A 57,097-nucleotide genomic window follows, 5' to 3' on the forward strand; every position below is an offset into this window, starting at 1 on the left:
CCGGACGTGAAGTACAGCAGATACGGATCGTTCGCGTTCGTTTCGCCATCCTTCGCAAATTCCGCCGGTGCGTCGTACGCGGCTTCATACGCGAGCCAGCCGCCCTGCGCGCCGCCCACCGCGATGCGCAGACCCGGCACGTCGATGCCATCGAACTTGTGCATTTCGGCTGCATCGACGATCACGTGCTGCACGCCGCCGAGCGCGATGCGGTCGCGCAGATCGGCGTTCGCGAGCTGCGTCGTCGCGGGCAGCACGATGGCGCCGAGCTTCATCGCGGCGAGCATCGTTTCCCATAGTTCGACGCGGTTCGGCAGCATCAGCAGGATGCGCTCGCCGCGCTTGACGTTCAGGCCGCGGAAATGATTCGCGACGCGCGCGGAACGCTCGCTCATCTGCGCATACGACAGATGCGTCTCGTCGCCGCCCTCGCCGACGATATGCAGCGCGGGCGCGTCATTGCCGCGCGCCATCGGATCGAAATAATCGAGCGCCCAGTTGAAGCGATCGAGCGACGGCCATCTGAAATCGCGATACGCGGTGTCGTAATCCGTGCGATGAGCCAACAGAAAGTCTCGCGCTTCGATGAAGCCCGTCACGTCGTTCATTGCGTCTCCTGTGTATTTTTTTTGCGCGCGTCAGACGTTGCGCGCGATCACCATCCGCTGTACTTCGCTCGTGCCTTCATAGATTTGCGTGATGCGCGCATCGCGATAATGCCGCTCCACCGGATAATCCTGCAGATAGCCGTAGCCGCCGTGAATCTGGATCGCATCCGAACACACGCGCTCCGCCATTTCCGATGCATACAGCTTCGCCTGCGACGCCTCCGACAGACACGGCACGCCTTCCGTGCGCATGCGCGCCGCGTGATGGATCAAAAGGCGCGCGGCGTTGATCTGCGTCTGCATGTCGGCGAGCATGTTCGCGACCGACTGATGTTCGTGGATCGGCTTGCCGAACTGCACGCGCTCCTTCGCATAGGCGCGCGCCGCATCGAAGGCCGCGCGGGCGATGCCGAGCGCCTGCGCCGCAATGCCGATGCGCCCGCCCTCCAGATTCGACAACGCGATCTTCAGACCCTCGCCGCGCTTGCCGAGCAGATTGTCGGCGGGAATCGCGCAGTCGTCGAAGGTGATCGGACACGTATCCGACGCGCGGATGCCGAGCTTGTGCTCCGGCGCGCCGACGTTGAAGCCCGGCGTGTCCGTCGGCACGATGAACGCGGAGATGCCGCGCTTGCCCTGGTCGGGATCGGTCACGGCGAAGACGATCGCCATGCCCGCGCGCTTGCCGTTCGTCACGAACTGCTTGCTGCCCGAAATGACCCACTGGCCGTCCTTCTCGACCGCGCGCACGCGCAGGTTGTTCGCTTCCGAGCCCGCCTGCGGTTCCGTCAAACAAAATGCGCCGATGATCTCGCCGCTCGCGAGCTTCGGCAGCCATTCGGCTTTTTGCGCATCGGTGCCGTAGGCGAGGATCGGCCCGCAGCCGACGGAATTGTGCACGCTCATCATCGTCGCGCAGGACGCGCAGCCGGCGGCGATCTCTTCCATCGCGAGCGCGTAGGCGGTGTAGTCGCTGAAGGTGCCGCCGAGTTCGGCGGGCACGATCATGCCGAGCAGGCCGAGCTCGCCCAATTGACGCACGACGGCGTCGGGAATCGCGCCGTCCTTGTCCCACTGGCCGGCGTTCGGCGCGAGAACTTCGGTGGCGAACTGGCGAGCCGCGTCGCGGATCATGCGCTGCTCTTCGGTGAGAAATGCGTCGATCATGTTCTGAATTCTGTGAGTGGGGCGGGCGCGGCGAGCCTCGCGGCATCGATCGTGTAAGCTTTCTGGCCGCCGCTCGTCCTTCGATGAAGGCGGATGGGCCGTCTGTGCACGAGTCTAGGCAATCGCCGGACGTTAGCCGATGCCCAAAACGATCACGCTAACTGAGCGCTTTGGCCACCTAGTGACAACCCCAAGTCCCAAGAAGAAGATCGAGCGCGACTCGATTTCCGTGAGTCTCGTCGAAGCGGCGTTGCAGTGCGCACAGAGGCGCGGCGTCGCGCGCGGGCAGTTGCTGGCCGCGGCGGGCATCGCCCCGGCGACGCTCGATTCGCCGCGCGCGCGCGTGTCGCCGGTGCAGTACGGCAAGCTGTGGAACGCCACCGCCGATGCCCTCGACGACGAATTCTTCGGCCAGGACACGCATCCGATGCGGCGCGGCAGTTTCGTGCTGCTGTGCCACGCGGCGCTTTCCTCGCGCGACGGCGCGCAGGCGCTCGGGCGCATCGCGAATTTCATGCGGCTCGTGCTCGACGCGTTGCGCTTCGAGCCGGACATCGACGGCAAACGCGTGCGCATCTGGCTCGCGGACGCGGGCGAACCCAAGACGATGTTCGCCTACGCGACCGGCTTCATCCTCGTGTACGGGCTATTGTGCTGGCTGCTCGGGCGGCGCATTCCGGTGCTCGCCGCGCACATGCGCTGCGCGGAACCCGCCGACAGCGACGAATATCGCCTCATGTTCTGCGACGATCTCCATTTCGACGCGGCGCGCTCGTTCGTCGACCTGTCGGCGGAATGCGCTGCGTTGCCGGTCGTGCAGACGCCCGCCACGCTCAAACGCTTTCTGCGCGACGCGCCGGCGAATTTCATCGTGAAGTATCGCAATCCGGACTCGCTCGCGGCGCGCATCAGAACGCGCCTCAGGCAAACCGCGCCGACGAACTGGCCGGAAGCCGAAAGCATCGCGGCCGCGCTCCACATGGGCGAAGCCACGCTGCGGCGACGGCTGAAGCAGGAAGGATCGACGTATCAGACGATCAAGGACGCGCTGCGGCGCGATCTGGCCATCGCGCGGCTCGCGCATACGCAGGAGACGATTCCGCAAATCGCCGATGCGCTCGGTTTCGCCGAACCGAGCGCGTTCCGGCGCGCATTCAGGAAGTGGACGGGCGTGCGGCCCGCGGATTACCGCCGGGACGGATGAAGCGCGGGATCATCGACGCTGCTATATTGAATCGACCATGACTTCGCATCACGGAGCGCATCATGTCGAAAACCAGCCCGAAGCGGGATCAGCCGAAAACCGACAAGCCGGAGAACGAGGAAGACCTGCTCGACGAAGCACTGGAAGAGACCTTTCCCGCGAGCGATCCGATCGCCGTGCATCCTGAGCCGGAAAAGCCTGAAAACGGCAAGAAGAAGAAGTAGCTACTCCCCGGAGTCAGGCTCATCGGGGCTCGAAAGCAGGATCACGAGCTTTTCCACATGCTGATGTAACAGCTTCACGTGCTTGTCGATCTGTTCGAGGCGCCCGGCCAGATCGGCTTTCGCCGCTTCGCTCATGCGATCCGACGTCATCAGTTCATCGACCTTCGGCTGCATCGAATCGACCTGCAGCAGGCCGAGCTGGCGCTCCAGGCGGCGCAAATCCTGTGACAGCAGATCGCGATTCTTGCGAAACACCAGATCGCGGCGGTTCGCCTCGGCCTGTTGCTGGGCCTGATCGGCGACCCGGCGCGTCGCTTCGGTTTGGGAAAGCAGCGGCTCCGGGCCGCGCAGAACCGAGCGCTTCGGCGCGGGATGGGCCGTGCCGCGAAACACGGCCATCGGCGTTTCCTCGTCGATCGCGCGCATGACGTCGGGCGGAATCTCGTCGAGCGAGCGGCGCTCGTCCATCCAGTGCGGCGGCAGGCCGGTCACCAGCTCGATGCCGCGCACGAACTCCTCGTTGAAATCGCGTTGCCCGGCGACGATCAGCTTCATGAACGTCGGCGAGAAGTTCATCATGCGCGCGAGGCGCGCGGCGCCTCCCGGCGAGCCGACCAGAACATTCAGGTTGCTTCGCCAGACTATGAACAGCGTTTCGTCGAAATCTTCCATGAACAGGCTCCAGGCAGTCCGACGCGCCCGAACGTGCGCATCGGATTTGCGCGCGGCGGCGCTGCGCGCATGCGTATCCGGTTCCCGCGCTTCCCATTGTCCATCGTGCACCGTGGCCGGTGCGTCACCTACATACCGCATAAAACACCATGTTACCTTCATCGGCAAGCGTGCAACGAGACGTGATCTCCGCCCCGCGCACGCCGCTGCCCCATTTACGGCTCGTTACGCAAGTAGCCTTCCTTGCTCGGATCGAGCATGCGCCAGGAGACGATGAGCGAAATCGCGCACATCACCGTGACGTACCAGAAAAACGTCGATTCGCTGCCCACGGATTTCAGCCACAGCGCGACATACTCGGCCGAGCCGCCGAACACCGCGTTGGCGACCGCATACGACAGGCCGACGCCCAGCGCGCGCACTTCCGGCGGGAACATTTCCGCCTTGATGAGACCGCTGATCGACGTATAGAAGCTCACGATCGCGAGCGCGATCACGACCAGCACGAACGCCATGACCGGGCTCGTCACCGTGGACAGCGCGTGCAGCAGCGGCACCGTGCCGATGGTCGCGAGCGCGCCGAACCACAGCATCGACGCGCGGCGGCCGATCCGGTCCGACAGCGCGCCGAACACCGGCTGCAGCAGCATATAGACGAAGAGCGCGCCCGTCATCACGTTGCTGGCGGTCTTCGCGTGCATGCCAGCCGTGTTGACCAGGTACTTCTGCATGTAGGTCGTGAACGTGTAGAAAATCAGCGAGCCGCCGGCCGTGAAGCCGACGACCGTCATGAACGCCGCCTTGTGCTGCATCAGGCCGGCGAGCGTGCCCGCTTCCTTGCGATGACGCGTCTCGGCGGTCGAGGTTTCATCGAGCGAACGGCGCAGATAGAGCGAAACCAGCGCCGCGCACGCACCGATGAAGAACGGCACGCGCCAGCCCCATGCCTTCAGCTCTTCCGTCGACAGGAACATTTGCAGGATCACGAGCACGAGCAGCGCGGCGAGCTGGCCGCCGATCAGCGTCACGTACTGGAACGACGCGAAGAAGCCGCGCCGGCCGCGCAGCGCCACTTCACTCATGTAAGTGGCGCTGGTGCCGTATTCGCCGCCGACCGACAAGCCCTGGAACAGGCGCGCGATCAGCAGCAGAAACGGCGCCCACGCGCCGATCGACGCGTAAGTCGGGAGGAAGGTGATGACGAGCGAGCCGCCGCACATCATCAGCACGGAGATCATCATCGCGTTGCGGCGGCCGTGTTTATCGGCGATGCGGCCGAAGAGCCAGCCGCCGATCGGGCGCATCAGGAAGCCCGCCGCGAACACGCCGGCGGTATTCAGCAACTGGACCGTGGGATTGCCGCCCGGAAAGAAGGCCGCCGAAAAGTACAGCGCGAGGAACGAGTAGATATAAAAGTCGAACCACTCGACGAGGTTGCCCGATGAAGCGCCGACTATCGCGAAAACGCGGCGCCGGGTGTCCTCTGCGGTATAAGCGGGAAGGTCGGTCATATTGTTTCTGATCTGTTGGTCACTGTCTGGATGGCGTTTGCCGGGATCGCGGCCCGGTCTGAACGCTCTTGGCGGCGTTCGGGCGCAAGTTTATACGCGCTTCGGAGGTGCGCGCGCGATCGTGGCGCGTGAAACACGGCCGGATGGCGTAGGAAATTCGCGCAAAGACGCGGCCGCGTCGAGTTCGCCGGTTCCGCCATGCGCCCGCTCAGGCTTGCCGCAAAAGCATTCGCCGCGCTTGCGCCGGCTTTCTGCGACGCTTTCGTTCTCTTGGCCGACGCCTCTGCCGTTCGTGCTAGGTAATTACCCTGATTAAAGATTTTGCCGACTATTTATCGATAAAGTCTCGGAATCACGATACGCATCGACGAGGACCGAATGAATCAGCATCGACCGATCACCCTCGACGCCGCGCTCGCGTCGAAATTCACGCAAGTCGCGCTCGGCCACCTGACGCGCGAATATCCCAACAAGCTCGATCACGTAATGGCCGGCGCCGACGACGTGCAAAGCCCGCGCGCGCTGCATCCCATCTTCTACGGCAGCTTCGACTGGCATTCGTGCGTGCACGGCTACTGGCTGATCGCGCGGCTCTACGATCGTTTTCCCGATTTACCGGAGGCGCCGCAGATCTGCGCGGTGATCGACGCGCATTTCACCGATGCCAACGTCGCGGCCGAAGTCGCCTATCTGCAACGTCCCGCCGCGCGCGGTTTCGAGCGGCCGTACGGCTGGGCGTGGCTGCTCGCGCTCGCGGGCCAGCTCCGCTCGATGCGCTCCGATGACGGCGCGCGCTGGGCCCGCACGCTTCAGCCGCTCGCGGACGCGTTCGTCGCGCGCTTCGCAGAATTTCTGCCGAAGTCGACGTATCCGCTACGTGTCGGCACGCACTTCAATATGGCGTTCGCGCTGACGCTGGCGATGGATTACGCGCGCGTCGCGCACAACGCGGATTTCGAGCGGCTGCTGCGCGAGACCGCCCTGCGCTGGTTCGAAAGCGACGAAGCCTGTCAGGCCTGGGAGCCGGCGGGCGACGAGTTCCTGTCGCCGTCGCTGATGGAGGCCGTGCTGATGCGTCATGTGCTGACGGACGAGCGCTTCATCGGCTGGTTCGACCGGTTTCTGCCGCGCATCGCCGAGCGCGAGCCCGCGACGCTCTTCGCGCCCGCCACCGTCACCGATCGCAGCGATGGCAAGCTCGCGCACCTCGACGGCCTGAACCTCTCGCGCGCGTGGTGCCAGCGCACGATCGCGCGGGCGCTGCCGCCGGGCGATGCGCGCATCGCCGTGCTGGAAGCGGCCGCGCACGAGCATCTCGCGTCGGGCATCGCGCATGTCGCGGGCGATTACATGGGCGAGCACTGGCTCGCGACGTTCGCGCTGCTGGCGCTGGACGCGTAGGCGGTTCTAGACGCGCGGCTGAAACGCGATCACGCCCATGCCGACGAGCGCGATCGCCGCGCCCGCGACGTCCCACGCGGTCGGCCGGATGCGGTCGACGGCCCATAGCCACGCGATCGCCACGCCGATATCCACGCCGCCATACGCCGCATAGACGCGCCCCGCGGCCGCCGCGTGCAGCGTGAGCAGCCACGCGAACAGCGCGAGCGACAGCGCGCCCGGCACGACGAGCCACGGCGAGCCGCCTTCCTTGAGCCATCGATAAGGGAAGTAACAGCCGGCGATCTCCGCGAAGGCCGTGACGACGTAGAGCGCGAATGTTTTCATGACGCGCATTATCGACGTTCGCGCGATGTTGCGTCGCCCGCGTTCGCTCCGGACAATGACGCCCTTGCCACGAAACGCCCGCCCGAACATTTTGCAGACCACCCCACAAAACGAATCGGCCGAAGACGCCGTGCTGCCCGTGCACTGGCACAGACGCGTGCTGACGCTCGCGTTTCCCATCGTCCTCGCGAACCTCACGCAGCCGATACTCGGCGCGGTCGATACGGCGGTCGCCGGTCATCTGGACGGGCCGCAGTATCTCGGCGGCGTCGCGCTCGGCGGACTCGTATTCAGCTTCGTGTTCTGGGGCTTCGGCTTTCTGCGCATGGGCACGACGGGACTCGTCGCGCAGGCGTTCGGCGCGCGCGATCACGACGCCCTGCGCAAAAGCGTGCTGCGCGCGATGCTGCTCGCGCTGGCGATCGGCGCGTCGGTGCTGGCGCTGCAAGTGCCGATCATCCGATACGGCCTCGTGGCGCTGGGCGGCAGCGCCGCCGTGCGGGACACCGCGAGCGCGTATTGTCATGCGCGCATCTGGGCCGCGCCGTTCGCGCTCGGCAATTACGTCGTGCTCGGATATCTGCTCGGCTGTCAGCGCGTGCGGCTCGCGCTCGTCACGCAGATTGTCATCAACCTGGTGAATATCGTCGCGGTGCTGTTGTTCGTGTATCGCTTCGGCTGGGGCATCGCGGGCATCGGCGCGGCGACGGCGTTCGCGGATTTCTGCGGCTTCGCGCTCGGCCTCGCGATCCTCTGGCATCTGCGTCCGCGCGGTCTTGCGCCGCTCGCGCCGCGCGCACTCTTCGATGCGCACGCGTTGAGGCGCCTCATCGCGATCAACCGCGACATCTTCATCCGCACGATCTGCCTGCTCGGCTCGTATGCGTGGTTCGCGCATCTCGGCGCGCGTCAGGGCGATGCGATCCTCGCCGCCAACGCCGTCCTGCTGAATTTCCAGACCTTCATGGCTTTCGGGCTCGACGGCTTCGCGCACGCGGCCGAAGCGCTCGTCGGCGCGGCGGCGGGCGCGCGCGACCGGCACGCGTTCCGCCAGGCCGTGAAAATCACCCTGTTCTGGTCGGCGATCGGCGCGGCGGGCTTTTCCGTCGTCTTCTGGATCGGCGGGGAATGGATCATCGGCAGGCTCACGGATCAGGCTGTGGTGAAGGCGGCGGCGGTGCGCTATCTGCCGTGGGCGTCGATTTTGCCGCTCGCGTCGGTCGCGGGCTTTCAACTGGATGGCGTGTTTATCGGCGCGACGCGCACGCACGAACTCATGAAAGCGATGGCCGTCTCGCTCGCCGTGTTTCTGCTCGCTGCGTGGGCGCTCGCGGGATCGCTCGGCAATCACGGACTGTGGCTCGCGCTCACCGTTTTCATGGTCGCGCGCGGCATCACGCTGGCGGTTCAGGTGCCGGCGATCGAGCGCGCGTCGTGCGCGCCCCGGCGAAACTGAAACACGAGCTGATCACGGCGCGTTCGGCTTCAACGCGGCGAGGCCGTCGAGCAACGCCCGATGAAACGCCGCCGGGTCCTGCATCTGCGGCGCATGCCCCAGTTCCGGAAACTCGACGAGCTTCGCCCCCTCGATACGCTCCTTCGCCAGCTTCGCGAGATCGGGATAACGCCCGAGCGTCGGACGAATGTCCGGCGGCGCGAAGTCACGGCCGATCGCAGTCGTGTCCTTGTCGCCGATGAGCAAAAGCGTCGGCGTCTTCAATTGATCGAATTCGTAGACGACCGGCTGCGTGTAGATCATGTCGTACAGCAACGCCGAATTCCACGCGACGATATCCTTGCCCGGCCCGCGATACATGCCCGCGAGCATCTGCACCCACGGTTCGTACTCGTCGCGCCACTGGCCCGAGTAGTAGGTGCCCGTTTCGTAGCGGCGAATGCCGTCGGCGCTCGTCTTGAGCTCGCGCGCATACCAGTCGTCGATGGAAATCGACGGCACGCCCTTCGCCTTCCAGTCTTCGAGTCCGATCGGATTGACGAGCACGAGCTGCTCCGTCTCGCCCGGATACATGAGCGCGTAGCGCACCGCGAGCATGCCGCCCGTCGAATGCGCGATGAGCGTCGCCTTCGATACGCCGAGCGCGCCGAGCAGCGCATGCGTGTTGCGGGCCAGTTGCTGGAAGCTGTACTGATAGCGCGCCGGCTTGGTCGACTTGCAAAAGCCGATCTGATCCGGCGCGATCACGCGATAGCCCGCATCGGTCAAGGTCTGGATGGTCTGCTTCCACGTCGCCGAACAGAAGTTCTTGCCGTGCAGCAGCACCGCCGTGCGGCCGTTCGGATGCGACGGATGCACGTCCATGTACGCCATGCTCACGACCTGGCGCTGCGACGTGAGCGAAAAGCGCGCGACCGGATACGGATAGTCGAATCCCTGCAACTCGGGGCCGTAGGCGGGACCGTCGTTGCCTTCGTCGGCATGCGCGTTGAACGCGAAGGACATCGCGAGACACAACATCAGCGATCGAACGACGGATGGCTTCTTGCGCACTGGATTCATTTTTTCATGTTCAGGATGACGTTGGCCGAGGCATTCTAGCGTGCCTGAATTTCACACGCGTCCGCCCGCTCGCCCGCCCCGCGCGCGGTCATCAACGCTTATACTTTGCGGCCTTCGATCGTCGTCAGGACCATTCCGAGCATGCAACTCCGCATCAAGGCAATCGCCGCCGCGTTCCTCGCATTCGCGTGCATGGGCGCCTCCGCGAGCGACTGCCCGCAGTTCAGTCCGAACGGCCGCGAGCCGGTCGTCGTCAATTCGAAGATGCGCGCGGCAACGCAGGAAGTCTGCTACAGCGACTTCGCGCTGCTTCACTCCGGCATCACGAAAGGTCCGCTCTGGTCGGCGGAGCATCTGACGGCGAGCAGCGTCGACGAGGCAAAGAACAACACGCGCACCAATCGCTTTTTCGTCGACAAGCGCCTGCCGCCGAGCGAAAGCGCGCAGCTTTCCGACTACAAGAAAAGCGGTTACGACCGCGGCCACATGAGTCCCGCAGGCGACCGCGCGAGCCAGAAAGGCATGGCCGAATCGTTCTCGCTTGCGAACATCGTGCCGCAGGACCCGTCGAACAACCGGCGCATCTGGTCGCGCATCGAGGAAGCGGTCCGCAGGCTCACGGAGGAATCGGGCGAAGCGTATGTCGTCACCGGGCCGCTCTTCTCGGGACGCGAGTTGCAGACGATCGGCGAATCGCGCGTGTTCGTGCCGACGCAACTGTATAAAGTGGTCTATTTGCCGCAGCGCCAGATCGCTTTCGCCGTTGTGGTCGAAAATACGCCGACGAACACGTACACGATGAAAACCGTCCGCGAGCTGGAAGCGATGAGCGGTCTCGCGTTTCCCGGCATCCCGGACGAACTGAAAGACAAGCGACTTGGAGGATTGCGCGGTGTTTAAGCCATTTGCGAACGATACTGATGTGATGAACATCGCGGGCGACGCGATCAACATCGAGAACGGCGTGAAACGCCTCACGATCAGCGGCGATTTGACGATCGCCCGCGACAAGGCCGGGCTCGCGAATGCGCTGGCGCTTCAGAAGGCGATCGGCGCGATCGTCGAAGCGTTGCAAAGCGATGCGTCGCTGCCGGCGAAGCTGCCCGACGAACCGGCCGCGCCGTCCGGCACCGCCGACAATCCGTTCATCTGAAGCGGCGCTCGCCAAGACAGTTGCGCGGAGAATCGAAGTGATCGAATGTCATGTCGGCCCGAGTCCGCTCGGGCACATCCTGTATCGCGCCGAAGACGGCTGTCTGACGGGTCTCTTCTTCGTCGGACAGAAGCATTTTCCTGACGGTTTGCAGGAGCCAACGCTGTCCGATACGGCGCCCCGAGCGCGCGTGATCGCCGAGGCGCGCGAGCAGGTCGGCGAATACTTCGCGGGCGCGCGCCAGGATTTCTCGATCGCGCTGCAACTTCACGGCACGGCGTTTCAGCGACAGGTCTGGGACGCGCTGCGTCAGATTCCTTTCGGCGACGCATGGACCTACGGCGACCTCGCGCGCCGCCTCGGCTTGCCCGCAGGCGCATCGCGGGCCGTCGGCAGCGCGAACGGGCGCAATCCCGTTGCGATCATCGTGCCGTGTCATCGCGTGATCGGCGTGGATGGGGAATTGACCGGCTATGCCGGCGGCGTGGACCGCAAACGCCATCTGCTCACGCTGGAAGGCGGGCCGGGGCGCGAGCAACTCGCGCTCTTTTGAGCCAGCCGGATTCCGACAGCAACGGGACTGGCAATAAAAAAACCCGCGAGACTTTCGTTTCGCGGGTTTTTTGTCGATGCAGAGCCGAAAAGGCTTACGGCGTCACGACCACTTCGACGCGGCGATTCTCCGCGCGACCCGCAACCGTTGCGTTCGATGCGATCGGGTTCGCCTTGCCGTATCCCTTCGCGGAGTAGATATCGGCGTTCAGACCATGCGCCTTCAGATAGTCCATCACGGCCCGTGCGCGACGATCCGACAGCGCGAGGTTATGGGAGACCGATGCGGTGGAATCGGTATAACCCGAAACCGTAAGGGACGAGAACTTCACGCCCTGTGCATCCGCGATGAATTTATCCAGGATCTGCTTGGCGTTCGGCGTCAGGACGGCGCTGTCCACGGCGAAGTTCGTCGCCGCGCCCAGCGTGAGCTTGCGCGGCGCCACGACCGGTGCCGGAGCAGGCGCAGGCTGCGCGACAACCGGTGCCGGCGCCGGTGCAGGCTCTGCCGGCGTCACGCAGTTGAAGATCACATCGCGCGAATCGCTGGGCGTTTTCGTGCCGGCGATCGTCTCGAGCACGTTCACCTTCTGATTGCCGCACATCTTCTGTGCCGCGGTCATACAGGCGCTGCCATTCTCGAAAAGACCGTGGCATTCAGCGCGGAAGGCCTTCTGGCCATTCGACGTCTGGATTTCGCTGATATTGAATGCCGGTCCCGTGGTGGACGAGCAGCCCGCGAGCACTGCAGCGGCGATAACACTAACGGCAAGGGTTTTGGTGAGCATCTTGGTATTCATGCGAGTCAAATTCAAAGCGGGCGCCGCTCAGAGCACGCCCCGTTTCCGGAGCTGGAGCTCGTCGCCAAAGACGGCAGGCAAATTCATGGATAGATTTCGGATACGTTCAACGATCGACGGACGATCCAAAAACTGCGCGATTGTAGCGCCGCGATTCGCGCGGATTAAGCGGACAACTCCCAAATTGACCACAATTGCCGCATTCATCTCGAAAACGCAAAAAAGCGCTATTTGGCCGGGGCGGGAAGATCGATGTCGGACTGCTTTTGCAGTTCCTGCACTCGCATTTGCAGGGCACGCAATTGTGCTTGCGCGGCAGCCTGTTCGGTGCGCAGTTCGCGAATCGCATTCTGCTGCTCGATTTGATAGGTCGTGACCTGGCTTTGCTGCGTGCGAGCGATTTCGAGATCCGCCTGAAGCCGGTTCGCGCGTTCCTGCTGAACAGCAATTTGCCGGTCAGCATACACCTTTTCCGCTTCGAGTTTAATGCGCCTGATTTCCGCATCGGCAAGCGTAGCCGATGTTTTCGCAAAATCCGAATACACCGTTTCGGCACGCGCATCGTTTGGCGTTTTGAATACGCGCCAGATATTGCTCTGCTGAAACAATGCCGTGTAATAAACCATCTGCTCGGGATAATACGAGAGACTCGCGCCGTAGCTGCCATTCAACGTCTTGCGCAATTCCGTGATTTTCCCGGCGGCCGTCAGATCTTCGAGTTCCGCAACATCGCTATTCTTGACAGCGGCAGGATCGGGCTTATCGGGCAGCGGATCCGCCGCGCGAGCAAACGGACTCGTCAAACTGGCTGCAATCAGCACGATTTGCGCAATTAACCGGCGCTTCATTGCGATTTTTCCGTAACGCCAAACTATGGCGATCGGAAAGAATTATGGCGCGGTAAATCAGCCAGTTCCAGACGAATTGAATATCACGTTCGATCTAGCGAATACAGCGGGAACTCAGATCGCCGACTGTCGCTTGAATCGGTCTTGCGGCAAGCGCGGTTCGCTCGCGTCGCGGATCGGTTCGACAGGCTGGAAGATGCGCGAGTCCGACGGCTCGGCGGGCACGCGCAGGAAAATCTCACGGTCGCCGTGAAAGACGAAGGGCCTGGCCGACAGGATGCGCGCGTCGGGGACATGCTCGACGGCGTGAACCGGCGCGGCGGAAACGGCAAAAAAAGCAAAGAAACCAGCGACGAGCGCGAGCGCGCCCGGAATCGAGTGTGAACGGTGCATGGCAAAGATACGCGATGAGGGCGCATGAGCGCCGGAATGGAGCAGCCGGAGAAAACGCACGGCGTCCGTGTACGACATGGATCGCTATTTCACCAGCCGTCGCGCGCTCTGCCCATGAGAGAGTTCTCAAAGAAATCTGCTGCCGGGCAACTTCCATGTGCGGTCCATGACGCCCAGGCGTGGAAAATGCATGCTAAAAGCGTTCGCCCGCGCAGACAATCGCGCTCCGCGCACGACTCGACGACTGCAGCCGTCATCCGAGGCCACGCGCAATCGCGCCGGCCCGCCCGCGCAAAGGCATGGCGACGGCGATGACTGGCGCGGCAGGCAACTACAACTTGCCAAGAGTCAGCCATAATGCGCGTTCGCAAAAAAGTCGCGACGCCAAGTAAAAACGAAAATGCCATGAATCAAGACGCCAAGCACTCCCCCGCTCAACCCCGTCCGCCCGCCGCCAACGATGGCAACGTGACGACCGGCGTCCCGGGCCTGGACGAAATCCTGGGCGGCGGTTTCGTCGAAGGCGGTCTGTATCTGATCGAAGGAATGGCGGGCGCGGGCAAGACGATTCTTTCATCGCAGATCGGCTTTCACCGCGTCGCGCAGGGCGACATGGTGCTGTACATCACGCTGATCGCCGAATCGCACACCAAGCTTTTGTCCCATCTGCGGGGGCTCTCGTTCTACAACGCCGACGCCATCTCGGACCGGATGCTCTTCGTCTCCGGCTACCACGAACTGATGCGCGACGGCCTCTCCGGTTTCCTCTCGCTGATCGCCGCGACGATCAAGACCAGCCGGCCGCGCTTCATGGTCATCGACGGCTTTCGCAGCGCGCGCGAATTCAGCTCGACCGAACTCGAGCTCTCGCAGTTCATTCACGAGCTTTCGGCGTTCGTGAGCGCCGCGCGCTGCACGACGCTGATCCTCGCGCCGCTGTCCGGCAACGAGCCGCATCCGGAACACACGCTCGTCGACGGGCTCATCGAGCTGAACCGTTACAACACGGGCATGCGGCGCGCCCGCGAAATCGAGGTCCACAAGCTGCGCGCCCGCGATCATCTGCTCGGCAAGCACTTCTTCAAGATCACGGAAGGCGGCCTCGTGACGTTTCCGCGGATCGAGGCGTCGCCCGCCGTCGAGCACGGCGCACCGGACTTCGAGAACCGATTCGGCTTCGGTTTCCCCGATTTCGATCAGATGCTCGGCGGCGGCGTCGTGCGCGGCTCGACGACCACGCTCATCGGGCCATCGGGCGTCGGCAAGACGCTGCTGTCGCTCAAGTTCCTGCAGGCGGGTGTCGAGCGCGGCGAGCGTTGCGTCTATTTCGGCCTGTACGAGTCGCCCGCGCGGCTTCTGGCGAAAGCGCTATCGGTCGGCATCGATCTCGCGCCGGCCGTGCAGGACGGGCGGCTCACGATCCACTGGCATCCGGCGGTCGAACTGGCGATCGACGAACTCGCCGTCGAGCTGTTGAACGCCGTGAAGGACGCGAAGGCGTCGCGGCTCGCGGTCGACGGCATCGACGGATTCTTTCAGTCCGCGAACCGCACCGAGCGTTTCGGCCTCTTTCTGAACGCGCTCACGCACCGTCTGCGCGATGCCGGCGCGACGACCGTGCTCACCGAAGAACTGCCACTCTACGGCGATGCCTCGCCGCCCGCTTCGTTGCGCGCCTCGGCGATGACCGAAAACATCGTTTTCATGCGCTACGTCGAGGCGAATTCCTCGCTGTATCGCATGGTGTCCGTCGTCAAGCAGCGCGAAGGCTCGCACGATTGCGCGATCCGCCGTCTCACGATCGACTCGCGCGGCCTGCATATCAGCGAAGGTTTCATCGGCTCGACGGGCCTCTTGTCCGGACATCCGTCGATCGCGCCCGCGCTTTCCGTATCGGACCCTGGCGCGCGCGCATGAAGAAAATCCTCGTCGTCGACGATGAATTCGACATCCTGACCACGTGGCGGCTCGTGCTCGAAATGGAGGGCTACGAGGTGTCGACCGCGTCCAACGGACGCACCGCGCTCGATGCGGCGCGCTCGAGCCCGCCCGCGCTCGTCATCACCGACTGGATGATGCCGCACATGGACGGCGTAGAGCTGATCCGGCAACTGGCCGCGAACGACGGGCTCGCGGGCGTGCCGGTCATTCTGATGAGCGCGGCGGCGAATGCGCCTGCGCTCGATCATCCGCGCGCGCAGTTTCGTCGCAAGCCGCTTTCGATCGACGATCTGCTCGACACGGTCAAGGGACTGATCGGTCCGGCCTGAGGAGCCTGGGCACGCTGCGTGCTTGAGAGGAGCGTTCCGGCGAATTCCGGACTTACCATAAACCGCTCAAACGAAGGGAGGCACCATGGTGCAGGATCAAGTGGAAGGCGCAGCACAGAAAGTGGTCGGCAAGGTGCAGGACGCGGTCGGCGCACTGACGGGCGATGAAGCCACGCAAGCCGAAGGCAAGGTGCGGCAGGCATACGGCAACTTGCAGCAAAGCTACGGCCAGACCGTCGACAACGTGCGGCTCGCCGTCGCGAGTCAGCCGATTCAGGGCGTGCTGATCGCGGCGGCCGTTGGCTTCGTGCTCGGCGCGTTGTGGAATCGCGATCGTTGAGGCGTTTCTGACCTGGCGATGCAAAGCCGGCGCGAAAGCTGCGCCGGCTTTGTCGTTTCATGGCGTTCCGCGCACGAATCCGGCGAGCCGTGCGGAGCGCGCGCAATCGAAGGCGATCGCGACCGCCGCCACGCCGAGCGCGCCATGCGAGCCGTCGATGGCCGCCGCGACGGCGAGTCCGCACGCGGACGCCATGCTCATCGCGCGAGCGACGGGCGCGGCGGCGTGGCCGCTCATCGCGAGCGACAAATGTGCGCCGATGAGCGCGAGCATCGCCATCACCGCCATCACAGAAAGCGCACCCGGCTGCGTGCCGAGCACATAGGCAAGCGCCGCGCACGCGCCTGCGCAGGCGAGATGCATCGGCTGCAAGCTCATGCCTCGGCCCTTCGTGCGCCAGCGTACGACCGAACCCAAGGCCGCGACCGCGCCGCCCGCCAGAACGGCATACGCGCTGTCCGAGCCCGGCAGCGCCCAGGCAACGAATGCAATCGTGACGAAGAGCGCCTGCGTGCATGCGCTCGCCGCGCCCCGATTGAAGCGATATCCGACGAATCCCGCGATCACAGCGAGCACGAGCGCGGCGGCGCCCGCTGGGCCGCTTGCGCAGCACGCGGCGGCCACGGCCACGGTCATGCCCATCTGCCACCAGCCGCGCGAAGCGCGCATCGACGAACCCGCCGCCAGCGCCGCGAGCACGCAGAGCGCGCCCGACAGCCCGTCCCCGATCATGCTTCCAGCACGTTCGACAGCGTGCCGATGCCCGCAATCGACACATCCACGCGCGCGCCGTCCTTGATCGAGCCGACGCCGATGGAGGTACCGCACGCGATCACATCGCCGGGCACGAGCGTCATGTCCTGCGACAGCAGGCTCACCTGCTCGGCGGGCGAAAAGATCATGTCGTCGAGCGGATAGTTCTGCCGCTCGACGCCTTCGAGCGTCGTGACGACGCTGGACGCGCGCCAGTCGAAACCATTGCCCGCTGCGACGATCGCCGGGCCGAGGCACGTGAAGGTATCGAAGCCCTTCGAGCGGCACCATTGCGCGAAGTTGGGATCTTCCTGCAGCAGTTCGATGGCGGTGACGTCGTTCACGCACGTATAGCCGAAGATCGCGCTTTCGGCTTCCTCGACCGACGCCCCGCTCACCGTCTTGCCGATCACGATGCCCAGCTCGCCCTCATACGCGATCTTGCCGTGATAACTCTTCGGCCGGCGGATCGACTCGCCCGGCCCGATCACCGACATCGGCGGCTTGATGAGAAAGAGCGGATGCTGCGGCGGCGCTTTATCGAGCTTCTGCGACAGCGCGTAGTAGTTGTTCCACAGCGCGATCACCTTGCTCGGCTGACACGGCGCGAGCAGCGTGAGGTCGTCCACGGCGAACGAAATGCCGGTCGGACGCGGGCGGTCGAACATCGCGCCTTCGTGCTGCACGACGCGGCCCGAATGCTGATCGAGCGTGCCGAAACCGATGCCGCCGCCAGCATCGCGAAAACGAATCCAGTGTGTCACGGTTGCCTCCCTTATAAGGAGCGCGGGCTGCATTTGCGTGCAAATGGCCCGCGCTCTCGTCCCCTCCTCCTGAAATCAGGTCAGATCAGACCCGCGCCGCGCGCCCACTTGTACTTCGCGCCGAGCACCGCGACGGGCAGTTCCGTCGAATAAGCGTAGGCCGGCACGCCGTGTTCGTACAGATATTCGGCGGCTTCCTCCACTTGCACGTCGCCCGCGAGCGAGGCCACGATCGGCTTCTCGATGCCGAGCGCCTTCATCTCCTCCTTCACTTCGATGACGAGCTTCGCGAAGACCATCGGCGGCGTGATGATCGTGTGCCAGTAGCCGAGGATGATCGAATGGATGCGATCGTCCTCCAGTCCCAGCCGGATCGTGTTCTTGTACGTCGACGGCGGCTCGCCCCCGGTGATGTCGACAGGATTGCCCGCCGCGCCGAACGGCGGGATGAACTTGCGGAACGCGGCGTCGAGATCGTCGGGCATCGTCATCAGCGAGAGGCCGTTATCGACGCACGCATCGGACAGCAGCACGCCCGAGCCGCCCGCGCCGGTGATGATGACCGTGTTCTCGCCCTTGGGCGTCGGCAGCTTCGGAATGCCGCGCGCGAATTCGAGCAGATCGCGCAACGAGCGGGCGCGGATCACGCCGCATTGCTGGAACACGTCCTCGTAGATCTTGTCGTTGCCCGCGAGCGCGCCCGTGTGCGAGCTGGCCGCGCGCGCGCCGAGGCTCGTGCGTCCCGCCTTCAGCACGACGACCGGCTTCTTCTTCGACACGCGCTTCGCGGCTTCGGCGAACGATCGTCCGTCCTTCAGATCCTCGCAATGCTGCGCGATGATCTCGGTGTTGTCGTCCTGCTCGAAGAACGTGAGCAGATCGTCTTCATCGATATCGCTCTTGTTGCCCAACCCGACGATCGCCGATACGCCCATCTTCGCCGAGCGCGAGAAGCCGATGATCGCCATGCCGATGCCGCCCGACTGCGACGACAACGCCGCCTTGCCCTTCACGTCGTACGGCGTGCAGAACGTCGCGCACAGGTTCTTCGGCGTGTAGTAGAAGCCGTAGATATTCGGCCCCATCATGCGGATGTCGTACTGACGCGCGATCTTCACGATCTCTTCCTGACCTTCGTGATTGCCCGTCTCAGCAAAGCCCGACGGAATCAGCACCGCGCCCGGAATCTTCTTCTCGCCCACTTCGACGAGCGCTTGCGCCACGAACTTCGCCGGAATCGCGAACACGGCGACGTCGATCACGCCGGGCACGTCCTTCACGCTCTTGTACGCCTTGCGGCCCATGATCTCGTCGGCTTTCGGATGGATCGGATAGATCGCGCCCTGGTAGCCGCCGTTGATGAGGTTCTTCATCACCGAGTTGCCGATCTTGCCGTCCTCGTTCGACGCGCCGATCACCGCGACCGCGTCCGGCTTCATGATGCGGTTCATCTGCGCGACGATCTGCTCCTGCGTCGGCCGATAGCGCGGCGCGGCCGGCTCGAAATCCATCACGATGCGCACGTCCGCCGCGACCGCGCCGCTCGGGCTCGCGAACACCGGATTCAGGTCCATCTCGGAGATTTGCGGGAAATCGTCGATGAGACGCGACACGCGCTCGATCAGCGTGATGAGCGCCTCGCGATGCACCGGTTCCGCGCCGCGCACGCCGCGCAGCACTTCGGCGGCCTGGATGCCGTCGAGCATCGACGCGGCTTCCTCGCGCGTCACGGGCGCGAGGCGGAACGTCACGTCCTTCAGCACTTCGACGAGCACGCCGCCGAGACCGAACGCGATCAGCTTGCCGAACGACGGATCGGTCACCGCGCCGATGATCACTTCCTGCCCCGCGCCGACCATCTGCTGGACCTGCACGCCGACGAGCGTCGCGTTCGGGTCGTACTGCTTCGCGTTCGAGATGATCGTGTCGAAACCGGCGCGCACGTCGGCTTCGTTCTTCACGTTGACGAGCACACCGCCCGCCTCGGTCTTATGCAGGATTTCGGGCGAAACGATCTTCAGCACCACCGGAAAGCCGATGAACGACGCGAGCTTCGCGGCATCGTCCGCCGACTTCGCGACGCCTTCCTGCGGCACCGCGATGCCGTATGCATCGCAGACGAGCTTGCCTTCGGGCGCCGTCAGCGACGTGCGGCCCTCGGCCTTCACGCGATCGAACACTTCCGCGACGCGGCGTTGCGCGTCGGGTGCATGGAGCGGGACGACCGCCGCCGCGTGCGTGGATGAGTTGGCTGCTTCGCTGCGTTCCTGGACTACCGTGCTGTTCATTTGGTGCGTCTCCGTTTATTTGGGCGTGCAGGGGCCTGCGCCGCCTTCTCTCGAAGGCGGACGTCAGTGCATGGCAAAGTTCTTTAAATCGCGCCGAGGCTCTTCAGCGTGGCGATCTGGTCGGGCGAGTAGCCGAGTTCGGTCATGACTTCGTCGGTGTGTTCGCCGAGCAGCGGCGAGCGCACGACTTCGGTCGGGCTGTCGGACAATTTGATCGGATTGCCGACCGTCAGGTACTTGCCGCGCACCGGATGATCCACTTCGACGACGGTGCCCGTCTTGCGCAGCGACGGCTCTTCGGCAATCTCCTTCATCGAGAGAATCGGGCCGCACGGAATGTCGTGCTTGTTGAGGATCTCCATCGCCTGGAACTTGGTCTTCGACATCGTCCAGCGCTCGATTTCATCGAAGATCTGCTTCAGATGCGGCAGGCGCGCGTTCGGCGTCTTGTAATCCGGATGGTCGATCCATTCCTCCTTGCCGATCACCTTGCAGATTTCGCCCCACACCGGCGCCTGCGTGATGAAGTAGATGTACGCGTTCGGATCGGTTTCCCAGCCCTTGCACTTCAGAATCCAACCCGGCTGGCCGCCGCCCGATGCATTGCCCGCGCGCGGCACCGCTTCGCCGAAGCTGCCGTTCGGGTACTGCGGGTACTCTTTCATCACGCCGGTGCGTTCGAGCCGCTGCTGGTCGCGCAGCTTCACGCGGCAAAGGTTGAGCACGCCGTCCTGCATCGCGGCGAGCACTTTCTGGCCGCGTCCGCTCGTGTTGCGCTGATACAGCGCCGTGACGATGCCGAGCGCGAGATGCAGGCCGGTGCCCGAGTCGCCGATCTGCGCGCCGGTGACCGTCGGCGGGCCGTCGTCGAAGCCGGTGGTCGAGGCCGCGCCGCCCGCGCATTGCGCGACGTTTTCGTAGACCTTGCAGTCTTCATACGGTCCAGGACCAAAGCCTTTCACCGACGCGACGATCATCCGCGGATTCAGCTCCTGGATGCGCTCCCACGTGAAGCCCATGCGATCGAGCGCGCCCGGCGCGAAGTTCTCGACGAGCACGTCGCACTTCTTCACGAGCGTCTCGAGCACCTTTTTGCCTTCGGGATTCTTCGTGTCGATGGTGATCGAGCGCTTGTTGTGGTTCAGCATCGTGAAGTAGAGGCTGTCGGCGTCGGGGATATCGCGCAACTGCTCGCGCGTGATGTCGCCCGCGCCCGCGCGCTCGACCTTGATGACGTCGGCGCCGAACCACGCGAGCAGCTGCGTGCAGGTCGGTCCCGACTGGACGTGCGTGAAGTCCAGGATGCGCACGCCGTCCAGCGCCTTGCCAGAAGTGTTCACCGTCATGGCTTTGTCTCCCAAATCTCTCTTACGACGTTTATAGGTTCACATTTATTTGTACATCGTCTGCGCCATCGTGCCGGGCGCGTAGACAGTCGGATCGACCCAGATGTTGATGACCGCGCTCTTGCCCGTCTTCGCGATCGACTCGCGCGCCCGCTGCAACGCGCCCGCGATCTTTGACGCTTCGCGCACTTCCTCGCCGTAGCCGCCGAGCATTTCGGCGAAGCGGCCATACGGCACATCCGACAGCAGATTGCCCACGTTGCCGCGCTCTTCGCCGTACTTCGCGAGCTGGCCGTAGCGGATCTGGTTCATCGCGGAGTTGTTGCCGATCACCGCGATATACGGCACGCCGAAGCGGTTCGCGGTTTCCATGTCGAAAGACGTCATGGAGAACGCGCCGTCGCCGTAATAGCAAAGCACTTCTTTCTCCGGATTGGCAAGCCCCGCCGCAATCGCAAAGCCCGTGCCGACGCCGAGCGAGCCGAGCGCGCCCGGGTCCATCCACTGGCCGGGGCGGCGCGGACGCACGGCCTGCGCGGAAATCGTCACGACATCGCCGCCGTCGCCGATGTAGATCGTGTCGTCGGACAGGAACTGGTTGATCTCGTGCGCGACGCGATATGGATGGATCGGGCTGGCATCGGACGTAAAGAGCGGCATCAGCTTGGCCGTGGCGGTTTCTTCCAGCGCCGTGAGTTCCTGCATCCACTTCTGGCGCGCCTGGCGCTTGTCGTTCTTCAGACGCCCGCTCGCCGCCTGCAGCGCCGCGCCGAGAATCGCGCCCGGATCGCCGACGAGGCCCAGATCGATATCGCGATTCTTGCCGACCGTGCGGTAATCCATGTCGATCTGCACCAGCTTCAGATCCTTGCTAATGCGCTTGCCGTAGCCCATGCGGAAATCGAACGGCGTGCCGACGATCACGATCAGATCCGCCTTCGCGAAGGCCTGCGAGCGCGTGCGGTCGAAGTGATGCGGATCGCCCGGCGGCAAGAGGCCGCGGCTCGCGCCGTTGAAATAGCCGGGAATGTCGAGGCCGCGCAGGAGCGCGATCGCTTCTTCGTGGCCGCGCGCGGTCCACACTTGCTGGCCGTAGAGAATCGCCGGGCGCTCGGAATTCACGAGCAGATCGGCGAGCTGTTCGATGGAAGCCGGATCGCCGACCGATTTCGTCGACGCGCGATAGCGGCCCGGCTGAGGAATCACGGCTTTGGTGACGTCGATTTCACGGTCGAGCACGTCGCGCGGAATTTCCAGATACGCCGGGCCGGGCGCGCCGTTGAAGGCTTCGCGGGCGGCCATCGAGATCATGTCGGCGACGCGCTCGGTGCTCGGCACGGTCGCGGCGAACTTGGTGATCGGCGCCATCATGTCGACATGCGGCAGATCCTGCAGCGAGCCCATCTTGTGCTGCGTCAGCGCGCCCTGCCCGCCGATATGGATGATCGGGCTTTCCGAGCGGAACGCCGTGGCGACGCCCGTCACCGCGTTCGTGCATCCGGGACCGGCCGTCGTCACGACGCAGCCGAGCTTGCCGGTCTGACGCGCGTAGCCGTCGGCGGCGTGGGCGGCGACCTGCTCGTGGCGCACGTCGATGATGCGGATGCCTTCGTCGACGCAACCGTCGTAAATATCGATGATGTGGCCGCCGCACAGCGTGAAGATCGTATCGACGCCTTCGTTCTTCAAAGCACGGGCGACCAGATGGCCGCCCGAAACGACGCCCGCGCCGCGGGTCTTCTGCTTCAGCGTGTCATCGGCGGTGGTGGTGGCTGGAGCGACTTCAGGGCGGCTGCTGACGACTTCGGACATTGTTGTCTCCTCCTCGATGGGGGTTGTGTGTGCGATCCCGGAACGTCGCGCTGCGTGCCGGTTGCTGTGATATACAATATTCCACACACAGTATTAGTCAACTGTAGACCGATCGATGAAAACCCTGTGATGCACTGCACGATGCGTTGAAATGCCTGTCATGTGTGGCGTTGGCGGTTTCTCATTTTGCATCGCGTCAACCGCTGTACTTCTTCCGGCGTTGCCAAACCTCACACGCGACCACTCGACGAAAGTTTTTTGTTCGCCTTGAAATCTGATATACAGTATTTCAGCGTGCCATCGACGATGCTTTTTCCGGCTCGCTCATTCCCATCAGAGGACATCAGGAGACGCAATGAACATCCACGAGTACCAGGCGAAAGCGCTGCTGCGAAAGTACGGCGTTGCCGTGCCGGAAGGCCGTGTCGCCTTCTCCGCGCAGGAAGCCGCCGATGCGGCCCGCGCGCTACCCGGACCCGTGTGGGTCGTGAAGTCGCAGATTCACGCGGGCGGGCGCGGCGCGGGGCGTTTTGCCAACGATCCGGACGGAAAAGGCGGCGTGCGCGTCGTGAAGTCGGTGGACGACGTGCGTGAAAACGCGCAGAAGATGCTCGCGTCGGTGCTCGTCACGAAGCAGACCGGGCCGGCGGGCAAGGAAGTGAAGCGGCTCTACATCGAGGAAGGCTGCGATATCGCACGGGAGCTGTATCTCGGCATGCTGGTGGATCGCGCCACGTCGCGCATCACGATCATGGCGTCGACGGAAGGCGGCATGGAGATCGAGGAAGTCGCGCATCGCACGCCGGAGAAGATTCTCAAGGTCGCGATCGATCCGGCGACGGGCCTGCAGCCGTTTCACACGCGCCAGATCGCGTTCGGGCTCGGTCTCTCCGGCAATCAGATCAAGGCTGCGTCGAAGTTCATCACGGCGCTGTATCAGGCGTTCGTCGATCTGGACGCGTCGATCGTCGAAGTGAATCCGCTCGTCGTGACCGGTTCGGGCGATGTCATGGCGCTCGACGCCAAGCTCAATTTCGACGACAACGCGCTCTATCGGCATCCGGATATCGAAAAGCTGCGCGACGAGGACGAGGAAGATCCGGCCGAAATCGAAGCGGCGAAGCACGGCCTCAATTATGTGAAGCTCGACGGCAACATCGGCTGCATGGTGAACGGCGCGGGCCTCGCGATGGCCACGATGGACATCATCAAGCTCTACGGCGGCGAGCCGGCGAACTTTCTCGACGTCGGCGGCGGCGCGACGCAGGAACGCGTCGCGACCGCGTTCAAGCTGATTCTGCGCGATCCGAAAGTGCGCGGGATTCTCGTCAACATCTTCGGCGGCATCATGCGCTGCGACGTGATCGCGCAAGGCGTGGTCGCGGCCGCGCGCGAGATCGATCTGGGCGTGCCGCTCGTCGTGCGCCTCGCGGGCACGAATGTCGATGCGGGCCGCGAGATTCTGCGCACGTCCGGTCTCACCATCATCCCCGCCGACAATCTCGCCGATGCTGCCGACAAGATCGTCAGCGCCGTCGCTCAAGGAGCCGCTAAATGAGCGTTCTCATCGACAAAAACACCAAGGTGATCTGCCAGGGCTTCACCGGCGCACAGGGCACGTTTCACTCCGAGCAGGCGATCGCGTACGGCACGCGCATGGTCGGCGGCGTAACGCCGGGCAAAGGCGGCACGACGCATCTGGATCTGCCGGTGTTCGACACCGTCGCCGATGCGGTCGCGAAAACCGGCGCCGATGCCTCCGTGATCTACGTGCCGCCGCCCTTCGCCGCCGATGCGATTCTCGAAGCCATCGATGCGCAGGTGCCGTTCATCGTCTGCATCACGGAAGGCATTCCGGTGCTCGACATGGTGCGCGTCAAGCGCGCGCTCGGCGGTTCGGCGAGCCGGCTCGTCGGGCCGAACTGTCCGGGCGTCATCACGCCAGGGCAATGCAAGATCGGCATCATGCCGGGGCATATCCATCGTCCGGGGAAGATCGGCGTGGTGTCGCGCTCGGGGACGCTGACCTATGAAGCCGTCGCGCAGACGACCGCGGCGGGGCTCGGGCAGACGACGTGCATCGGCATCGGCGGCGATCCGGTGAACGGGACGAACTTCATCGACTGTCTGTCGCTCTTTCTGGAAGACGACGCGACCGAAGGCATCATCATGATCGGCGAGATCGGCGGGTCGGCGGAAGAAGAGGCCGCGCAATTCCTGAAGGACGCGAAGACGAAAAAGCCGGTGGTCGGGTTCATCGCCGGGACGAGCGCGCCGCCGGGACGCCGCATGGGCCACGCGGGCGCGATCATTTCGGGCGGCTCGGGCACCGCCGGCGCGAAGATCGACGCGATGAAGTCGGCGGGCATTCACGTCGCCGATTCGCCGGCCGCGCTCGGCGAAACGATGGTGCGCGCGATGCGCTAAAAAGAAAGGCCGCGCGGCAAACGCCACGCGGCCTCTTCTACTGGTACTAAGCCATCAATCCCGCATCAGTCCAGAAAGTCGCAATTCGCCTCGACGAACGCCGCCAGATCCAGCGAATGCTGCTTCACGAGCCGCTCGACCAGCTCCGTGTCCCGCTTCTCCAGCGCCTCGATGATCCGCATGTGATCGACGATCGAGCGCGACGCCCGGTCGCTCTGCGAGATCGTCATCTTACGGATGGCGCGCACGTGCACGAAGATGTTCTTGATCGTGTCGAAGATGATTTCCGACTTCGCCAGCCGCACGATCGCCGAATGGAACGCGATATTCGCTTCCGAATACTCGTCGATATGCTCGGCGGGCGTCGAGTCGCGGAAATTGTCGAACATGTGGCGCAGATGGGCGATTTCCTCGTCCGTCGCGCGCTGCGTCGCGAGGCGCGCCGCCATGCTCTCCAGCGCCGCCCACATATGGATCATCTCGACGATCTCGCGCTTGGTCTTGCGCAAGATATAGACGCCGCGGCGCGGCACCGTGCGCAGAAACCCTTCCTGCTCGAGCAATGTCATGGCCTCGCGGATCGGCGTGCGCGACACGCCGAGCGCTTCGGTCAGCTCTTTCTCGTCGAGACGGATTTCTTCCCGCGAACGATAGATGTCCGCCTCGGCGATCGCCTGCCGCAGTTTCGCGTACGCCTGATCGCGCAGCGAAACCGTGGCGTTGATCGGCTCCAGCGAAAGCGTCAGCCCCGACGGACGGACCTCAGGGCGAACTTCCGGCCTGTCTACGGATTGAGTATCAGATGGCATTGATGGCTTGATTTCCCAAGTGCGGACGGCCAGCGTCGACACGCTTGCCCGAACCGCCGTTCTGGTCTTCCGCCGCGAGTCCGGCGAAGCGACCGTGATCCTGTGCGCGCTGCAGCATGCTCTGCGGCACCGCCGACGCAATCATAAACGTAACACCCGCACCCACGGCAACCAGCGCGAATCCGACAACAACCAACAGGGCGATGCTCATCTCAGGCTCCGGTTAAATCACTCAAGAGCCCTCATTATATGTTGCAACGCAACAGCGCGCAACATATTTTGCATCTTGTATATCAGAAACAACGCTGGTGCCTTCGTCTGCAGTTTAGGCGGCTTTTTGAGATTGCGGGAGCGGCAGCGCCTTCGCCGTGCCCTGGTTCACGCCCTCGCGCAGTTTGATCAATGCGAGAACCGCATCGAGCATCGGCGTTTCGACATGCACCAGACGGCCGATTTCCTGCACGACGGTCATCAGCGGATCGATTTCCATCGGGCGTCCGGCTTCGCAGTCCATCAGCATCGACGTCTTGTGCGCGCCGACCGCGCCCGCGCCGTTGATGCGCCGCTCCACGTCGACGCGGAAGTTCACGCCGATCTTGTCGCCGATCGCCTTCGCCTCCAGCATCATCGCCTTCGAGAGCGCCCGCGTGCCGGGGTCGCTCGTCAGCACGTCGAGCGTCGCGCCGGTGAGCGCGCTGATGGGGTTAAAGCACAGATTGCCCCAGAGCTTCAGCCAGATTTCGTCGCGGATGTTGTCGCGCATCGGCGCTTCCATGTCCGCCTTCGCCATCATGTCGTGCAGCGCCTGCAGACGCGGCGTGATCTCGCCGCTCGGCTCGCCGATCGGGAATTTCTTGCCGTAGTGATGCTCGATGACGCCCGGCTCCGCGATCTCCGCCGCCGGCAGCAGCACGCAGCCGATCGCGCGCTCCGGACCGAACACGTCCCACTGGCGACCGCCCGGATCGACGCTTTGCAGCTTCGTGCCTTCGAGCTCACCGCCGTGCTTGTAGAAGTACCAGTAAGGCAGACCGTTCACTGCCGTGACGATGGCCGTTTCCGGGCCGAGCAGCGGCGGAATCAGATCGACGACGCCAGGAATCGAATGCGCCTTCAACGCGATGATCACGTAATCCTGCGGGCCGAGTTCGGCGGGATTGTTCGTGCAGCGCACCTTGACCGTGTGCTCCTCGCCGTCGATCCGAAGCTTGACGCCGTTCGCCTGCATCGCCGCGAGATGCGGCCCGCGCGCGACGAAACTGACGTCCGCACCGGCGCGGGCCAGTTGCGCACCCATATAGCCGCCGATCGCGCCGGCGCCGTACACGCAGATTTTCATGGTTCGTCTCCTGAGGGTTATCGCGTTATAGCCTTCTGATATACAAGATACTACATTCCGAGTGCAGACAGGACAAGGCGAATCGTGCGCTTGCGGACGAGCGAAAACCCGCATGCGCGAAAGGCACCGCGGGTTTCGGATGTCGAAAGGAAGGGTTTGGGTCAGGCTTCGACAGCCTGACCCGAGATCAGAGTATGCGACGAGGACGAAACGATGTGTGACCACACGCTCGCCGCGCTCGCGCGCAATGCGCGGTTCTTGCGCCGCACGAGCATGATCGTGCGCGAGGTCTCCGGCACGAGCGGGATGAAACGCGCCTGTGCCGTCTCGCAGGCGATGCGCACATGCATCGGCAGGATGCCGACGCCGAGGCCCGACGCCGCCATGCGCGCGACCGCGGCGGCTTGCGTCAGTTTCTGGCGCACGGCGCCGCTTACGCCGTGCAGCGCGAGCGCGGCCTCGATGGCGCCGAGACTGCCGGTGTCGTCGTCGAGAAGGAGAAGCGGCGTGCCGCGCAACTGATGCCAGTCGATGCGCGCCGCCGCGCCCAGCCGATGCGACGCGCCGACGACGGCCGCGAAACCATCGGCGAAAAGCGGCTCAGCGGCAAGTTCGTCGAGATTCTCGGGCGCGACGACGACGCCCAGCTCCGCCTCGCCCGAACGCACGAGTTGCAGCACGGCGTTCTGCGGCCGGTCCATCACGACGACCGTGATATCCGGCAGACGCTCGCGGCACGCGGCGAGCATCGCCGGCAGCACGCTCGCCGTGAGACCGCAACTGCTCGCGAGATTCACGACGCCCGGCTCGCCGCCCTCCTGCGCGCGCGGCCGCAACGTCGCCTCCAGTTCCTCGACGAGCGGTGCGATGCGCGCGAGCAGCTTGCGGCCGGTGTCGGTGAGCGCGACCTGGCGCGTGGTGCGATCGAAGAGCCGCAGCGCGATTTCGTCTTCGAGTTCGCGGATGCTGCGGCTGACCGCCGATTGTGTGATGCCGAAGTCGTCGCCCGCGCGCGTGAAGCTGCGATGCCGCGCGAGGGTGACGAACAACCTCAGTTGATGCAGCGATACGCTCAACGATCGCGCGTCGTCTTTCATTGAATCGAGCCGGTCCGCAGCGACGCGTTGATCGACGACGTTTCGCTCGATGCTTCCTCGAGCGTGTTTTCGATCCAGCGCTTTCTCATCGGCGCGAGCACGAACTTGGCGCACAGTCCCGCCGCGATCGACGTCACCGCTGCCGTGATGAACACCGCGTTCCACGAACCGATCGACGCGAGCACCGAGGCGAGCGGCACCAGCATCGACGCCGTGCCTTTCGCCGTGTACAGCGTGCCCGCGTTGGCCGCGGCGTACTTGCTGCCGAAGGTATCGGCGCAGGTCGCCGGGAAGATCGAGAAGATCTCGCCCCAGCACAGGAAGGTCATCGCCGCGAACAGCATGAAGAGATACGGGTTGTGGCCGAACTCCATCAGCCCGAGCAGCGCGACGCCTTCACCCAGAAAGATGATGAACATCGTGTTCTCGCGGCCGATCTTGTCGGAGATGAAGCCGCACAGCGGTCGCGTGAAGCCGTTGCACAGATTGTCGATCGAGAGCGTCATCGCGAGCAGCGGCAGCGTCACGCCGAGCAGGTTCACCGGCATCTTCGCGAATCCGTATTCCTTGGCGATCGGCCCGAACTGCGCGGTCGCGATCACGCCGCCCGCCGCGACGAACACGAACATCAGATACAGCACCCAGAAGAGCGGCGAGCGCACCATCTGTCCTGTCGTGTAGTCGATCTTCGTCGACACGATGCGTTTGGCCGGCACGATGCCCTTCGGCGGATTCGGGCGCACCAGCATCAACGCGAGCACGAAGATGCACACGCCCTGCAGGATGCCGAAGAACATGAACGCGTGCTCGTAGCCCGAGCTCTGGATCATGTTGGAAATCGGAATCACGGTGACGGCCGCGCCCGCGCCAAAGCCCGCCGCGGTCAGGCCCGCCGCGAGACCGCGCTTGTCCGGGAACCACTTGAGCGCCGTGCCGACGCAGGTGCCGTACACGCAACCGGCGCCCACCCCCGCGACCACGGCCGCGATGTACAGATGGACGAGGCTCGTCGCGTGGGCATCGATGATCCAGCCGAGCGCCGCGCAGATCGAACCGCCGATGACGACCGGCCGCGGCCCGAATTTATCGACGAGCCAGCCTTCGACAGGCACGAGCCACGTTTCGGTGACGATGAAGATGGTGAAAGCCGTTTGAATCGCCGCCTGGCCCCAATGGTGTTTTGCATCCATCGGAACGACGAAAAGGGTCCATGCGTACTGCAGGTTGGCGACCAGCCCCATGCATAGGATGCCGATCGTGAGCTGGAACCATCTGTTGTGGTGACGCCCGTGCGATTGCCCGGACACAACCGTGTCTGCGCTTGCCATGTCTGTCTCCGTTATGTTTTCCAGCGCTCGTGCGGCGCTTGGTGTGCTGCGAGAAACCGGCGCGGTGCGTCGGCGGCGAGCGGTCGGTCAGGGGAAATGCTCGCTCCGGGCGGCATGGGCTTGAGGCCGCCGGTCGCGGGTATTGCGCATGTCGCGCGTTTTGAAGTGGGCGATCGATTCGCACATCTGGCAAGCATCCGCTTCAGGCGATCGAAGAATCATGTCAAGCGATTCCCAATAGAGTCCGGATGGTTGATGCGGCCTTTGCAGGCTTCGTGTGCTGCGAGATGCGTGCTCGTGATGCTACGCGAAATGCTGACCGATGCCTGGGGTTTAGCATGGCCGTTCGTGCCTTCCGCGACTGTCCGCCTTACAACTTTTGGGGACGTGAAAGCATCGTGGGGGAGAAAAACGATTAAGGAAAGTTAGAAAAAATTATTGTATAAATTAGCAATCGTTAATGGATGAGGGATTGCCGTGCTGCGTAACGCCACCCTGCGCCAACTGAAGATCTTCGAAACCGTGGCCCGGCGGCTGAGTTTTTCTCGCGCCGCCGAAGAGCTTTACCTCACCCAGCCCGCGGTTTCGACGCAGGTGAAGCAACTGGAGGAGCACGCCGGCTTGCCGCTTTTCGAGCAGTTGGGCAAGAAAATCTACCTCACGCCGGCCGGAAATGAAATGCTTCACTACAGCCGGGCGATTCTCGAGCAGTTTCGAGAAGCCGACGATGCGATGGCGCGGCTCAAGGGCATCGCGGGCGGAACGCTCAACGTCGCGGTGATCAGCGCGGGCGATTATTTTTTCCCGCGTCTGCTCGCCGCATTCACGCAGCGCAACACCGATGTCCGGCTCAATCTCGCGGTACACAACCGCGAAGAACTGCTGCATCAACTGTCGGACAATCTCACCGATCTCGCCGTGATGGTCCGGCCGCCGCGCGATATGGACACGGTGAACGTCTCTTTTGCACCGCATCCGTACGTGATCGTCGCGCCGCCGGATCATCCGCTCGTCGGACGCAGGAACATGCCGCTCGAAGCACTGGCCGAGGAGCCGTTCATCGTCCGCGAGCGCGGCTCGGACACGTGGAATTCGATGGAAGAAGGATTCGGCGGCCGGCTTCCGAACCTGAACGTGTCGATGGAGATCACCAGCACCGAGACGATCAAGCAGGCGGTGATCGCCGGAATGGGTGTGAGCTTTCTGTCCGCCCACACGATCAGCATGGAGCTGCAGGTCGGCAAACTGGCCGTGCTCGACATCGAAGGCTTTCCGGTGATGCTCAACTGGTTCGTCGTGCACCGGAACAACAAGCGGCTGCCGCCCGTGGCGCTCGCGTTCAAGCAGTTCTTGATCGAGGAAGGCGCGGCGCAGATCGAAGCGATCACGCAAATCGTCGCGAAGACCGGCAAACCCAACGCATAATGTTTACTGAATAGATAAGCGAAAAAAGTTTAACTGTCGTATATGGATCGACTTTCCTATCCTGCATTCAAGCCCCACGGCCATACAGGAGACGATCATGATCCACGCAAAGCACGACGAAGACCGCGAAGTTCAGGCGCAAGTCTGCGCGTTCAATACCGCTTTCGAAGAACTCGACCTGATGTTCCGTTGGGATGCGCAAACCTATCGCTCGCTGGCATCGGCGGATAGCGATTACGGGAAGATTGCGCAGTACATCGGAACCCATTCTCCGCATCTTTTGAAGGCATACAGCGCGGAGTTTCTCTGCCAGGCGATCGTCGAGCGCAAGAATTCGACGATCGAAGCCTGCCGGCAAAACACGGTTCAATATGAAGACAGCACGCAGCGAGCGCGGCTTTGGCGGGCGCGCAACGAGGAAACGGCGCGCGTCTGACAGTTCCTTCTCATATATAGGGCGGTCCGATCAGACGGACCGCCCTTTTCTTTTTGCTTGCGCCGCGGTTGCCCGCGGCGCGCATGCGACTCAGGGCGTCAGCGCGACCCAGACCGCCTTCGGCTCGGTGAAATTCTCGATGGCGACATCGCCATGTTCGCGGCCGAAGCCCGAATCGCCGCCGCCGCCCCACGGCAGACGCACATCGGTGAAGCCGTAGGTATTGACCCAGACCGTGCCCGCCTTCAGTTCCGCCGCCATGCGATGCACGCGGCCGATATCCGCGCTCCACACGCCCGCGGCGAGACTGTACGCGGTGCCGTTGGCGATGCGCAGCGCGTCGGCTTCATCGTCGAAGGGAATCACGCTCGCCACCGGCCCGAAGATTTCCTCCTGCGAGATGCGCATCTCATGTTCGACGTTCGCGAACACCGTTGGCTCGACGAAATAGCCGCGCTCGCCGGAACGCTTTCCGCCCGTCACGAGCGACGCGCCCTCGCCTCTGCCGATGTCCACGTAGTCCAGCACGCTTTTCATCTGCTTCGCGGAAATGAGCGGGCCCATATTGGTTTCGCGTCTGGACGGGTCGCCGAGCTTGATCGTCTGCGCGCGCTGGGCAAGGCGTTCGACAACTTCGTCATAGACCGCGCGCTGGGCGAGAATGCGCGAGCCGGCCGAGCAGACCTGACCGGCGTTGAAGAAGATGCCCGATGCGGCCGCGCGCACGGCGCCGTCGATGTTCGCGTCCGCGAAAATCACGTTGGCGGACTTGCCGCCGAGTTCGAGCGTCACGCGCTTGAAGTTGCCCGCCGCGCCCTGCAGGATGCCGCGGCCGACGGACGGCGAACCGGTAAACGTCACCTTGTCGACGCCCGGATGCGCGACGAGCGAGTCGCCGACGACCGAACCCTTGCCGGTCACGATGTTCAGCACGCCCGGCGGCACGCCTGCTTCGAGCGCGAGCCGCCCGACCATCAGCGCGGAGAGCGGCGTGATTTCGGCCGGCTTCACAATCAGCGTGCAGCCGCAGGCGAGCGCGGGCGCGATCTTCCACATGCCGATCATCAGCGGAAAATTCCACGGAACGATCGCCGCGACGACGCCGACCGGCTCGCGCACGGTGTAAGTCAGCGCGTCCGGGCGCGCGGGCACCACCTGTCCGTTGATCTTGTCGCACCAGCCGGCGTAGTACGCAAGCGTATCGATGGCGGCGGGCACGTCCTGGCGCTGGACGCCGGAAATCGGCTTACCGGCGTCGAGACTTTCGAGCGCGGCAAGTTCTTCCTGATTTTCGCGCAGCAGATCGGCAAGTTTCATCAGGATTCGGCCGCGCTCCGCGGCACGGATCGCGTTCCACGGCTTCAGCGCGGCGCGTGCCGCCTGCACGGCCCGGTCGACATCGGCGGAGGTGCCCTGCGCCACGTAGGCGATAGGGTTTTCGTTCGACGGGTCGAGGTTCGTCGAATACTCGCCTCCGCTCGGCGGGACAAACTCGCCGTTGATCAGCAATTCGTAGCGCTTCAAGTCCGCGGTGCTTTCCATGTCTCGCTCCATGTGCTTTTAAGAATCACTTCATGTTGCGGGAGAAAAAGCATCAATGAAAGCAAAACATTTTTATTGTTTATATAGAGCGGAATGTATGGACGGATATAGCGTGCTGGACATCATGCGCGGGGATCGGGCTGGCCGGGCAATTGCCGATTCGGCGTCGCCGCGATTTCTTTCGCTTTACTTAGTATCCGGCGAGCATTCGCCGCGCAGGAGAGCCCATTCTTCGCACTGTCGTCCATTGGGGAAACGGCAGATGCCGATTTGGCCTTGAGGCGAATCGACGATCTGCAACGTCCCGCCACGCTGGATGCAGCTGACAGATGCCGGGTTGGCCAATCCCGCCCGCTGCGGGACCGGCTTGTCCTGCGCCTCGGACGTGCACGACGACAAACACAACGCGAATCCGGCAGCGATAGTCAAACCGGCAAGCACGGTAGCGAAGGTTCGCTTCATCTCGATATTCCTGTAGCGTTGAACAGTTTGGCCTTTCGGCATTGGGCGAGTCGGCCTACCGGGCATGACCGCCATCGTGAGCCGGTCATGCCTTTTCCGGAGCGCGTGTTCGCGCACCCCACTTTTTGCAACGATCAGCGCGTTGCCTGCTTGCCCATGACGGCATCGACCGATTCACCGATCACGACGATGTCCGTGCGGCGATTCTTCGCTTGTCCTGCAGGCGTGTCGTTGCTTGCAGCGGGCCGGTCAAAGGCGAAGCCTTTCGTCGTGATGCGCGACGGCGCGATGCCACGCTGTTGCAGCGCGCCCGCCACCGTCTGCGCGCGCTCTTCCGACAACGCCTGGTTGTATTCATGCGTGCCCGTGTTATCCGTGTGACCTTCGACGATCACGAGCTTCTTGCTGCGCTTGAGCAGCACGACCGCGCGCTGGATTGCCGGAGTCGAATCGCTGCGCAGCGCCGATTTGTCGAAGTCGAACAGAACCCGGTCCGGCAAGCGCACCTGCACGCCTTCGCTGGTCTGCGTCACCTCGATGCCGACTTGTTGATTGAGCGCGACCTCCTTGTCGCGGTCGGGACCCGTGGCGCAACCCGCCAGCAATGCGATAGAGAGCGCGCAAGTGGTAAGAGAGAATGCAAACTTCATAGTTTCCTGCTTTGTTGATGTAGAAGTGAGAACGAAAGCGAATCGACGGTGAGCACCGGATCGAAGTAAGCGTCGTTGCCGATGAGATTTGCTTTCCTTATCAACCGATTACCGACGATTGCTACACGTGGCGCTCAACTCTAGCAGGGATGCAAATCGCAATCGTGCGGCCGATGTGCTACGTGAAGATTTTTGACAATGACGCGGGACATGAGAAGCGAGCGGTCCCAATGGTGCGGCTGCGAGCCGCGTTCGAGCACGACCGCAAATGCGTCGTCATGTGCGCGGAAAATTGCGACACAACCGTGAATCGCCGCTCCGCGAGATGCGGACCAGCTCACATCGACTATCTCGAATTTATCCGACTTGTCCGATAGGAGACGATCTGACGCGTCACTACCATCTCAAAATCAAACCGATGCAGGGAGATGAGGATGGGCTCAGTCGTTTCGCGCTCGAAAAACGATGTGTATATCGTGATGCGGCGCGGCGCGCTGCGCACGATCATCGGCGCCGCCTGCTCGGCGGTCGTCCTGGCGCTGGCGGGCGGCCTTGCGTTGGGACACCTCGGCAGTCCGGCGCTGCGCGGCCGCCGCGAGCCTTTGAAATCTTCGACGGTTCGCGCCGCCGCATCGCCGTACACGGCGCCCGAGATCGCGCGCCTGCAGGCCGCGAACGCATCGCTGGATGCGCGTGCCGAGCGCCTCGCCGCGCAACTCGACACGCTCAACACGTTCGATCAACGTCTGCGCGCGCAAACCTCGCGCTCCACCGCCGGCAGCGCAGCGGCGGCGAAGTCGGCGCGACAATCCTATAGCAACGCCGAAGGTGGCCCCGAACTGCCGCCCCGGCCCTGCCACACGGCCAGCGCGCGTCCGGACCCGCAAGTCACCCGCGACGAACTCGACTGTCTGGCGACGACACTCGCCACGCTCGAACACGGTGTGGCGCAGCACGAGGCGGCGTGGGACGCCTTCCCGGGCCGCCGGCCGATCGAGTCCGCGCGCACCAGTTCTCCGTTTGGCAATCGCCTCGACCCATTCACGGGCTACCTGAGTTTTCATCCGGGCATAGACCTGGTTGCCCCGACGGGTACGCCCATCCTCGCGGCGGCGAGCGGCCGTGTGATCTACGCCGGACCGATGCCGGGCTACGGCAACACCGTCGAGATCGATCACGGCAATGGCTTCATCACGCGCTACGGTCATGCATCGAAGATCGAGGTGCGCGTCGGCCAGCGGGTGGAACCGGGTCAGGCAATCGCGACGGTCGGATCGACCGGTCGCTCGACAGGCCCCCACTTGCATTTCGAGATACGCGCGGGCGGGCAGCCGCTGAATCCGGCCGACTATCTCGCGCTATTTGCGCGAGCATCGAATGCGTGATGCGTGATGCAGGGGCAGGCGCGACGGTCTCGTGGATCACGCAGGCGTCACAAATTGCGTGCGGCGATGCAACGCTACGGATGTTTAAGTCTTGTCTGATGGGACGCTGATGCCGGATTGACCAGAATTTTTATTTCATGCGATTCACGCACCGCCACGGCGTCAATCGTTCCCTCGTCATCCCAGAGCCTGCGTCCCGCACGACGGGAAGGATGTAACGTGTTTCTTACCCCTGATCAACGCATCGCGCTGATGGAAAGCGATCAGCTTCATGTCCGTGATGCCCGGCGTTGGCACGCCACGTAGTTCGAATCGCACACGCGCATCGCCGGACGGGAACATCACGGTCGATACCCACGCCTTGGTTGTCGCAAATATCGTGTGCGCCGGATCATGTGCTCCATCAATGCACTCGAAGTCAACCCACTTCTGGGCAAACTCACGCGTCACTCGCCCACCACCTGGATGGCTATCCTCCCGCACCCAACCTTCGATCGCCTGACCTCGCTGATCCGCGCTGCTCACACGCCACCAGTTCGGCTTGCGTCCGCTTCGATCGGCCGTCGCTTCGGGATGCTGCCGGCTCCTATCGCGCGCTAATTCAGCCAGCGACCACCGCTGCACCACGCCCGTCACCGGCGGCTCGGCACCCGCCTGCTCCGCGTTGCGATACAGCTTCGTCCCCTCCGCGATACGCAACAGCGTCGGCTCGCAAGAAAGTCCCAACGGCTTCCAGTCATCCGGATGCGCGCTATGCGAACCAACCCACGTTCTGCCCTGCTCGATGAACGACTTCACGCTCTCGTCGCAGAAGACTTCGATGTGCGCCATGCGCGTCGTTGAAGACGAGTTCGCGTTTAACGAGTCGAACCGCCCAAGATGCCCCATCAGATCGCCAGCCTTCACGGCAATGCCCTGCGCATTCGCATCGCCTGCACTGCCGGACGGCGACACAGTGCTCACCACGCGATCGAAAGCATCCTCGGGCATGACCTCCTGAACGACAGGACCACCGTTCTCGTTACCCATGAAAATCCACCCACCCACCGCTGTAGCCGGTGGGACTTCTCCCACCTTGGCCGCATACGGCTGCGCGCCATGCACATCGGTGATCTTGCCCCAGCCATGCTGCCGATCACCGATACTCACAGAGGTGCCCTGCGGCAGAATGCCAAGCGGTGCACTTTCCCTATGTCCCGCCTTTGGACCGCTGCGCACTTTCAAACCCTGCTGGCCAGCGTCCGGCGCCTGCCCGGTTCGGCTCGGATCGGGTTTGTCCTGCGCATAGGAGCTGACCTTGTACTGCGCGAGTGCGGACAGATACGCTGGCTTGGCTTTGCTCGCGTCGTGCTCGTACTCCTCATACGCTTGCAGATGCATGTACAAGCTATAGAACGTCAGCTTCGTGCCTTTCGGAAACTCCATCGTATGGCGCACCAAGGAGAATCCGGTGCTATAGGGCGCTTGCACGCTCCCGAGCTGACTCACGGGATAGGTCCGGTTCACCCGGTAAGCGATGATGTGGCCATCCGCAATGCATCGGACGCCTTGCTTGAGATCCAGCTTGCTGCCCGCGCCGCTCTCGGTGATGTGAATGCCGCCGTGCCAAAACCCGTTCTTGCTCACCAAAAAACTACCGCCCTGTTCTCTCTCTGCCAGCAGTTCGTAAATCTCTTGTTCGTCGGTGAATTTGCTCGACGCGTCCGTCTCGCGCGCCCCCTTCTTCAGGAAAGGGAATGCAAACGACAACTGCTTGACCTTTGTGTCTGGCGGCGTGGCTCGCGGTGCGCTACCAGGGGCTGCAGGCGCATTGCGTTGACCACCAGAAGCGGGGTTCGGCGCGGAGGCAGGCTGTGGTGCCGAGGCGGGTCGCGTAGAAGGTGCTGTAGTTGCCATTTCGATACTTATTCGGAAAATCCAAAGGAGATCGGGTTCTTGATGTCCTGCACCGGCGTGTCAGACCAGGACGGGAATGTGAAGCTTCCGCCATCGGCACCACCGATGGTGAGATTGCCCTTCACCTCGATCTCACCCGCAGGACTGCCAAGCGTAATCTTGCCCCCCGACAACTTGATGTAGGCCCCCGATCCATCACCAATCGTCACGCCCTTGTGCCCGGTAATCGTGACATCTCCATCAGCAGAACTCATTACCATGCCTTGCATGGCCAACAGTTCCAGCGCGTCGCTCTGAGCTTGGATTTGCACCTTCCCTTTTGCGGCAAAAAGACGGATTCCCAGCTTTGCCGCGAAGAACGATAGCGCTTCGCCGGCCGCCACCGTGATACGTTTGAATGCGCCAATGTCGAGACCCTCGCCCGACGTCACGAACATCTGCTTGCGAGACGCAACCTGCACTTGCTCTCCGCTCGCAATACCCAGCCCGTCTGGCGCGGTTGCGATCAAAACTGGCCTGCCCAGTTTCGTCAGCTTCTCCTCGATGAGCGAACGTTGCTGATCGACTTCCGCGAGCCACGCTTTGGCTGTGTTAGCGGAATCGTTGAGCGAGCGCAATAGATCCCGAGCTTGGCTGAATGTCGCATCTGCATCCTGCATTGCGAGTTGTTGACCGCTGGAGTTCGGCTGAGGCTCCGCTGACAACAACACGCCTTTTCCGCCCCGGACCGCTACGTGCTCATCGCTTCGCAACTCCGCACCGCGCCCCCGCTCCTTGCGCTCCTCATCGACCATATGCCCCAGATTCAACTCGCTCGTCTGGAACGGCGTGGTCAGGTGGATATGCTCGAAATTCTCCTTATCCTCCATGCGCAGTTCGTTCTGCGCAGCCGTGCGGATGAGATTCCGGGTGTTATTCAGGTTGTTGACGAGGTCCGGATTCAGGCTGTCATGGAGCGAACCCACGATCACGGGTCTGTTCGGGTCCTGCGCCGTGAAAATGAGTGCGACCTCGGTACCGTGAATAAGCGGCATGTGATGCCCGTAGTCGGCGCCGGCATAGGGCTTCGCCATCCGGATCGGACGACTCGCGCCACCCGGACTCCACTCATCCAGATCGAACGGCATCTTGACGACGTACCGCCCTTTTTCGTCCAGATAGCCGTAGTGATAATTCCCGGGCGAATCCACCCTGGCCGGCCAAATGCCTTCAGCTTTAGGCCGTTTGATCGAATCGATGCTCGTGCGCCACCGGCGATCCGCCGGAATCGCGCGAAAGTTGTTCCAGTACGACACGCCCCGTCCACCGCCGCAGCGCATCGACGTGATGAACAGCCCGTTGGGCGCATCCTTGGGATTGACGTCCAGCCGGATCACCTCGCCCACTTCCAGCGAAAACGGATTGCCACGACCGCGATAGCTGATCTGCGTGGCGATGTAGGCCTCATGACGCAGACGCGCAATCTGACGGCCTTCTTCCAGCGTTTCGTAATGTTCGCCCCACGTGCCGTCTACCCCGTCGGTGGTCTTGTCGGCGCGCGCGGTGTTCTCTTCGACCAGCAGATTGACGTCCGCCTGACGATGGTTGTAGTCGTTCAACTGCACCGCTTCGGGCACGCGCTGCGTGATCGTTCGAAGCGAGCGGATCGACTCCGCACCCGCACTTTCAAGCCCCGAGTGGCTGCGATACGGCACCACCCGCTGTTTGCGGGCATACGCATCCAGATCATCCCCGAAGATGATGACCGTGCGATCGCTCTTCTGCTCGAAACGGAACCAGATGCCGGCTTCGGCGCAGATGCGCTGAATGAAGGCGAACGTCGTCTCGTAGAACTGAGTCTCGTATTCAAGCCGCTTATATGTGCCCCGCAAAGCCTTGAAATCGAAATCGACGCCGAGGCGATAGCCGTAGTGGCGCAATGTATCGGTGACGATCTCGACGACGGACTGTTTCTGGAACAATCGGGATTTGCGTCCTCGCGCCAATTCCGCGATCTTCGGCACCAGCGTAACGCGATAACGCGTCTCGTCGGCAGACGTGCTCAGCGTCTCGAACTTGTCGATCACGCCGTGCGTCACGCTGGGCGGCGAAACCTTGCTAAAGTCCTTCCAGCGTTCGCCGAACATCTGCTGCAAATAGGCTTCATCGGGATCGATGGGCGCGATGGTGAAGATCGCGGGCCGCCCAACGACTTGTTCCATCGGAATATCGGCAACCGCGCTCGTGAACTCGATGTTGAACCTGTAAAGCTCGCTAATCTCCGTCTCGCCATTGAACCTGAGTATTGAGATAGGAGCAGGCTGCGGTTTGATCTGTAGGACGTACGCTTGCGATGGCAAAACCATGGACATGCAAAGAACCCCTGAACTCAAGCCGCTTTCTTAACGGCAACCCTTGGGACAACCCTGTTCGGAGACGCAGCCTGTCGTGTACGAGCGCCGACATTCAGAAAGGGCCAATACATATTATTTTGACCGACAAAATTCCTGCTTAGGAGCAGCGATATCGATCATATCAACTCAACTTTCGGGAATTCAATTAGTTAGCCAACTTAAGTTGATTGTCTTTTCGGAGACTTCTTAGAATAGGCTTGACCAAGTCATCCAAGCAAGATGCTCGATGAAACTGGCCCGCGCGGGGACATACCCCGGAACGGCTTGAATTGGCGAAAGGAGACCGGCGATGGCACCATCGCATCGCAGACCGACGCGGGCGATGCGAAGATTCTCAGATTGCAGATCACTCACGTACTGGGCATCGGCGGCGGCGCGTGGACTGGCCCCAAGGCCACGACAGTCTCTGCGGACCTGATCGAGAATGGCAAAGTCGCCCGCCACGCCAAGATCAATCGCTGGTCGGTCGGCGGTGTGTGGGGCGCGTTCAAAGGAAGCTGTTCGATTCTCGATCGCACGGCTATCGTGATCAGCAAGGATCTGGGCCGTTGGGTGCGCGATCCCTCGTATCAGATCAAAGAAGAGGCACCGCCGAACGAGGCGTCCGCGCCGACGGCTCAGACCGATGCAGCGAGTTCCGCCACGGCCGAATGAGCTATGTCCGGCAAATCGCGCTATGGCGATGATTTCGTTGAATTGCTGGGCGCTACATAGCCAGTCGAAGCAGTCGAGCCTCCGCGCCGCTTATGCGTCACCGGTAAGCATACCGGTGACGCGCGGCATACGGTTCAAGTCCGGCAGGGCCGCCATCGCCGGCACGTCTTTTGGACGGGATCAAGGCATGAACTATCACACGCGCAGTTTTGAGACAGGTCCGATGGAGAACAACCCGACTCCATCTCAAAATTAGTCCTGTCCGAAACACAACCGAATGTGAGAACGTCATGAGTCTCTTCATTCTGATCGATGCCGCCGCCCTGTCTCGCCATGCTGATCTGCCGGGCAATCCGCTCCAGGAAGCGGTCCCGACGACGATGATCGAGACACTGGTGCGATTGTTCACTTCGCTGTTTCACTAATCGATACGCGCGTGACTGTAGAACGTCGCCGCACCGGACGAACGCACGTCATGCTCCACGCACGCTGCACGATGAGTACCACGGTGCACCGGTATTTGCACGATGGTCAGCTTATCGCGAGCCGCCTGACGACGCTCATCAAGGCTGATTCGAGGCGTCCGATCTCGACGTCCGGACGACCGTGCCATCAGGCGAGAAGTGAGCGTTGAACATGCCGTCCGCCTGCGCGCCACCCTCAGCCCAATGCCAGCTCCAGACTGTTTCATGGCTCAACGCATACTGCGCGACAGAGGTGGGCTTGCCAAGCAAACGACGCACGTCGTCCTGACTCATGCCCGGTGTCACTTTCGCGAAATTCTCGGCGGTGAGCGCTTGGGTAATTGAAACCAGCGTGCCGTTCGCATCGAAATCGAGCATGTAGGTTTTGGTGCCGTATGGGCTGCGGGGATATTCAAGTCGCTGTGATCCGTCATCGTTCTGCCAGACGATTTCGGGTTTGCCAACCTTGCGTCGCGCGTCATCGACGGTCGAGACGCCAGCTTGCAGCTTGTCAAAGCCCATTGTGTCGGGCTTGATGGCATTCACGGCATCAGCAACTTTCTGCTCGTCGCAGCCAAGAAGCACCACGCTCGACGCACACACGGCGAACACATTCAACAAAATCTTTCGGCTCGAGCTCATTTCTATGGTCAGGGATGGTATTGCCGATGAAGCGCAAACAACGCGGTCATTCGGCAAGGGTCTATCAACGATTGCGTGATTATGCTGCGCTTGAGGTGCCGTTCGTGAAGTTCTGTCGCGATGCCCACGGCGTCAGTTGCGCTTATTGTGGGTCGGCCTTAGTTACCTCGTGGGCACGCCGGTGCTTGAAGTGTTGACATTCCGCGCCGCGACATTGCTCGCGGCGGCCGCATTCGAGACGCTCGAAGCCGCCGACGCTACAGCCGCGCCGGAAGCCGGCACAGACTGCTGAGGTGCGTCACGCTTCACCGGCTTCGGATTCGCGCCTTCCATCGCCAGCAGATTTCCTTGCACGCTGATCTTCACCGGGTCCGTGTCCCGCGCACCACTGTGCGTGACTTCGATAACGACCAAGCCATCTTCCGCATCCGGCAACGCGCTATCCGTGTAAAAAACGCGTCCGCACCGAAGCTCCTGCACGTTGCTCTGGCCTTCGAAGACAACCTGCCAGCAGATCGCTTCCTCGTGATACAGCTGCGCCTTGCGCTGGGCCTCCTCCTGGTCCAGATGAGCTGTGCCGTAAAAATACGGCTTGCCGTAGGTAGTCGGGTCTTGCGGCGCGATGTTTTCTTCTGCTTTGAAACGCTCCCAAGCCTTGTCCGGATTGTAGTCCGCGACCACTATCCCTTGCGGCACGACGTGCGCCCGGCACGCCAGTTCATACACCGACTCAATCGCCGCCTCCAGGCCCGCATTTTCGCGATAAGGAACGATGCGCTCTGGGTCGTAGATGTAGTGATCTATGTCATCCGCGAAGACGATCCGATCGCCGTACTGGGTTTCTTCCACATACAGATAGATGCCCCACTTGGCCATCAACATCTGCAGATACGCCAGGTCGTCCTGTGCGTACTGAAACCGGAACAGCGTCTGCGGATATTTGCCCCGCAGCCGGAAAATGTACTGATGAGGCTTTAGCTGATGACGAACCAGGATCGCCTCGAGGATTTGAGGGATCGTCTTGTGCTGATAGATCTTGGTGTCGCGAATGCCCTGAAGGCGTGCGAGGTGAGATTTTATGACAATCTCATAACTCACGAAGTCATTCGTCGTCTTGATTTTCGAGAATGAGGAGATAAACCCGGACCACTTCCGCGTGCTGCCGTCATCTGACGTCAGCGAAAAGCTCGCCTCCTGATTCAGGTAGTCGCGACGGGAGACCGCATGAGGGTGCGAGACGAGGACCGTCAGAACGACCGGCTCTCCCATCTTCTCCACGACGCGATGCGCCGACACCGACAAAAGCGCCGCGCTGTCGGCACCCGGTACCTCGAGGTGTTGCGATTGACGACCTGTCACTAGACTTGTCATCCGCTCTACTGCGTCCACTACGCCGGGCATGGTCATCGACCTCCTTCTTCCGCACTACTATCGACTTTCATCGAAAGGCAAGCGAAGATAAGTCTTCGCAAGGACTCGTTCATTAGGGGCCGGACCCTACCGTATCGACGGAATTTTTGTTAGGAGAAAAGTCCTAAGCCATATTTATTTATCCGCATTCCTTATCTTTTTATTATTGAAGATGGCGTCTCGCGCCTTAGCATGCTATACGTTGCGGCCTTATCGAAACACTAAAGCCGAAGCTTCGGCACGCAGCAGGTCGCCGCTCGCCTGACACGCGCCTCAAAAATAAGCAAGCACCGTGACCCATATCTCGTCCGACCTTCGATACGCCACAACGGCGACGACCATTGACGCGCCCGATCGACCCACCTCCAGGCCACATCGTCCATCCGGGCGTCCCGACCGAATGCGCGTGGACATCGAGATCGCGAGCGTCGATGAACGGATCGGTCATCAGCTCGATGCGATCCTGCATCACCCCGACTTCCAGCGGCTCGAATCGGCCTGGCGGGGGCTCAAGTTTCTTGTCGACCACACGGACTTCCGGAGGAACGTGCGCATCGAGATACTCGATGTCGATAAAGAAACCCTGCGACGCGATTTCGAAGACGCACCCGATATCGTTCAAAGCGGTCTGTTCCGGCACACCTACACCGAGGAATACGACACCCCGGGCGGCCAGCCGATCGCTGCGCTGATCTCGGACTACGCATTCGACCGCAGCCCGCAGGACATGGCGCTCCTGCGTGACATCTCCAAGGTAGCAGCGGCCGCCCACATGCCGTTTATCGGCGCGGTCTCGCCGGCGTTCTTCGGCAAGGCGTCGATGGAAGAGGTCGTGGCTATACGCGACTTGCGCGGTTATGTCGAGCGGGCCGAGTATCTGAGATGGCACAGTCTGCGCAAGACCGACGATGCGCGTTACCTTGGGCTCACGCTGCCGCGCTTTCTGGCGCGTCTTCCCTACAGTCCCGATACCACGCCAGTCCGAGCGTTCAACTACACCGAGGCGGTAAAGCGTTCGGACCACAGCCAGTACCTCTGGGCCAACGCATCGTTCGCCTTCGCCACCAACCTGGTGCGAAGTTTCGTGCGCAATGGATGGTGTATCCAGATTCGCGGCCCCCGTGCGGGCGGAATCGTCGAAGACTTGCCCACGCAACTGTATGCGCTTGGCGCAGGCAATCTGGCCAAGATTCGCACCGATGCACTCGTGCCCGAGACGCGCGAGTTCGAGTTCGCTCATCTCGGTCTAATTGCGCTATCGCAGTATCAGAATCACGACGAGGCGTGCTTCTACTCCGCGCACTCGGTCCAGAAGCCCGAAGACTTCGACACCAAGGAGGCCAGCGCCAACAGCCGCGTCAATGCCCGTCTGCCTTACATCTTTCTGCTCTCGCGGATTGCGCATCATCTGAAGATGATCCAGCGCGAGAACATCGGTACGACCAAGGACCGGCGGCTGCTGGAGCTCGAACTCAACACATGGATCAAGACGCTCGTCACCGAAATGACCGCGCCCGGCGACGACTTGCAAGCCTCGCATCCGCTACGCGAGGCGCGGGTGGAAGTCGAGGACATCGAGGACAACCCCGGCTTCTTCCGCATGAAGCTGTACATCGTGCCGCATTTCCAGATCGAGGGCATGGACATCAGTCTGGCGCTCACCTCGCAAATGCCCAAAGCCAAGAATTGAATGCAGTCAACACCTGTCGAGAGTGTGTAGAGGCGCGCTTTTCGACGACAACCCAGTCATCAACGATATGAAAATAACGAGACCCCTATGGGCACAAGGCGTCTTCATGACGCCGCAGCACTTCCAGCAACAAGCACTGTGGGAGCACTTCGCCAACGCGCGCATCGCCGAGATGGCCAGTCCCGATCCCTGGGGCGTCATCGACGTGTCGATCGACACACAGGCACTGGGCATCGACCGCGTGCAGTTCACGAAGCTGTCGCTGCGCTTGCCCGACGGCACGCTTATCGACAGCGATATGTCGGACTGGCTGCCGGCCGCGCGCAGTCTGGCCGAGGTTGGCTCGCAATACGACGCAGTCACGGTGCTCGCAGGGGTGGCGCTCATCGATGCACAAGGCGGCAACTGCATCGAGCCGGGCGCGAAACCCGCCCGGCCGCGCCGGTTCGTGCGCGAGTATCTGCACGTGGCCGATTTGCATGGCGAGGGTAAGGAAGAAATCAGCGTCGAACGTCACGCTGTTGCGCTGCTGTTCGATTTCGAGACGAGCGGTGATTACGTGACGTGTCCGGTTGCGCGCTTCATCCGCAATGCGCAGGGACGCTTCGAGCTGGATGCGGCGTTCGTGCCGCCGTGCCTGTTCCTGTCGGCCAACGCGATTTTGACCGCCCGCATGAAGCGCCTGTCGGAGATTCTGAGCGCGAAAAGTGCGAGCCTCGCGGTGCGCCGGCGCGAACGTTCGGATCAGATCGCCGACTACGCAGTCGCCGATGTGTCGCTCTTCTGGCTGCTGCACAGCGTGAATTCGTCGTGGCCGGAACTCGCGCGACTGGTGCAAGCGCCCAATCAGCATCCGGAGCGGCTTTATGCGCTGCTCTCGCGTCTGGCGGGGTCGCTTCTGACCTTCTCCACCACCGAGACGCTGCAGGCACTGCCGCCCTATGACCATCGCGCGCCTGAACCCGTGTTCGCGGAACTGGAGTCGCTCATTCGCAACCTGCTCGATACGGTCATCCCGTCGCGCGTGGTGCCCATCGCGCTCGAACGCGTGCGCGGCACGGTGTGGACCGGCCAGATCAACGACGAGCGGCTGGTCGAGGATGCAGACTACTACCTCTCGGTGCAGGCCGCCCTGCCCGCACATGCGCTCATCGAACAGTTCCCGCGTCTGTGCAAGGCGGGCGCGCCGGATGATGTCGAACAGATCGTCAACTCGGCGCTCTCCGGCATTCCGATCAAGCCGATGTCGCGGCTGCCGGCGGCCATTCCGGTGCGCATCGAGAACCAGTACTTCGCGCTCGACGCCTCGCACCCGGCGTTCAAACGCATGATCGGTGCGCGCGCTTGCCAGTTCTACGTACCGGCGTCGATTCCGGACGTCTCGCTCGAACTCTATGCGGTGCTTCCGACGTGAAAAGCGTGACATCAAATATCGACGACGATCTGCTGCCGGTGGCTTTGCGCGACACTGCGCTCACGGTTGCCGACTTTGCGGACCACAGTACAGAAACGTCCGCTGCCGATCTGAAAGCGACCTGCAAAGCGCACATCGTGGCGCTGACTTCGGAGCTCAACGCAAAGGGATATCCGCCGGACGTAATCGAGGACGCCCTGTACGCCCAATGTGCACTGCTTGACGAAGCGGCGCTAAAGCGTTTCAAAGGTGACGAACGCGACGACTGGGAACGCCGGCCGCTGCAACTGGATGAATTCAACACCAACGATGCCGGCGAGGAACTCGTGCGGCGCATCCGGGAGCGGCTGCGAGACCCGAGGCCGGTGCGTCCATTGCTCGCGATCTTCGGCGCGGTGCTGGATCTAGGCTTTACCGGACAGCTCGCGCTCGAAGGCGGTGAGGCGAAAGCCCGGCTCAGACAAGACATCGATGCACGGCTTGGCATCGTGCGAATCCCTGCTGAAGAAGACGATCTCTCCGTCGTCGCCAAAGCGCCGATCGCGCGCCCGTGGACGCAGCGGATTTCTCCGCTCGCGGGCGTTGTGCTCGCCTGTACGGCGGTTGGGCTGGCCTGGTTTGGAATCAACGGGTGGCTGGATGCATCGGTTGCTCACATGACGCGTTGACACGAGCGCAACTATGACGAAATTTCTGACATTCCGCGAGGCAGATCGATGACGCGCGCAGGACCGGGCCTCTTCGAACGGATCACCGGACACTTCGCCGATGGCACGGCGATCACCGACCACTCGCCCGAAGAGCAGACCTTCTATTCGGTTCGCGACAACATCCAGCGCATTCTCAACAGCCGTCGCAAGGCGCTCGCGCATCTGCCGGACTATGGGCTGGACGATCTGTCGGAGATTTATCGGCATCTGCCGGCGTCCGCGCACAAGTTGAAAACCGAAATTGAGGCGACGCTACTGGAATACGAACCACGCTTGAGGTCGATCGACATCGAGATCAACCAGCCGGAGCCGGGCATGCTGCTCAGTTTCACGATGGCGTGTCATCTCAAGCGTGAGGGACTCGTGCGCTTTGGCACGGACTTCACGCCGGATGGCCGGACGCGATTGAGGATGCTGCAGCAGGCGCCGGATCAGTACTGAGTGAGTTCACACATAGAAGGGAAGCGGTATGGCGAAGATGATGGCCTTGAAGGGAAATCTGACCACCACCGGCGGCCGCGTGCTGCACGGCGACGATTCGATGCTTCATAATGGAACACCGGTCGCACGGCACATGGGGCTCGCATCCTGTCCGCGTTGCGGCAAGAACGGAGCGATCCTGGGCAGCGCGTCGAACTGGGGATTCGGCGGCACGCGAGGCGTGGTGGACGGCGATATCGTAATGTGCGACTGTCCGCGCGGCGCCAATCGAGTCATTGCCCGCTCGGAGATATTCGACGAATAGGCAAACTTGTCCTGCCGCGAAAGAAGCGCCACGATAGCCCTCAGTGCCGAAGCGCAGTGTGCAGCACTTCAGGCGCCTGCCGCACTGATAGGCCCGATGCCTGGCATCATAGCGAGTCCTGCGTCGGGACCTCGCTTAATACAGGGTTGGACGAGGTTAAGATTATTCGGTTAGCAAATCGCTCACCGCCAACAACCGGAGAGACGCTCCGCACGAAGTTCGCGCTTGAGCACCTTGCCAGCCGCGGAGAGCGGCAGTTCGGTCCGAAACTCAACGCTCTTAGGGCACTTGTATCCGGCGATGAACTGGCGGCAATGCTCACGGATCTCGTCCGCGCCCATCGTCATACCCGGCTTCGGCACGACCACGGCATGCACGGCCTCGCCCCACTTTTCGTGCGGCACGCCGATGACGGCGCACGCTGCAACGGCCGGATGCTGTGCGATGGCGTTCTCGACTTCCGCCGAGTAGACGTTTTCGCCGCCGGAAACGATCATGTCCTTCAAGCGATCCACAATGAACAGGTAGCCCGCTTCGTTCATGTACGCGCCGTCTCCGGTGTGCAGCCATCCGTTGCGCAACGCCTTCGCCGTCTCCTCTGGCTTATTCCAGTAGCCGGGCGTGATATTCGGTCCGCGCACGATGATTTCGCCCACCGTGCCACGCGGCACTTCGCGCCCCGCCTCGTCCACGATCTTCACGAGCACTGCGGGGCCACACGGACCCACCGAACGGTAGAGCCCGCTGCGCCGTCCGGCCTCGTCGTGGTCGCCCGGCACGCTGGCGCAGACATTGGAGCACGCCTCAGTAAGACCATACGAGTTGATGAGCTCGACACCGGGCAGATTCGCGATCACCCTTTCGAGCAGTGCCGCCGAAATGGGCGACGCGCCATACGTGAGTCGCTTCACACTTGCGAAGCTGGTACTGGATGCATCGGGATGGGCGAGCACCGCCTCGATCATCGTAGGTACAAGCTGAAGTTCGCCGATGCTCTCCTCGCGGATCGCCCGCAACACTTCACCGGCGTCGAATGCGGGAAGAATGACTCGCGATTCACCCGCGATCCATTGGATGATCGCGCGACCAAGCCCGGCCATGTGAAAGAGCGGCGCTACCTGCAACGTGGCGACACCCGGCAGAGCGGGAGCGCTTGCAAGCCGCTGCATCGCGCTCGACCAAAGGTTCAGATGCGTTTGCATCACGCCCTTCGACAAGCCCGTGGTGCCGCCGGTGTACATGATGGACGCGAGATCGTTTCCACCTCGCCCGGCGTCGTCTACGGGATGGCTTTCTTCAATCAGCTTTTCGAAAGAATCCACGCCGTCAGGGGCAGGACCGTCACCGACATGGATAACGACGGGAGCGCGGCGGGCACGTTCTCTTATGTGCTGGACGTGATGCCAGTGCGCATCGTCGACGAGGAGTATACCCGTGTCGCAATCGTCGAGCGAATAGACGATCTCCGGCACGCTCCAGCGCGCGTTGACGGGATTGACGACGCCGCCGGCCCACCAGGTACCGAGCACGTATTCGAGGTAGCGGTCACTGTTCTGCGCCAGCATGCCGACGCGATCGCCCTTCGCCAAGCCGTGCGTCTGAAGCGCCGCGGCGAGCCGCGCTACACGGCCCGCCACCTCACGCCACGTGCGGCGGCGCCCGCGGAAAATCGTTGCCACGCAATCGGGCTTCTGCTGAACGGCTCGCTGCAGGCCAGATGTGAGGTGCACGAATTCGCTCTCCGGTTCGATTGTTTCGGATCGTATCGATTGCTGCGCAAGGCGCGGCCACCGCGCTTCCGGTGATCAGTGCCGCCGACAATGGCCGGCGTGAGGAATGCATCGACCTCGACCACCCGCAGCCACACTGCACCTCTGACACGCAACTACGTAACCACGATGACATCGTCATTCCCCACGGCGGTGGTCATCCGAAAGGTAGGCTGGCAGGACAGAGCGAAGCCCACCCATGAAGGGTGGGTATGCTTGGATTGAACCGCACCGGGAATCGTGGAGGCCGGTTGGTTTAAGTTAATGCAGGCACGTCAGCGGCATTGCTGAGTTGCCTGTAGTGGTTTGCCTCGGCCTCGGCGGGCGGGATATAGCCGAGCGGTTCCATGAGCCGACAATGGTTGTACCAGGCGACCCATTCGAGAGTTGCCAGTTCGACAGATTCCCTTGTCTTCCATGGGGCGCGCCGATGAATCAGTTCCGTCTTGTACAGGCCGTTGATCGTTTCAGCCAGCGCGTTATCGTAGCTGTCCCCACGGCTGCCGACGGACGGCTCGATACTCGCCTCGGCCAAACGTTCGCTGTAGCGAATGCTGACGTATTGAGACCCCCTATCGGAGTGATGTATCAAGCTCCCGTCGGCGCCTGGTTGGCGCGCGTACAACGCCTGTTCAAGCGCATCAAGAACGAAGTCCGTGGTCATTGACGAACTGACGCGCCAACCAACAATACGGCGGGCGAATACGTCGATCACGAACGCCACGTATAGCCTGCCTTGCCACGTCGAAACGTACGTGAAGTCCGACACCCAGAGCTGATTCGGCCGCTGCGCCTTGAATTGCCGGTTGACCCGGTCAAGCGGGCGCGGTGCGCTCTTGTCGGCGATCGTGGTGCGAACCCGCTTGCCGCGAACCGCACCACGCAGACCTTGCAGCTTCATCAGCCGACTGACCGTGCAGCGCGCGACCACAATGCCCTCGCGGTTCATCTGCTTCCAGACCTTCGGCACGCCATAGACCTGCATGTTGGCCTGCCAGACACGCCTGACCTCGGGTTGCAGAATCTCATCGCGTTTCGCGCGGGCGCAGCGTCTGGACGGATCGCGAAGCTGTGCCGCATGGCGTCGGTAGCCCGACGGGGCGATCCGCAAGACCTTGCAGATCGGCTCGACCCCGAAGGTGTCGCGATGCTGATCGACGAACGCCTTCAGGACTTGAAACGGCGGTCGAGCTCCGCCTGGGCGAAAAACGCGCTCGCAACCTTGAGAATCTCGTTGGCACGACGCAGTTCCTTGACCTCGCGCTCCAGGGCCTTCAGCCGTTCGCGTTCGTCAGTGGTCACGCCATCGCGCTCGCCCTGGTCAACCTGATCACGCTTGATCCATTCGTGCAGCGTCTGCGGCGTACAGCCGATCATCGGCGCAATCGACTCGACCGCTGCCCACATCGACGGATGTTCGCTACGCTGCTCGCGCACTAAACGTACTGCACGCTCGCGAACCTCTGGGGAAAACTTGGTTGCCTTCTTGTTCATGGCTCCATTGTCCCAAGAGTGGGAGCCTCCACAAAAAATCCGGTGCGGTTCATGAGCATGGTCACCGAACACGTCGCTCTGGCTGCGACGCTCGACACGAAATGCCTGGTTGATCATCGCGATCTGCAAATGGTAAGTGGTGGAGGCCCTCAAAGTGCACGAATCCTTCGGCCATACCCTGCGTTGTGTCACAAACTGAAACGAGTCGCATGATCAGCACCCCTCTCCATTCGAGTCTGGCGAATCAGATGCCTGATAAGGCATACTTCGCGACGTTTCATCCGGCCAGCTCGAAGGCATAACTCCCGAGAAGGTTGACGTCGAACTATTTGCTTCCCCGAACCTTACCTTGCACTACCGCTAGCAAAGCGACACGGCCGAAATGCCGCTGTGATTTCAAGCCAACGAACTTTCCCCGGTTCGCCGGGCGATTCAACGAATAGTCGATGTATGAGCGCTTTTAATCTTTTCAACGAAAATAGCAGAATTCACTACAGTCGCTTCGTCGAGGCCTGTCAGAGAGAATCCTGGCATTCAGCTATGGTGCACATAGATGCTTGCCTCCTGCAATGCGCCGGAATCGAGGAACGATGTCAAGCGCTGCTGCTTAAGGGGACGATCGCGCAGACCATTGGGCGGTATTCCGAAGCAAAAGCGTGCTTCGAAGAAGTTGCGCAAGCGTTCCCCGGTCCGAGGCCCTATGCAGCATTGTCCGGCGCGCTAATCGCCTGTCGAGAATTCGAGCGCGCCGCAGTGGCGGCACGTGCAGGACTTGCGTTGTCGACCGAACAGGATTCACCGGTTGTTCTAGAACTTACTAAAATCCTGGGAGACGCTCTGCTGTTTGACCACAACTATGAAGAGGCAGCTATAGCATATCGGCAGGTGATCAGTTTGATGCCTCAGCATGGCATCGCGAACCACCAACTTGGCTATATTCTGGAATTTCAAGATGACCTTGACGCAGCGATTGAGCATTACGAGCAAGCAGTGAAATTCAATCCCGAACTCGTTGGAAGCCGTTCGAATCTGGCTTTTGTCCTCTTGGCCGCAGGCCGGTTCAAGGAAGCCTGGCCTCATTTCGAGCATCGATGGGCAGGTATGCTGTTGCCTGGTCGGCAAATGGCGTCACCACCAGCGCTTCCCATCCGACGTTGGAAAGGCTCGTTTTCAGACTGCAACGATCAACATCTGCTCGTGCTCGCCGAGCAGGGTTTCGGCGACACGCTGCAGTTCTGCCGTTACCTTCCGATGGTGCTAGAACAATTCGCCGAAGTAGGTTTCGTATGCCCGAAACCGTTACAGAAACTGATCGTTCATTCTCTGGGTACGCGCCATTCGAACCTCGTTCTGCTCGACGACGTGCCGCAAGACTTCTGGAATTGGGACCAATACATCCCTCTCATGTCGATGCCCGTGGTGTTTGAAACCGATCTGCAAACCATCCCAGCGACGATGTCCTACCTGTCGGCAGAACCATACGCCGCACAGAGTTTTGCTTCCCGCTTGAATAAGCTAGAAAGCTCGTCATTACCGCGCATAGGAATCGCATGGGCGGGCGGCCACGCGGGTCTGGGCGTCGATCAATGGAGAAGCATTTCCCCCAAACACTTGGGTCCGCTCATCAATTGGCCCCATGCATGCTGGGTGAGCTTGCAAAAGCCGGAGACCGAAGAAAAGCGACTCGGGCCTGATCAACGCGCAAAGGTAATCGACTGGATGGACGAAATGAACGCCTTTGCCGACACGGCCGCGCTCATCTCCGGTCTCGATCTCGTCATTTCGGTGGATACATCCGTCGCTCATCTGGCGGCTGCGATGGGCAAGCCAGTGTGGCTCCTGAACCGCTTTGGCGGTTGCTGGCGATGGTTGCGCAACCGCGACGACAGCCCGTGGTACCCGACTATGCGCATTTTCACGCAAAAGGAACGCGGAAACTGGAATGAGGTGTTCGGGCGAGTTTTGAAGGAGTTGCATTGCCACGATTTTCGGAAAGGCTCCGACTATTAGGCGAAGGCCCAAAGGAGTACGAAGTCCGAAAACCGTTGACGCTCGGTGAGCATCGCATCAGCAGTTCATGTGCACGGCAAATATGAAAGGCAGGCGAGGATGCGACCCACCTTTTACCAACCACCTAAGCTGGTTATTTTAGCGAGCGATACGTAACTCTGTACCTCACCGGCCCCTTGTTGATTTATGAGCGCCTTAGATTGTTTCAATGGAAATAATCGTACGCGCTTTCATAGCACTCAGCGCACCGCCGCTGCCTGAATCTCCATCGGCAGGTTCGGCTCCGCAGACCCGCGATGATGACCATCCTGGTCGCCGCAGCGGGACCGGCGACACGCTCGCCCACTAGGCGGCACACGAAATTCGAGGGAGCGCGCAGCGCAAACGCAGGCGGTTGTGGCAACAGCCAGAAACCATTAGTAGGCCACGTGACGCATATCGCCCGCGAAAGCTCCCTGTCAGGGACGCTCGGGCATTAACCCTTTGATATTTATAACTAAGTTCTGGTGGGCCGGGTGGGACTCGAACCCACTATCGGTCGATTATGAGTCGACAGCTTATACCAATTAAGCTTCCGGCCCTATCCCGGGAAAGGGCAAAAAGAAAGCGCCGGGCGGCGCTTTCTGTTACTTCCGAACATTGCGCGAGGCGACTACGAAGGGTAGCGAGTTTGCCTCACAACGCCTCTCAAAACAAGCATCAATTGCCTTCCAGGAAGGACTTCAACTTGTCGGACCGGCTCGGATGCCGCAGCTTGCGCAGTGCCTTCGCCTCGATCTGGCGAATCCGTTCACGCGTCACGTCGAACTGCTTGCCGACCTCCTCCAGCGTGTGATCCGTGCTCATCTCGATGCCAAACCGCATGCGCAGCACCTTCGCCTCACGCGGCGTCAGCGAATCGAGCACGTCCTTCACGACATCGCGCATCGAGGCATGCAGCGCGGCATCGGACGGCGCCACCGTGTTCGTGTCTTCGATGAAATCGCCCAGATGGGAATCGTCGTCGTCGCCGATCGGCGTTTCCATGGAGATCGGCTCCTTCGCGATCTTCATGATCTTGCGGATCTTGTCCTCCGGCATTTCCATCTTCTCGGCCAGCGTCGCGGGATCTGGCTCGAGGCCGGTCTCCTGCAGGATCTGCCGCGAAATGCGGTTCATCTTGTTGATCGTCTCGATCATGTGAACCGGAATGCGGATCGTGCGCGCCTGATCCGCAATCGAACGTGTGATCGCCTGACGAATCCACCACGTCGCGTAAGTCGAGAACTTGTAGCCGCGACGATATTCGAACTTGTCCACCGCCTTCATCAGGCCGATGTTGCCTTCCTGGATCAGATCGAGGAACTGCAGGCCACGGTTCGTGTACTTCTTGGCGATGGAAATCACGAGACGCAGATTCGCCTCCGTCATCTCGCGCTTCGCCTGACGCGCCTTCAACTCGCCCGCCGCCATCTGACGGTTGGTTTCCTTCAAATCCTTCAGCGGCAATACGACGCGCGCCTGCAAGTCCAAAAGACGCTGCTGCTGCTCACGAATCGCCGGGATATTGCGCTCCAGCACCGCGCTGTACTCGTGACCCTCGGCGACGACCTTGTCGGACCATTCCAGATCCGTCTCGCTGCCCGGGAAGCGCGTGATGAACTCGGCGCGCGGCATGCCGCACTTGTCGACGACCGTATGCAGAATCTGCCGCTCGACCTGACGCACTTCGTCCACTTGCGCGCGCAGCGTGTCGCACAGACGCTCGACGGTGCGCGCGGTGAAGCGGATGTTCATCAACTCGGTCTGAATCGCTTCCTGCGCCTTCAGATACGCCTTCGACTTGTAGCCTTCCTTCTCGTAGGCGCGGCGCATCTTGTCGAACCACTCGCTGATGAGCGCAAATTTCTCGAGCGACTGGAGCTTGAGGGCTTCGAGTTGCGCGGCGTTGGCGCTGGCTTGCGCGCTGCCGTCGTCCTCTTCTTCCTCTTCCTCCTCGCCCTCTGCCTCGGTCTCTTCTACTTCCGATTCGATCGCTTCCGCTTCCTGCTCGGAGAAGCCATCGGTGTCCTGCGCGTTCGGATCGATCAGGCCATCGACGAGTTCATCGACGCGCACTTCCTCGTTCTGCACGCGCTCGGCCATCGCGAGGATGTCGGCGATAGTCGTCGGGCATGCGGAGATGGCCATGACCATGTGCTTGAGGCCGTCCTCGATACGCTTCGCGATCTCGATTTCGCCTTCGCGCGTCAGCAACTCGACGGTGCCCATCTCGCGCATGTACATGCGAACGGGATCGGTCGTGCGGCCGAATTCGGAATCGACGGTGGACAGGGCGACTTCGGCTTCTTCCTCGACTTCGTCGTCGGAAGAGGCGTTCGGTGCGTTGTCGTTGAGGAGCAGCGTCTCGGCGTCGGGCGCTTGTTCGTACACCGCCACGCCCATGTCATTGAACGTGCTGATGATGCCTTCGATCGCCTCGGTTTCCGTGAAGTTGTCCGGAAGGTGATCGTTGATTTCGCCGTAGGTGAGGAAGCCGCGCTCCTTGCCGAGCTTGATGAGCGCGCGCAGCTTGCCGCGCCGCTCCTCGAGCTCTTCGACGGTGCCAGGCGCGCTCGACGAGAACGCGTCCTTCAGCAGCGCCTTCTCCTTCGCGCGGCGATCGCGAGCCTTGGCCTTTTCGACCTTCGCCGCGGGAGCGGCGCCAGACTCTGCGTTTTGCATTGCGTCGTCTTCGACGGATACATCGTTCAGCTTTTTCGTCATGGAGTTCGCCATACCGGCTTTAGTCTCGACTCGCGGCTGCTGGACAACAGCCGATGGAACCGTGAATACCCAATACGCGCACGCTGCTTCGTCCTGCGTGCCCTGCCCGGGGCGCCATCGCGGTTCGAACGAGTGTGAATCGTCTCCTCGCCCTACCCTCGATTAGCAGCCGCTTCCCTTACGCCCGTCTGTACGTCGGCGTGCTTATCGGCCCGTTTCGTGCGATTTATGCGACGTGTGCCACGTATGACCGCAGCGCGCCGCATTCCGGACAGCCGATTCAGCCAGCGCCTTCCTGCTTTCCATCCCTTCAGCAAAACACCGTCAAATGCTCTTTGCCAATCGTTCGAAAGCGGCCGTCTTTGTCCCGTCAAAAACCGTCGAAAGCCCCGCAAACAGTTGACAAAAAGCAATTCGCCCTGAACTTTTTATTATAGCATTCTCATCTCGCGCCTTCCGAGCTCGCGCCCCGCCCAGCCTTGATCTGCGCGACTCTCGCCGACAACTCCGAAAACTCCGCCACCTCTTCCGCCGACAAACTCGACTGCCGCGCCAGTTGATCCAGCCGCGCGCGATAGCTGTCGTGCCTCAGCTTCACGACCGTCGCCTGCAATTCTTCCGCGAGCAAGCGCTTCTGTTCCTCGACTCGCTGCGCGGCGTCCTCATCGGCCGGATCGCGCATCAGCAAATCGCGAACGTTTTCATCATAGGCGAGAATTTCCTGGAAGATATCGTCGTACGTGGGCGCGTTTGCTGCATTTCTCAAGATCTCCGACAGCAACTGGAATTGCGCGGCATCGCCAAGCTCGCGTGCGTGCGAGATCACTTCGCTGAACAGTTCGCCGTGCTCGGTCATCGTCACGAGGGTGCGCTCGCCGTCCTGATCGAGCGACACCGCAATGCCGGGATACATCACCAGATTGCGCAGCGCGCGCTGCTCCTGCCCGGTGACGCGACGGCGCTCGCTCTTCGGCACGTTCGCACGCGCGACGGCCGCCGCGCGCGAATCGATGTCGCACAGCGCGGCGATCTCCGTGAACGGCGTGTCGAGCCGGTCCGCCAGCATGTGCAGGATCTGCACGCGCAGCGCGTTCGCGGGCAATGCCTGCAACAGCGGCTTCGCGTCGAAAAGCGCCTTCGCGCGGCCTTCGGGCTGCTCCAGTTCCTTGTCGTTCAGTACCTCGTTCAGGAGGAACTGCGACAGCGGCAT

The 57,097-nt window shown here is 62.2% G+C and carries 53 protein-coding genes, 1 tRNA gene and 1 other annotated feature (2 of these 55 cut by a window edge); of the genes, 23 read left to right on the forward strand and 31 right to left on the reverse strand.

Annotated features, from left to right (window positions below):
* Positions 1-608 carry the 5' end (the start) of an AMP-binding protein gene (locus tag AWB76_RS10310; RefSeq protein ID WP_061160045.1) on the reverse strand. 1,099 nt of this gene lie to the left of the window's left edge, so the window shows 608 of its 1,707 coding nt (coding positions 1-608); the start codon lies at positions 606-608; its stop codon lies off the left edge, out of view.
* A 30-nt stretch (positions 609-638) separates the two neighbouring features.
* Positions 639-1,772 carry an acyl-CoA dehydrogenase family protein gene (locus tag AWB76_RS10315; RefSeq protein WP_061160180.1) on the reverse strand — a complete coding sequence of 378 codons (1,134 nt, stop codon included), beginning with the start codon at positions 1,770-1,772 and terminating at the stop codon, positions 639-641.
* Positions 1,773-1,956: 184 nt separating this feature from the next.
* Here AWB76_RS10315 and AWB76_RS10320 point away from each other — a divergent pair, with 184 nt between their 5' ends.
* A complete protein-coding gene (locus AWB76_RS10320) occupies positions 1,957-2,979 on the forward strand; it encodes an AraC family transcriptional regulator (protein ID WP_061160046.1) in 1,023 nt (340 codons plus the stop codon).
* Between the two features lie 62 nt (positions 2,980-3,041).
* Positions 3,042-3,203, forward strand: a complete 162-nt coding sequence (locus AWB76_RS41560) for a hypothetical protein (RefSeq protein ID WP_167357746.1) — start codon at positions 3,042-3,044, stop codon at positions 3,201-3,203.
* Here the strand turns inward: AWB76_RS41560 and AWB76_RS10325 are convergent, their stop codons facing one another.
* Positions 3,204-3,875 (reverse strand): hypothetical protein, encoded by a 672-nt coding sequence (locus AWB76_RS10325; RefSeq protein ID WP_061160181.1) that lies wholly within the window; start codon positions 3,873-3,875, stop codon positions 3,204-3,206.
* A 215-nt stretch (positions 3,876-4,090) separates the two neighbouring features.
* Positions 4,091-5,386 carry an MFS family transporter gene (locus tag AWB76_RS10330; RefSeq protein WP_061160047.1) on the reverse strand — a complete coding sequence of 432 codons (1,296 nt, stop codon included), beginning with the start codon at positions 5,384-5,386 and terminating at the stop codon, positions 4,091-4,093.
* Between the two features lie 378 nt (positions 5,387-5,764).
* Here AWB76_RS10330 and AWB76_RS10335 point away from each other — a divergent pair, with 378 nt between their 5' ends.
* Complete coding sequence (locus tag AWB76_RS10335; protein ID WP_061160048.1) at positions 5,765-6,787, forward strand: DUF2891 domain-containing protein; 1,023 nt, start codon at positions 5,765-5,767, stop codon at positions 6,785-6,787.
* A 6-nt stretch (positions 6,788-6,793) separates the two neighbouring features.
* Here AWB76_RS10335 and AWB76_RS10340 read toward each other — a convergent pair whose 3' ends face one another.
* Entirely contained in the window at positions 6,794-7,114 is a 321-nt protein-coding gene (locus tag AWB76_RS10340) for a YnfA family protein (RefSeq protein ID WP_061160182.1), read from the reverse strand.
* Positions 7,115-7,169: 55 nt separating this feature from the next.
* Here AWB76_RS10340 and AWB76_RS10345 point away from each other — a divergent pair, with 55 nt between their 5' ends.
* Positions 7,170-8,570, forward strand: a complete 1,401-nt coding sequence (locus AWB76_RS10345) for an MATE family efflux transporter (protein WP_374729922.1) — start codon at positions 7,170-7,172, stop codon at positions 8,568-8,570.
* 12 nt (positions 8,571-8,582) lie between these two features.
* Here AWB76_RS10345 and AWB76_RS10350 read toward each other — a convergent pair whose 3' ends face one another.
* Positions 8,583-9,632 carry an alpha/beta fold hydrolase gene (locus AWB76_RS10350; protein WP_063936322.1) on the reverse strand — a complete coding sequence of 350 codons (1,050 nt, stop codon included), beginning with the start codon at positions 9,630-9,632 and terminating at the stop codon, positions 8,583-8,585.
* Between the two features lie 141 nt (positions 9,633-9,773).
* Between AWB76_RS10350 and AWB76_RS10355 the strand changes: the two genes are divergently transcribed.
* Genes AWB76_RS10355 through AWB76_RS10365 form a run of 3 tightly spaced genes read left to right on the forward strand, consistent with a single transcriptional unit; the run spans position 9,774 to position 11,338 of the window.
* A complete protein-coding gene (locus AWB76_RS10355) occupies positions 9,774-10,532 on the forward strand; it encodes a DNA/RNA non-specific endonuclease (RefSeq protein WP_082864401.1) in 759 nt (252 codons plus the stop codon).
* 25 nt (positions 10,533-10,557) lie between these two features.
* Positions 10,558-10,785: a hypothetical protein gene (locus tag AWB76_RS10360; RefSeq protein WP_061160050.1), complete on the forward strand. Its 228-nt coding sequence runs from the start codon at positions 10,558-10,560 to the stop codon at positions 10,783-10,785.
* A gap of 37 nt (positions 10,786-10,822) precedes the next feature.
* Positions 10,823-11,338 carry a methylated-DNA--[protein]-cysteine S-methyltransferase gene (locus AWB76_RS10365; protein ID WP_061160051.1) on the forward strand — a complete coding sequence of 172 codons (516 nt, stop codon included), beginning with the start codon at positions 10,823-10,825 and terminating at the stop codon, positions 11,336-11,338.
* A 94-nt stretch (positions 11,339-11,432) separates the two neighbouring features.
* Here the strand turns inward: AWB76_RS10365 and AWB76_RS10370 are convergent, their stop codons facing one another.
* The 3 genes from AWB76_RS10370 to AWB76_RS10385 form a co-directional block, all read right to left on the reverse strand.
* Positions 11,433-12,125 (reverse strand): OmpA family protein, encoded by a 693-nt coding sequence (locus AWB76_RS10370; protein WP_063936324.1) that lies wholly within the window; start codon positions 12,123-12,125, stop codon positions 11,433-11,435.
* Positions 12,126-12,364: 239 nt separating this feature from the next.
* Complete coding sequence (locus AWB76_RS10380; RefSeq protein WP_061160054.1) at positions 12,365-12,985, reverse strand: DUF2968 domain-containing protein; 621 nt, start codon at positions 12,983-12,985, stop codon at positions 12,365-12,367.
* 114 nt (positions 12,986-13,099) lie between these two features.
* Entirely contained in the window at positions 13,100-13,378 is a 279-nt protein-coding gene (locus tag AWB76_RS10385) for a hypothetical protein (RefSeq protein ID WP_157696091.1), read from the reverse strand.
* A 405-nt stretch (positions 13,379-13,783) separates the two neighbouring features.
* Here AWB76_RS10385 and AWB76_RS10390 point away from each other — a divergent pair, with 405 nt between their 5' ends.
* From AWB76_RS10390 to AWB76_RS10400, 3 genes are all read left to right on the forward strand, one after another.
* Entirely contained in the window at positions 13,784-15,295 is a 1,512-nt protein-coding gene (locus AWB76_RS10390) for an ATPase domain-containing protein (protein WP_061160056.1), read from the forward strand.
* The gene (locus AWB76_RS10395; protein ID WP_061160057.1) at positions 15,292-15,648 is read left to right on the forward strand and encodes a response regulator; all 357 of its coding nucleotides are present in this window, start codon (positions 15,292-15,294) and stop codon (positions 15,646-15,648) included. Before AWB76_RS10390 ends, AWB76_RS10395 begins: the two co-directional genes overlap by 4 nt.
* A gap of 85 nt (positions 15,649-15,733) precedes the next feature.
* Positions 15,734-15,988: a CsbD family protein gene (locus AWB76_RS10400; protein ID WP_061160058.1), complete on the forward strand. Its 255-nt coding sequence runs from the start codon at positions 15,734-15,736 to the stop codon at positions 15,986-15,988.
* A gap of 57 nt (positions 15,989-16,045) precedes the next feature.
* On the opposite strand, the gene AWB76_RS10405 is transcribed toward AWB76_RS10400, so the two are convergent.
* The 5 genes from AWB76_RS10405 to AWB76_RS10425 form a co-directional block, all read right to left on the reverse strand.
* Positions 16,046-16,720: a hypothetical protein gene (locus AWB76_RS10405; protein ID WP_061160059.1), complete on the reverse strand. Its 675-nt coding sequence runs from the start codon at positions 16,718-16,720 to the stop codon at positions 16,046-16,048.
* Positions 16,717-17,505 carry a fumarylacetoacetate hydrolase family protein gene (locus tag AWB76_RS10410; protein WP_061160060.1) on the reverse strand — a complete coding sequence of 263 codons (789 nt, stop codon included), beginning with the start codon at positions 17,503-17,505 and terminating at the stop codon, positions 16,717-16,719. The genes AWB76_RS10405 and AWB76_RS10410 overlap by 4 nt, the downstream gene beginning before the upstream one ends.
* An 80-nt stretch (positions 17,506-17,585) precedes the next feature.
* The gene (locus AWB76_RS10415) at positions 17,586-19,793 is read right to left on the reverse strand and encodes an acetate--CoA ligase family protein (RefSeq protein WP_244173295.1); all 2,208 of its coding nucleotides are present in this window, start codon (positions 19,791-19,793) and stop codon (positions 17,586-17,588) included.
* A gap of 83 nt (positions 19,794-19,876) precedes the next feature.
* On the reverse strand, positions 19,877-21,139 hold the full coding sequence (frc, locus tag AWB76_RS10420; RefSeq protein WP_061160061.1) for a formyl-CoA transferase: 1,263 nt from the start codon (positions 21,137-21,139) through the stop codon (positions 19,877-19,879).
* 45 nt (positions 21,140-21,184) lie between these two features.
* The gene (locus tag AWB76_RS10425) at positions 21,185-22,951 is read right to left on the reverse strand and encodes a thiamine pyrophosphate-binding protein (RefSeq protein WP_061160062.1); all 1,767 of its coding nucleotides are present in this window, start codon (positions 22,949-22,951) and stop codon (positions 21,185-21,187) included.
* 355 nt (positions 22,952-23,306) lie between these two features.
* Between AWB76_RS10425 and sucC the strand changes: the two genes are divergently transcribed.
* Both sucC and sucD read left to right on the forward strand, forming a co-directional pair.
* Positions 23,307-24,509 (forward strand): ADP-forming succinate--CoA ligase subunit beta, encoded by a 1,203-nt coding sequence (gene sucC, locus AWB76_RS10430; protein WP_061160063.1) that lies wholly within the window; start codon positions 23,307-23,309, stop codon positions 24,507-24,509.
* Positions 24,506-25,378: a succinate--CoA ligase subunit alpha gene (sucD, locus tag AWB76_RS10435; RefSeq protein ID WP_061160064.1), complete on the forward strand. Its 873-nt coding sequence runs from the start codon at positions 24,506-24,508 to the stop codon at positions 25,376-25,378. The genes sucC and sucD overlap by 4 nt, the downstream gene beginning before the upstream one ends.
* Before the next feature lie 65 nt (positions 25,379-25,443).
* On the opposite strand, the gene AWB76_RS10440 is transcribed toward sucD, so the two are convergent.
* From AWB76_RS10440 to oxlT, 5 genes are all read right to left on the reverse strand, one after another.
* Positions 25,444-26,187, reverse strand: coding sequence for a GntR family transcriptional regulator (locus AWB76_RS10440; RefSeq protein ID WP_061160065.1), 744 nt, complete (start codon positions 26,185-26,187; stop codon positions 25,444-25,446).
* The gene (locus AWB76_RS40800; RefSeq protein WP_061160066.1) at positions 26,177-26,398 is read right to left on the reverse strand and encodes a hypothetical protein; all 222 of its coding nucleotides are present in this window, start codon (positions 26,396-26,398) and stop codon (positions 26,177-26,179) included. The genes AWB76_RS10440 and AWB76_RS40800 overlap by 11 nt, the downstream gene beginning before the upstream one ends.
* A 114-nt stretch (positions 26,399-26,512) precedes the next feature.
* Entirely contained in the window at positions 26,513-27,526 is a 1,014-nt protein-coding gene (locus AWB76_RS10450; protein ID WP_061160067.1) for a 2-dehydropantoate 2-reductase, read from the reverse strand.
* Between the two features lie 161 nt (positions 27,527-27,687).
* A complete protein-coding gene (locus tag AWB76_RS10455; RefSeq protein WP_061160068.1) occupies positions 27,688-28,623 on the reverse strand; it encodes a LysR family transcriptional regulator in 936 nt (311 codons plus the stop codon).
* The gene (gene oxlT / locus AWB76_RS10460) at positions 28,620-29,951 is read right to left on the reverse strand and encodes an oxalate/formate MFS antiporter (RefSeq protein WP_061160069.1); all 1,332 of its coding nucleotides are present in this window, start codon (positions 29,949-29,951) and stop codon (positions 28,620-28,622) included. The genes AWB76_RS10455 and oxlT overlap by 4 nt, the downstream gene beginning before the upstream one ends.
* Positions 29,952-30,431: 480 nt before the next feature.
* Here oxlT and AWB76_RS10465 point away from each other — a divergent pair, with 480 nt between their 5' ends.
* Both AWB76_RS10465 and AWB76_RS10470 read left to right on the forward strand, forming a co-directional pair.
* A complete protein-coding gene (locus AWB76_RS10465; RefSeq protein WP_061160186.1) occupies positions 30,432-31,376 on the forward strand; it encodes a LysR family transcriptional regulator in 945 nt (314 codons plus the stop codon).
* A gap of 97 nt (positions 31,377-31,473) precedes the next feature.
* The gene (locus tag AWB76_RS10470; protein WP_061160070.1) at positions 31,474-31,812 is read left to right on the forward strand and encodes a hypothetical protein; all 339 of its coding nucleotides are present in this window, start codon (positions 31,474-31,476) and stop codon (positions 31,810-31,812) included.
* Between the two features lie 90 nt (positions 31,813-31,902).
* On the opposite strand, the gene AWB76_RS10475 is transcribed toward AWB76_RS10470, so the two are convergent.
* From AWB76_RS10475 to AWB76_RS10485, 3 genes are all read right to left on the reverse strand, one after another.
* Entirely contained in the window at positions 31,903-33,354 is a 1,452-nt protein-coding gene (locus tag AWB76_RS10475) for an aldehyde dehydrogenase family protein (RefSeq protein ID WP_061160071.1), read from the reverse strand.
* Between the two features lie 186 nt (positions 33,355-33,540).
* Positions 33,541-33,816 carry a putative hemolysin gene (locus AWB76_RS10480; protein ID WP_061160072.1) on the reverse strand — a complete coding sequence of 92 codons (276 nt, stop codon included), beginning with the start codon at positions 33,814-33,816 and terminating at the stop codon, positions 33,541-33,543.
* A 134-nt stretch (positions 33,817-33,950) separates the two neighbouring features.
* A complete protein-coding gene (locus tag AWB76_RS10485) occupies positions 33,951-34,466 on the reverse strand; it encodes an OmpA family protein (protein ID WP_061160073.1) in 516 nt (171 codons plus the stop codon).
* Between the two features lie 434 nt (positions 34,467-34,900).
* Between AWB76_RS10485 and AWB76_RS10490 the strand changes: the two genes are divergently transcribed.
* The gene (locus AWB76_RS10490) at positions 34,901-35,851 is read left to right on the forward strand and encodes a M23 family metallopeptidase (RefSeq protein WP_061160074.1); all 951 of its coding nucleotides are present in this window, start codon (positions 34,901-34,903) and stop codon (positions 35,849-35,851) included.
* A gap of 177 nt (positions 35,852-36,028) precedes the next feature.
* On the opposite strand, the gene AWB76_RS10495 is transcribed toward AWB76_RS10490, so the two are convergent.
* Together AWB76_RS10495 and AWB76_RS10500 are read right to left on the reverse strand one after the other, a co-directional pair.
* Complete coding sequence (locus AWB76_RS10495; RefSeq protein WP_061160075.1) at positions 36,029-37,600, reverse strand: SH3 domain-containing protein; 1,572 nt, start codon at positions 37,598-37,600, stop codon at positions 36,029-36,031.
* Positions 37,601-37,755: 155 nt separating this feature from the next.
* Positions 37,756-40,098 (reverse strand): type VI secretion system Vgr family protein, encoded by a 2,343-nt coding sequence (locus AWB76_RS10500; RefSeq protein WP_061160076.1) that lies wholly within the window; start codon positions 40,096-40,098, stop codon positions 37,756-37,758.
* A 261-nt stretch (positions 40,099-40,359) separates the two neighbouring features.
* On the opposite strand from AWB76_RS10500, the gene AWB76_RS10505 reads away from it, so the two are divergent.
* Together AWB76_RS10505 and AWB76_RS42670 are read left to right on the forward strand one after the other, a co-directional pair.
* Positions 40,360-40,794 (forward strand): hypothetical protein, encoded by a 435-nt coding sequence (locus AWB76_RS10505; protein WP_244173296.1) that lies wholly within the window; start codon positions 40,360-40,362, stop codon positions 40,792-40,794.
* Between the two features lie 290 nt (positions 40,795-41,084).
* Positions 41,085-41,219 carry a hypothetical protein gene (locus AWB76_RS42670; RefSeq protein ID WP_279616399.1) on the forward strand — a complete coding sequence of 45 codons (135 nt, stop codon included), beginning with the start codon at positions 41,085-41,087 and terminating at the stop codon, positions 41,217-41,219.
* Between the two features lie 138 nt (positions 41,220-41,357).
* Here AWB76_RS42670 and bamE read toward each other — a convergent pair whose 3' ends face one another.
* Both bamE and AWB76_RS10515 read right to left on the reverse strand, forming a co-directional pair.
* Complete coding sequence (bamE, locus tag AWB76_RS10510; RefSeq protein WP_061160077.1) at positions 41,358-41,900, reverse strand: outer membrane protein assembly factor BamE domain-containing protein; 543 nt, start codon at positions 41,898-41,900, stop codon at positions 41,358-41,360.
* Between the two features lie 162 nt (positions 41,901-42,062).
* A complete protein-coding gene (locus tag AWB76_RS10515; RefSeq protein ID WP_061160078.1) occupies positions 42,063-43,307 on the reverse strand; it encodes a type VI secretion system Vgr family protein in 1,245 nt (414 codons plus the stop codon).
* A 403-nt stretch (positions 43,308-43,710) separates the two neighbouring features.
* Between AWB76_RS10515 and tssC the strand changes: the two genes are divergently transcribed.
* The 5 genes from tssC to AWB76_RS10540 all read left to right on the forward strand — a co-directional run bounded on the left by tssC (position 43,711) and on the right by AWB76_RS10540 (position 47,869).
* Positions 43,711-45,000 (forward strand): type VI secretion system contractile sheath large subunit, encoded by a 1,290-nt coding sequence (gene tssC, locus AWB76_RS10520; RefSeq protein WP_096031277.1) that lies wholly within the window; start codon positions 43,711-43,713, stop codon positions 44,998-45,000.
* 67 nt (positions 45,001-45,067) lie between these two features.
* Positions 45,068-46,414, forward strand: a complete 1,347-nt coding sequence (tssK, locus tag AWB76_RS10525; protein ID WP_074171316.1) for a type VI secretion system baseplate subunit TssK — start codon at positions 45,068-45,070, stop codon at positions 46,412-46,414.
* Complete coding sequence (locus AWB76_RS10530) at positions 46,411-47,082, forward strand: DotU family type IV/VI secretion system protein (protein WP_341845285.1); 672 nt, start codon at positions 46,411-46,413, stop codon at positions 47,080-47,082. The genes tssK and AWB76_RS10530 overlap by 4 nt, the downstream gene beginning before the upstream one ends.
* Before the next feature lie 48 nt (positions 47,083-47,130).
* Positions 47,131-47,565 (forward strand): type VI secretion system baseplate subunit TssE, encoded by a 435-nt coding sequence (gene tssE / locus AWB76_RS10535; protein ID WP_061160080.1) that lies wholly within the window; start codon positions 47,131-47,133, stop codon positions 47,563-47,565.
* 28 nt (positions 47,566-47,593) lie between these two features.
* Positions 47,594-47,869, forward strand: a complete 276-nt coding sequence (locus AWB76_RS10540) for a PAAR domain-containing protein (RefSeq protein WP_061160081.1) — start codon at positions 47,594-47,596, stop codon at positions 47,867-47,869.
* A gap of 182 nt (positions 47,870-48,051) precedes the next feature.
* Here the strand turns inward: AWB76_RS10540 and AWB76_RS10545 are convergent, their stop codons facing one another.
* Complete coding sequence (locus tag AWB76_RS10545; protein WP_061160082.1) at positions 48,052-49,599, reverse strand: acyl-CoA synthetase; 1,548 nt, start codon at positions 49,597-49,599, stop codon at positions 48,052-48,054.
* Positions 49,600-49,894: 295 nt separating this feature from the next.
* Positions 49,895-51,132 (reverse strand): IS3 family transposase gene (locus AWB76_RS10550; protein WP_096031283.1). Its coding sequence is split into 2 segments (ribosomal slippage): positions 49,895-50,841 and positions 50,841-51,132, totalling 1,239 coding nucleotides; the frame shifts between segments, so codons are not numbered across the junction.
* Positions 50,735-50,851, reverse strand: a sequence feature (AL1L pseudoknot). (Overlaps the previous gene by 117 nt.)
* A 450-nt stretch (positions 51,133-51,582) precedes the next feature.
* On the opposite strand from AWB76_RS10550, the gene AWB76_RS39035 reads away from it, so the two are divergent.
* Positions 51,583-53,142 carry a tetratricopeptide repeat-containing glycosyltransferase family protein gene (locus AWB76_RS39035; RefSeq protein ID WP_082864404.1) on the forward strand — a complete coding sequence of 520 codons (1,560 nt, stop codon included), beginning with the start codon at positions 51,583-51,585 and terminating at the stop codon, positions 53,140-53,142.
* Between the two features lie 504 nt (positions 53,143-53,646).
* On the opposite strand, the gene AWB76_RS10570 is transcribed toward AWB76_RS39035, so the two are convergent.
* From AWB76_RS10570 to dnaG, 3 genes are all read right to left on the reverse strand, one after another.
* Positions 53,647-53,723, reverse strand: a tRNA-Ile gene (locus AWB76_RS10570).
* A 118-nt stretch (positions 53,724-53,841) separates the two neighbouring features.
* Complete coding sequence (rpoD, locus tag AWB76_RS10575) at positions 53,842-55,899, reverse strand: RNA polymerase sigma factor RpoD (RefSeq protein WP_074171318.1); 2,058 nt, start codon at positions 55,897-55,899, stop codon at positions 53,842-53,844.
* A gap of 430 nt (positions 55,900-56,329) precedes the next feature.
* Positions 56,330-57,097, reverse strand: the end of a protein-coding gene (gene dnaG, locus AWB76_RS10580) for a DNA primase (protein WP_061160087.1). The gene runs 1,113 nt beyond the window's last position; only the last 768 of its 1,881 coding nucleotides appear in the window; the start codon falls outside the window, past its right edge; the stop codon is at positions 56,330-56,332.

This window comes from Caballeronia temeraria (assembly GCF_001544795.2).
GTDB lineage: Bacteria > Pseudomonadota > Gammaproteobacteria > Burkholderiales > Burkholderiaceae > Caballeronia > Caballeronia temeraria.

Bases quoted from the DNA above. Each gene is read 5' to 3' on its own strand.
- AWB76_RS10470 (WP_061160070.1), top strand. From the start codon at position 31,474: ATGATCCACGCAAAGCACGACGAAGACCGCGAAGTTCAGGCGCAAGTC.
- frc (WP_061160061.1), bottom strand. From the start codon at position 21,139: ATGACGGTGAACACTTCTGGCAAGGCGCTGGACGGCGTGCGCATCCTG.
- AWB76_RS10330 (WP_061160047.1), bottom strand. From the start codon at position 5,386: ATGACCGACCTTCCCGCTTATACCGCAGAGGACACCCGGCGCCGCGTT.
- AWB76_RS10480 (WP_061160072.1), bottom strand. From the start codon at position 33,816: ATGAAGCGAACCTTCGCTACCGTGCTTGCCGGTTTGACTATCGCTGCC.
- AWB76_RS10345 (WP_374729922.1), top strand. From the start codon at position 7,170: ATGACGCCCTTGCCACGAAACGCCCGCCCGAACATTTTGCAGACCACC.
- AWB76_RS10450 (WP_061160067.1), bottom strand. From the start codon at position 27,526: ATGAAAATCTGCGTGTACGGCGCCGGCGCGATCGGCGGCTATATGGGT.
- AWB76_RS10500 (WP_061160076.1), bottom strand. From the start codon at position 40,098: ATGTCCATGGTTTTGCCATCGCAAGCGTACGTCCTACAGATCAAACCG.
- AWB76_RS10370 (WP_063936324.1), bottom strand. From the start codon at position 12,125: ATGCTCACCAAAACCCTTGCCGTTAGTGTTATCGCCGCTGCAGTGCTC.
- AWB76_RS10355 (WP_082864401.1), top strand. From the start codon at position 9,774: ATGCAACTCCGCATCAAGGCAATCGCCGCCGCGTTCCTCGCATTCGCG.
- AWB76_RS10395 (WP_061160057.1), top strand. From the start codon at position 15,292: ATGAAGAAAATCCTCGTCGTCGACGATGAATTCGACATCCTGACCACG.
- AWB76_RS10515 (WP_061160078.1), bottom strand. From the start codon at position 43,307: ATGACCATGCCCGGCGTAGTGGACGCAGTAGAGCGGATGACAAGTCTA.
- AWB76_RS10455 (WP_061160068.1), bottom strand. From the start codon at position 28,623: ATGAAAGACGACGCGCGATCGTTGAGCGTATCGCTGCATCAACTGAGG.
- AWB76_RS10360 (WP_061160050.1), top strand. From the start codon at position 10,558: ATGAACATCGCGGGCGACGCGATCAACATCGAGAACGGCGTGAAACGC.
- AWB76_RS10400 (WP_061160058.1), top strand. From the start codon at position 15,734: ATGGTGCAGGATCAAGTGGAAGGCGCAGCACAGAAAGTGGTCGGCAAG.
- AWB76_RS10425 (WP_061160062.1), bottom strand. From the start codon at position 22,951: ATGTCCGAAGTCGTCAGCAGCCGCCCTGAAGTCGCTCCAGCCACCACC.
- AWB76_RS41560 (WP_167357746.1), top strand. From the start codon at position 3,042: ATGTCGAAAACCAGCCCGAAGCGGGATCAGCCGAAAACCGACAAGCCG.
- AWB76_RS10405 (WP_061160059.1), bottom strand. From the start codon at position 16,720: ATGATCGGGGACGGGCTGTCGGGCGCGCTCTGCGTGCTCGCGGCGCTG.
- AWB76_RS10340 (WP_061160182.1), bottom strand. From the start codon at position 7,114: ATGAAAACATTCGCGCTCTACGTCGTCACGGCCTTCGCGGAGATCGCC.
- AWB76_RS10385 (WP_157696091.1), bottom strand. From the start codon at position 13,378: ATGCACCGTTCACACTCGATTCCGGGCGCGCTCGCGCTCGTCGCTGGT.
- rpoD (WP_074171318.1), bottom strand. From the start codon at position 55,899: ATGGCGAACTCCATGACGAAAAAGCTGAACGATGTATCCGTCGAAGAC.
- sucC (WP_061160063.1), top strand. From the start codon at position 23,307: ATGAACATCCACGAGTACCAGGCGAAAGCGCTGCTGCGAAAGTACGGC.
- bamE (WP_061160077.1), bottom strand. From the start codon at position 41,900: ATGAGCTCGAGCCGAAAGATTTTGTTGAATGTGTTCGCCGTGTGTGCG.
- tssC (WP_096031277.1), top strand. From the start codon at position 43,711: ATGCGCGTGGACATCGAGATCGCGAGCGTCGATGAACGGATCGGTCAT.
- AWB76_RS10325 (WP_061160181.1), bottom strand. From the start codon at position 3,875: ATGGAAGATTTCGACGAAACGCTGTTCATAGTCTGGCGAAGCAACCTG.
- AWB76_RS10475 (WP_061160071.1), bottom strand. From the start codon at position 33,354: ATGGAAAGCACCGCGGACTTGAAGCGCTACGAATTGCTGATCAACGGC.
- AWB76_RS10390 (WP_061160056.1), top strand. From the start codon at position 13,784: ATGAATCAAGACGCCAAGCACTCCCCCGCTCAACCCCGTCCGCCCGCC.
- AWB76_RS10505 (WP_244173296.1), top strand. From the start codon at position 40,360: ATGCTCGATGAAACTGGCCCGCGCGGGGACATACCCCGGAACGGCTTG.
- sucD (WP_061160064.1), top strand. From the start codon at position 24,506: ATGAGCGTTCTCATCGACAAAAACACCAAGGTGATCTGCCAGGGCTTC.
- AWB76_RS10380 (WP_061160054.1), bottom strand. From the start codon at position 12,985: ATGAAGCGCCGGTTAATTGCGCAAATCGTGCTGATTGCAGCCAGTTTG.
- AWB76_RS10490 (WP_061160074.1), top strand. From the start codon at position 34,901: ATGGGCTCAGTCGTTTCGCGCTCGAAAAACGATGTGTATATCGTGATG.
- AWB76_RS10335 (WP_061160048.1), top strand. From the start codon at position 5,765: ATGAATCAGCATCGACCGATCACCCTCGACGCCGCGCTCGCGTCGAAA.
- AWB76_RS10350 (WP_063936322.1), bottom strand. From the start codon at position 9,632: ATGAATCCAGTGCGCAAGAAGCCATCCGTCGTTCGATCGCTGATGTTG.
- tssE (WP_061160080.1), top strand. From the start codon at position 47,131: ATGACGCGCGCAGGACCGGGCCTCTTCGAACGGATCACCGGACACTTC.
- AWB76_RS40800 (WP_061160066.1), bottom strand. From the start codon at position 26,398: ATGAGCATCGCCCTGTTGGTTGTTGTCGGATTCGCGCTGGTTGCCGTG.
- tssK (WP_074171316.1), top strand. From the start codon at position 45,068: ATGAAAATAACGAGACCCCTATGGGCACAAGGCGTCTTCATGACGCCG.
- AWB76_RS10415 (WP_244173295.1), bottom strand. From the start codon at position 19,793: ATGAACAGCACGGTAGTCCAGGAACGCAGCGAAGCAGCCAACTCATCC.
- AWB76_RS39035 (WP_082864404.1), top strand. From the start codon at position 51,583: ATGAGCGCTTTTAATCTTTTCAACGAAAATAGCAGAATTCACTACAGT.
- AWB76_RS10485 (WP_061160073.1), bottom strand. From the start codon at position 34,466: ATGAAGTTTGCATTCTCTCTTACCACTTGCGCGCTCTCTATCGCATTG.
- oxlT (WP_061160069.1), bottom strand. From the start codon at position 29,951: ATGGCAAGCGCAGACACGGTTGTGTCCGGGCAATCGCACGGGCGTCAC.
- AWB76_RS10440 (WP_061160065.1), bottom strand. From the start codon at position 26,187: ATGCCATCTGATACTCAATCCGTAGACAGGCCGGAAGTTCGCCCTGAG.
- AWB76_RS10540 (WP_061160081.1), top strand. From the start codon at position 47,594: ATGGCGAAGATGATGGCCTTGAAGGGAAATCTGACCACCACCGGCGGC.
- AWB76_RS42670 (WP_279616399.1), top strand. From the start codon at position 41,085: ATGAGTCTCTTCATTCTGATCGATGCCGCCGCCCTGTCTCGCCATGCT.